Source organism: Vibrio sp. Isolate34, from assembly GCF_022397915.1.
Lineage (GTDB): Bacteria > Pseudomonadota > Gammaproteobacteria > Enterobacterales > Vibrionaceae > Vibrio.
Map to the genome: position 1 here is coordinate 171,685 of NZ_JAKEUO010000006.1, position 57,671 is coordinate 229,355.

The 57,671-nt window shown below is 44.6% G+C and carries 44 protein-coding genes and 1 pseudogene (2 of these 45 only partly in view); 20 read left to right on the forward strand and 25 right to left on the reverse strand.

The genetic code is table 11. The features are described 5' to 3' along the window. Window positions 1-2,349: the 5' portion of an ATP-dependent RNA helicase HrpA gene (gene hrpA / locus L1D22_RS09095; RefSeq protein WP_239829501.1), read on the reverse strand. 1,713 nt of this gene lie to the left of the window's left edge; the window shows 2,349 of its 4,062 coding nt (coding positions 1-2,349); it begins with the start codon at window positions 2,347-2,349; the stop codon falls past the left edge of the window. A 168-nt stretch (window positions 2,350-2,517) separates the two neighbouring features. Further along, complete coding sequence (locus tag L1D22_RS09100) at window positions 2,518-3,834, reverse strand: MipA/OmpV family protein (RefSeq protein ID WP_239829502.1); 1,317 nt, start codon at window positions 3,832-3,834, stop codon at window positions 2,518-2,520. Window positions 3,835-3,969: 135 nt separating this feature from the next. Between L1D22_RS09100 and L1D22_RS09105 the strand changes: the two genes are divergently transcribed. From L1D22_RS09105 to L1D22_RS09115, 3 genes are all read left to right on the forward strand, one after another. Continuing rightward, complete coding sequence (locus tag L1D22_RS09105) at window positions 3,970-4,503, forward strand: hypothetical protein (protein WP_239829504.1); 534 nt, start codon at window positions 3,970-3,972, stop codon at window positions 4,501-4,503. 22 nt (window positions 4,504-4,525) lie between these two features. Continuing rightward, window positions 4,526-6,547 (forward strand): alkaline phosphatase family protein, encoded by a 2,022-nt coding sequence (locus tag L1D22_RS09110; protein WP_239829505.1) that lies wholly within the window; start codon window positions 4,526-4,528, stop codon window positions 6,545-6,547. Between the two features lie 113 nt (window positions 6,548-6,660). Continuing rightward, the gene (locus tag L1D22_RS09115; protein ID WP_239829506.1) at window positions 6,661-7,110 is read left to right on the forward strand and encodes a TerB family tellurite resistance protein; all 450 of its coding nucleotides are present in this window, start codon (window positions 6,661-6,663) and stop codon (window positions 7,108-7,110) included. A gap of 97 nt (window positions 7,111-7,207) precedes the next feature. Here L1D22_RS09115 and L1D22_RS09120 read toward each other — a convergent pair whose 3' ends face one another. Together L1D22_RS09120 and L1D22_RS09125 are read right to left on the reverse strand one after the other, a co-directional pair. Beyond that, window positions 7,208-7,738 carry a 3'-5' exonuclease gene (locus L1D22_RS09120; RefSeq protein WP_239829508.1) on the reverse strand — a complete coding sequence of 177 codons (531 nt, stop codon included), beginning with the start codon at window positions 7,736-7,738 and terminating at the stop codon, window positions 7,208-7,210. An 87-nt stretch (window positions 7,739-7,825) separates the two neighbouring features. Beyond that, window positions 7,826-9,364: a diguanylate cyclase gene (locus L1D22_RS09125; RefSeq protein WP_239829509.1), complete on the reverse strand. Its 1,539-nt coding sequence runs from the start codon at window positions 9,362-9,364 to the stop codon at window positions 7,826-7,828. 348 nt (window positions 9,365-9,712) lie between these two features. Here L1D22_RS09125 and L1D22_RS09130 point away from each other — a divergent pair, with 348 nt between their 5' ends. The 3 genes from L1D22_RS09130 to L1D22_RS09140 all read left to right on the forward strand — a co-directional run bounded on the left by L1D22_RS09130 (window position 9,713) and on the right by L1D22_RS09140 (window position 15,281). Beyond that, window positions 9,713-10,345, forward strand: coding sequence for a DUF2760 domain-containing protein (locus L1D22_RS09130; protein ID WP_176681494.1), 633 nt, complete (start codon window positions 9,713-9,715; stop codon window positions 10,343-10,345). After that, window positions 10,345-12,276, forward strand: coding sequence for an Hsp70 family protein (locus L1D22_RS09135; protein WP_239829510.1), 1,932 nt, complete (start codon window positions 10,345-10,347; stop codon window positions 12,274-12,276). Before L1D22_RS09130 ends, L1D22_RS09135 begins: the two co-directional genes overlap by 1 nt. Before the next feature lie 152 nt (window positions 12,277-12,428). Next, the gene (locus tag L1D22_RS09140; RefSeq protein ID WP_239829512.1) at window positions 12,429-15,281 is read left to right on the forward strand and encodes an Hsp70 family protein; all 2,853 of its coding nucleotides are present in this window, start codon (window positions 12,429-12,431) and stop codon (window positions 15,279-15,281) included. A 171-nt stretch (window positions 15,282-15,452) separates the two neighbouring features. On the opposite strand, the gene L1D22_RS09145 is transcribed toward L1D22_RS09140, so the two are convergent. From L1D22_RS09145 to L1D22_RS09180, 8 genes are all read right to left on the reverse strand, one after another. Next, complete coding sequence (locus L1D22_RS09145; protein ID WP_161672636.1) at window positions 15,453-15,668, reverse strand: hypothetical protein; 216 nt, start codon at window positions 15,666-15,668, stop codon at window positions 15,453-15,455. Window positions 15,669-15,924: 256 nt separating this feature from the next. Continuing rightward, a complete protein-coding gene (locus L1D22_RS09150; protein WP_239829513.1) occupies window positions 15,925-16,398 on the reverse strand; it encodes a DUF2947 domain-containing protein in 474 nt (157 codons plus the stop codon). Window positions 16,399-16,553: 155 nt separating this feature from the next. Then, window positions 16,554-17,141: a ribosomal protein S5-alanine N-acetyltransferase gene (gene rimJ, locus L1D22_RS09155; RefSeq protein WP_239829515.1), complete on the reverse strand. Its 588-nt coding sequence runs from the start codon at window positions 17,139-17,141 to the stop codon at window positions 16,554-16,556. 18 nt (window positions 17,142-17,159) lie between these two features. Further along, window positions 17,160-18,704 (reverse strand): transcriptional regulator TyrR, encoded by a 1,545-nt coding sequence (gene tyrR, locus L1D22_RS09160; protein WP_239829517.1) that lies wholly within the window; start codon window positions 18,702-18,704, stop codon window positions 17,160-17,162. A 144-nt stretch (window positions 18,705-18,848) separates the two neighbouring features. Beyond that, a complete protein-coding gene (locus tag L1D22_RS09165) occupies window positions 18,849-19,901 on the reverse strand; it encodes a TIGR01620 family protein (RefSeq protein ID WP_239829518.1) in 1,053 nt (350 codons plus the stop codon). Window positions 19,902-19,915: 14 nt separating this feature from the next. Further along, window positions 19,916-21,289, reverse strand: a complete 1,374-nt coding sequence (locus L1D22_RS09170; protein ID WP_239829520.1) for a YcjX family protein — start codon at window positions 21,287-21,289, stop codon at window positions 19,916-19,918. Window positions 21,290-21,496: 207 nt separating this feature from the next. Next, window positions 21,497-21,682, reverse strand: coding sequence for a hypothetical protein (locus tag L1D22_RS09175; RefSeq protein ID WP_010441392.1), 186 nt, complete (start codon window positions 21,680-21,682; stop codon window positions 21,497-21,499). A 164-nt stretch (window positions 21,683-21,846) separates the two neighbouring features. Then, window positions 21,847-23,364, reverse strand: coding sequence for a fumarate hydratase (locus tag L1D22_RS09180; RefSeq protein ID WP_176681501.1), 1,518 nt, complete (start codon window positions 23,362-23,364; stop codon window positions 21,847-21,849). Window positions 23,365-23,618: 254 nt separating this feature from the next. On the opposite strand from L1D22_RS09180, the gene pabB reads away from it, so the two are divergent. Continuing rightward, complete coding sequence (gene pabB, locus L1D22_RS09185; protein ID WP_239829521.1) at window positions 23,619-24,992, forward strand: aminodeoxychorismate synthase component I; 1,374 nt, start codon at window positions 23,619-23,621, stop codon at window positions 24,990-24,992. Window positions 24,993-25,081: 89 nt separating this feature from the next. On the opposite strand, the gene L1D22_RS09190 is transcribed toward pabB, so the two are convergent. Both L1D22_RS09190 and L1D22_RS09195 read right to left on the reverse strand, forming a co-directional pair. Further along, a complete protein-coding gene (locus L1D22_RS09190) occupies window positions 25,082-26,800 on the reverse strand; it encodes an ATP-binding protein (protein WP_239829523.1) in 1,719 nt (572 codons plus the stop codon). Between the two features lies 1 nt (window position 26,801). Then, window positions 26,802-27,344: a heme NO-binding domain-containing protein gene (locus L1D22_RS09195; protein ID WP_239829524.1), complete on the reverse strand. Its 543-nt coding sequence runs from the start codon at window positions 27,342-27,344 to the stop codon at window positions 26,802-26,804. A gap of 324 nt (window positions 27,345-27,668) precedes the next feature. On the opposite strand from L1D22_RS09195, the gene L1D22_RS09200 reads away from it, so the two are divergent. The 3 genes from L1D22_RS09200 (at window position 27,669) to L1D22_RS09210 (ending at window position 31,314) form a co-directional block, all read left to right on the forward strand. Next, window positions 27,669-28,268 (forward strand): CoA pyrophosphatase, encoded by a 600-nt coding sequence (locus L1D22_RS09200; RefSeq protein ID WP_239829526.1) that lies wholly within the window; start codon window positions 27,669-27,671, stop codon window positions 28,266-28,268. Between the two features lie 309 nt (window positions 28,269-28,577). After that, the gene (locus L1D22_RS09205) at window positions 28,578-29,831 is read left to right on the forward strand and encodes an aromatic amino acid transport family protein (protein WP_176681505.1); all 1,254 of its coding nucleotides are present in this window, start codon (window positions 28,578-28,580) and stop codon (window positions 29,829-29,831) included. A gap of 121 nt (window positions 29,832-29,952) precedes the next feature. Then, a complete protein-coding gene (locus L1D22_RS09210; protein WP_239829527.1) occupies window positions 29,953-31,314 on the forward strand; it encodes an L-serine ammonia-lyase in 1,362 nt (453 codons plus the stop codon). Between the two features lie 103 nt (window positions 31,315-31,417). On the opposite strand, the gene L1D22_RS09215 is transcribed toward L1D22_RS09210, so the two are convergent. Further along, entirely contained in the window at window positions 31,418-32,560 is a 1,143-nt protein-coding gene (locus L1D22_RS09215) for an aromatic amino acid transport family protein (RefSeq protein WP_239829556.1), read from the reverse strand. Between the two features lie 726 nt (window positions 32,561-33,286). Between L1D22_RS09215 and L1D22_RS09220 the strand changes: the two genes are divergently transcribed. After that, a complete protein-coding gene (locus tag L1D22_RS09220) occupies window positions 33,287-34,939 on the forward strand; it encodes a methyl-accepting chemotaxis protein (protein WP_239829528.1) in 1,653 nt (550 codons plus the stop codon). Between the two features lie 119 nt (window positions 34,940-35,058). Here L1D22_RS09220 and L1D22_RS09225 read toward each other — a convergent pair. Continuing rightward, window positions 35,059-35,265, reverse strand: a pseudogene (locus L1D22_RS09225) (sodium-independent anion transporter); the annotation flags it as partial. A 233-nt stretch (window positions 35,266-35,498) separates the two neighbouring features. On the opposite strand from L1D22_RS09225, the gene asnS reads away from it, so the two are divergent. Next, complete coding sequence (gene asnS, locus L1D22_RS09230; protein ID WP_176681509.1) at window positions 35,499-36,899, forward strand: asparagine--tRNA ligase; 1,401 nt, start codon at window positions 35,499-35,501, stop codon at window positions 36,897-36,899. A gap of 172 nt (window positions 36,900-37,071) precedes the next feature. Here asnS and L1D22_RS09235 read toward each other — a convergent pair whose 3' ends face one another. Then, window positions 37,072-37,278 carry a hypothetical protein gene (locus L1D22_RS09235; protein WP_176681510.1) on the reverse strand — a complete coding sequence of 69 codons (207 nt, stop codon included), beginning with the start codon at window positions 37,276-37,278 and terminating at the stop codon, window positions 37,072-37,074. A gap of 127 nt (window positions 37,279-37,405) precedes the next feature. Beyond that, complete coding sequence (locus tag L1D22_RS09240; protein ID WP_239829529.1) at window positions 37,406-38,809, reverse strand: PLP-dependent aminotransferase family protein; 1,404 nt, start codon at window positions 38,807-38,809, stop codon at window positions 37,406-37,408. 218 nt (window positions 38,810-39,027) lie between these two features. Here L1D22_RS09240 and L1D22_RS09245 point away from each other — a divergent pair, with 218 nt between their 5' ends. Beyond that, the gene (locus L1D22_RS09245) at window positions 39,028-39,327 is read left to right on the forward strand and encodes a hypothetical protein (RefSeq protein WP_239829530.1); all 300 of its coding nucleotides are present in this window, start codon (window positions 39,028-39,030) and stop codon (window positions 39,325-39,327) included. A gap of 342 nt (window positions 39,328-39,669) precedes the next feature. After that, window positions 39,670-41,124, forward strand: a complete 1,455-nt coding sequence (locus tag L1D22_RS09250) for an HD domain-containing phosphohydrolase (protein ID WP_239829531.1) — start codon at window positions 39,670-39,672, stop codon at window positions 41,122-41,124. A 40-nt stretch (window positions 41,125-41,164) separates the two neighbouring features. Here L1D22_RS09250 and L1D22_RS09255 read toward each other — a convergent pair whose 3' ends face one another. After that, complete coding sequence (locus L1D22_RS09255; RefSeq protein ID WP_239829532.1) at window positions 41,165-42,676, reverse strand: vWA domain-containing protein; 1,512 nt, start codon at window positions 42,674-42,676, stop codon at window positions 41,165-41,167. A gap of 360 nt (window positions 42,677-43,036) precedes the next feature. Between L1D22_RS09255 and L1D22_RS09260 the strand changes: the two genes are divergently transcribed. Beyond that, window positions 43,037-44,227 (forward strand): amino acid aminotransferase, encoded by a 1,191-nt coding sequence (locus tag L1D22_RS09260; RefSeq protein WP_239829533.1) that lies wholly within the window; start codon window positions 43,037-43,039, stop codon window positions 44,225-44,227. 123 nt (window positions 44,228-44,350) lie between these two features. Here L1D22_RS09260 and L1D22_RS09265 read toward each other — a convergent pair whose 3' ends face one another. Further along, window positions 44,351-44,992, reverse strand: coding sequence for an outer membrane beta-barrel protein (locus L1D22_RS09265; RefSeq protein WP_239829534.1), 642 nt, complete (start codon window positions 44,990-44,992; stop codon window positions 44,351-44,353). 150 nt (window positions 44,993-45,142) lie between these two features. Between L1D22_RS09265 and L1D22_RS09270 the strand changes: the two genes are divergently transcribed. Next, the gene (locus L1D22_RS09270) at window positions 45,143-47,032 is read left to right on the forward strand and encodes a DUF294 nucleotidyltransferase-like domain-containing protein (protein ID WP_239829535.1); all 1,890 of its coding nucleotides are present in this window, start codon (window positions 45,143-45,145) and stop codon (window positions 47,030-47,032) included. 5 nt (window positions 47,033-47,037) lie between these two features. Beyond that, window positions 47,038-47,754 (forward strand): 3'-5' exonuclease, encoded by a 717-nt coding sequence (locus L1D22_RS09275; protein WP_176681517.1) that lies wholly within the window; start codon window positions 47,038-47,040, stop codon window positions 47,752-47,754. Between the two features lie 141 nt (window positions 47,755-47,895). Here the strand turns inward: L1D22_RS09275 and L1D22_RS09280 are convergent, their stop codons facing one another. The 4 genes from L1D22_RS09280 to L1D22_RS09295 form a co-directional block, all read right to left on the reverse strand. Beyond that, the gene (locus tag L1D22_RS09280) at window positions 47,896-49,887 is read right to left on the reverse strand and encodes a diguanylate cyclase (protein WP_239829557.1); all 1,992 of its coding nucleotides are present in this window, start codon (window positions 49,885-49,887) and stop codon (window positions 47,896-47,898) included. 20 nt (window positions 49,888-49,907) lie between these two features. Beyond that, window positions 49,908-51,056 (reverse strand): extracellular solute-binding protein, encoded by a 1,149-nt coding sequence (locus L1D22_RS09285; protein ID WP_239829536.1) that lies wholly within the window; start codon window positions 51,054-51,056, stop codon window positions 49,908-49,910. 386 nt (window positions 51,057-51,442) lie between these two features. Next, window positions 51,443-52,537 (reverse strand): 3-phosphoserine/phosphohydroxythreonine transaminase, encoded by a 1,095-nt coding sequence (serC, locus tag L1D22_RS09290; RefSeq protein WP_176681521.1) that lies wholly within the window; start codon window positions 52,535-52,537, stop codon window positions 51,443-51,445. A 163-nt stretch (window positions 52,538-52,700) separates the two neighbouring features. Beyond that, window positions 52,701-53,963, reverse strand: a complete 1,263-nt coding sequence (locus tag L1D22_RS09295; RefSeq protein ID WP_239829537.1) for a DUF945 family protein — start codon at window positions 53,961-53,963, stop codon at window positions 52,701-52,703. Between the two features lie 184 nt (window positions 53,964-54,147). Between L1D22_RS09295 and L1D22_RS09300 the strand changes: the two genes are divergently transcribed. From L1D22_RS09300 to L1D22_RS09310, 3 genes are all read left to right on the forward strand, one after another. After that, window positions 54,148-56,091 (forward strand): ATP-binding protein, encoded by a 1,944-nt coding sequence (locus L1D22_RS09300; RefSeq protein WP_239829538.1) that lies wholly within the window; start codon window positions 54,148-54,150, stop codon window positions 56,089-56,091. Beyond that, window positions 56,084-56,581 (forward strand): response regulator, encoded by a 498-nt coding sequence (locus L1D22_RS09305; RefSeq protein ID WP_239829540.1) that lies wholly within the window; start codon window positions 56,084-56,086, stop codon window positions 56,579-56,581. Before L1D22_RS09300 ends, L1D22_RS09305 begins: the two co-directional genes overlap by 8 nt. 297 nt (window positions 56,582-56,878) lie before the next feature. Next, on the forward strand, window positions 56,879-57,421 hold the full coding sequence (locus tag L1D22_RS09310) for a hypothetical protein (protein ID WP_239829541.1): 543 nt from the start codon (window positions 56,879-56,881) through the stop codon (window positions 57,419-57,421). Window positions 57,422-57,567: 146 nt separating this feature from the next. On the opposite strand, the gene L1D22_RS09315 is transcribed toward L1D22_RS09310, so the two are convergent. Further along, on the reverse strand, window positions 57,568-57,671 hold the end of the coding sequence (locus tag L1D22_RS09315) for a TfoX/Sxy family DNA transformation protein (protein WP_019822603.1). The gene runs 478 nt beyond the window's last position; only the last 104 of its 582 coding nucleotides appear in the window; its start codon lies beyond the right edge, outside the window; it ends in the stop codon at window positions 57,568-57,570.

Below are 57,671 nucleotides of genomic sequence, written 5' to 3' on the forward strand. Positions count from 1 at the left end.
TGGGATCCCGTAAAGCATCACTTTTTCGTGTGCCATTACCGCCGCTTGCTTCTTCGACCAATGTGGTTCGCTGTAGCTGCGTTTAATCAGGTGTTTCGCGAGCGGTTCAATCCATTCTGGTTGAATCTTGGCAATAACACGACCCCAAAGCTTTGAGGTTTCCACCAGCTCAGCAGACATGATCCACTTAGGCTGCTTCTTGAATAAGCCAGACGCAGGGAAAATATGGAAGCGTGCGTTACGAGCACCTTGATATTCATTCTTCTCTTGGTCTTTCATACCGATGTGAGAAAGCAGACCTGACAGCAGCGACATGTGAATGCCATCGTAACTGCCCGGTTCAGTGTTCAATTTGGTATCCAGCTCACGCATCGCTTGGTGAATTTGGAAGTACACATCTTGCCATTCACGGATACGTAAATAGTTGAGGTAATCTTGCTTACACTGTTTGCGGAACTGGTTACTCGACAGCGCTTTTTGTTGCTGCTTGATGTAATCCCATAGGTTCACAAACGTGATGAAATCAGATTCTTTATCGAAGAAGCGCTTGTGCTTGTCGTCAGACGATTGTTGCTTGTCTGACGGGCGTTCACGCGGGTCTTGAATCGACAGTGCAGACGCAATAACCATCACTTCATGTAGACAGCGGTTGCGTGGTGCTTCGATAACCATACGCGCTAAACGTGGATCGATAGGCAGCTTCGCCAGCTTACGACCAATCGCGGTGAGCTTCTTCTTATCGTCGCCATGGTTCTTGTTTTTGTTCGCAGACGGTTCAACGGTCGCGATCGCACCAAGCTCTTCAAGCAGTCTTACACCATCTTGAATGTTGCGCTTATCTGGCGCTTCAACAAATGGGAATGCTTGAATGTCGCCTAAGCCAAGCGCTGTCATCTGAAGGATTACCGACGCTAGGTTAGTACGAAGAATCTCTGGATCAGTAAACTCTGGGCGTGACTCGAAATCTTCCTCAGAGTACAAACGAATACAGATACCTTCTGCAACACGACCACAACGACCTTTACGCTGATTTGCGCTCGCTTGAGACACGGGCTCAATCGGTAGGCGTTGTACTTTGGTGCGGTAGCTGTAACGGCTGATACGCGCCGTACCCGGGTCGATGACATACTTGATGCCCGGAACGGTTAACGAGGTTTCTGCCACGTTGGTCGCTAGCACGATGCGTCGGCCAGTATGAGACTGGAAGATACGGTTCTGCTCACCCGCCGAAAGACGCGCGTATAGCGGAACGATCTCAGTATCACGTAGGTTACGTTTACTTAATGCATCTGCGGTATCTCTAATCTCTCGCTCACCGTTCATGAAGATCAAGATATCGCCTTGCCCTTCATCACACAGTTCATCAACCGCTTCAAAGATGCCTTCGATTTGGTCACGGTCTGAATCACTTTCATCACCCCCTAATGGGCGGTAACGTGTGTCGACTGGGTAAGTACGACCAGACACTTCAATGATTGGTGCATTATTGAAGTGCTTAGAAAAACGTTCTGGATCGATGGTTGCCGACGTAATGATCACTTTCAGATCAGGACGCTTTGGCAGCAACTCTTTCAGGTAACCCATGATGAAATCGATGTTCAGGCTACGTTCGTGCGCTTCATCGATGATAATGGTGTCGTACTGGTTTAAGAAACGGTCGTGTTGAATCTCCGCCAGTAGAATACCGTCGGTCATCAATTTGATTTGAGTGTTGTCAGAAATCTGGTCGTTGAATCGAACCTTATAACCAACAAATTCACCCAGCTGTGTTTCCATCTCTTCAGCAATGCGGTTCGCAACCGAACGCGCAGCAAGACGACGAGGCTGAGTGTGACCAATTAGGCCAAAGCGACCGCGGCCAAGCTCAGAACAGATCTTAGGAAGCTGAGTGGTTTTACCCGAACCCGTTTCACCCGCCACGATAACCACTTGGTTTTCAGCAATGGCTTTCGCAATGTCGTCGCGTTTTTGGCTAACAGGCAGAATTTCAGGGTATTCAATCGTTGGTTTTTGCGCAGCACGCTGAGTTGCCGTCATCATCGACTTGGCAATGTCTAATGCGATTTCATCGAAAACAGCATGCTTAGATTGTTCGTTCTTAATGCGGCTTGCACCAGAGATGCGCTTACTTAAACGGAAGCGGTCGCGCATCATGCACTCATTTAAGGCCTTACGAAGGGAGGCTGGGCTATTTTGAGATGCGCTAGTCTTGGGAGCTTGCTGCTTTGATTTTTGGTTTTGTTTTGCTTGATTAGCAGAGGAGTCAGATGTCGCGTTTGAATTCGCGTCATGGTTCTGCTTGTTCGCAGTATGCTTATTTTGGTCTGCTTTTTCCGGAGACGAAGTCACAGCGTGTCCTATTCTTTCTCTTATATAAACTCGCGCGATTGTAACACAAGTATTCAATAAAAAAGCCTGAGAGCTATGTGAAAACTACGCTAACGTTTAAAAACTCAGCGATTCCACAGTGGCTGTCAGGCTTCTTATCTCAGGTTCAATCAGCGCCTAAATCAATCGTTAAAACTCATATTGGAAATAAACGGTGTTGTAATTACTGCCGCCTTTGATACGACCAAACTGAGAGGCGTTTTCAAAGATTGCTGAGCGATGGTGTAACGAATAACCGAACCACAAGTTGTTCAGGTCGTTCTTACCAATCAAGTCGCCCACATTTACATCGAATGAGAAGTCTAGGTAGTTCAACAAGTGGCTTGCAGTGTAACCTTTACGGTCCATCTCAGAGCCTTCGATATAGGTAATCGAATCAATGTACGACATACCTTCTGCGACACCAAATCGCCATTGTGTCGGCCAGTTGAACGTGTAGTAAGCCTTGATCGCAATGATGTATTCCGTACTGCTCGATTGAACGTCTGAACTCCAGTGATGTGCAATACCCGGCGTTAGGTAGATATCCAGCGGGAGACCAAAGATTTCGTCTGTTAGCGGGTGGCCGTAGAAAAACGAGGTCAGTTGGTTATTGTATTCGTCTTTCTCAGTATTGAACTTCATAATCTCGCCAATATTCGATGGCGTTGCCCAACCGTGCGCGACACGTAAATACGGCGCGTTACTCAATTTCGGTTTTGGCGCTTTCTCTTTGTCATTGAAGAAGCCAAAACCAAGATAAAGTTCACCTTGATAACGATCTTCAACTACTGACGAATCATAAGCGTTGTCGTCTAATCGAGTGACACTGGTTGAACCAAGTAGGTATAAGTTGGAAACCACGTGGTAACGTGCTTCAACACCCACATTAAGATCGATACCTGCGCCAATCGACTCGCCTTCGGCTGAATAGTAAGCACTATTGAAATCGGCACTTTTATAACGAAGTGTCGCACTCGGAGTAAACTCCCAATCGCCCGTTTCATACTTTGCTTTGGCGCGTAGATTTCCGTGAAAATTGTATTCACTGTCGCTCATTAGCTCGGTTTCAAGCTTCCACTGCTCATCCCACTGATAACTGACTTGCGCACCAAAATCGGCAGTATCACCCTCAATGGCATTTTGTTCTGAAGCAGGGATATCAATAAAACGCATACGCGATATCGCATTAAGAGACCATTTTTCGTCGTCAGTCTGATAGAGGTAAGCCCCCATTTCAGTACCGTCGATAAATACATAGTCATTCTTAAAAAATAGCATCGGAACAAAAGAACCGACGGTTTGATCCCCACCTGATGTATCGTAGGGAATACTCGCACTGCGGAACATTGCAGCAATGCCCCATTCTTGCTCTTCGGCAGCCCAGGCTACGCTATTACCTAGAAAAGCGTTACTCAATAAAACCGCTCCATACGAAATGAGCTTCGGTGAAAATTTGTGCTTCATTCTTGTGTAATTACTCTTTGTAATAATTTTGGTGTTACTGAATAGACATTTATTGGCCATGCCAGCCAACTAGTTTTAGGTTTGATCGACTTTGACCGTTACAATGAAGAATATTCTCGGTTAAATGAAAGTATTGTGAAAGTCTCAGAATTACAAAACATTATAGACCACTTATCCCAAGATTCCGATCCAGATATTGTCATGGGCGAAGAGTGGTTGCCTGAGCGTTTGGTTAACACCAGACTCGATAGCGACATGCTATTTCTTGAGTTTGATAATGCCCCTGAAGAAAACCAAGGGGACGATGAAGGCCGTGGTTTCGTCGAACACGAAATCGCTATGATTCGAGAAAAACTCGAACAAGTACTGGACGATCCGTCCGATACCAAAACAAAAGCCGATGCCCTATTGGCAATATTTCTAATGGGCCATGAACTTTCTAGTTCAGAAGTTATCGAAGTTCTTGAGTCAACAGAGCCTGAAATGACAGAGCTTGAGGCAACGGAGTCTGAAATGCCAGATCAGGCAACGACAGAAGCTGAAACAACGGAACTCGAAGCAAATCAATCTGAAGCGATAGAGCAGGACATCTCTGCTCTCGAAATTAACGAGCCTGATACACCAGAGTTCGAAACCTTTGGCCTTGAAACGAGACAACTCAAAGACTAACGCTACCGATTTAGGAACCGCATTGAAACGCTCGACGACATCAACTCTTCCCTTATTGCTCGCAGGCCCAATTCTACGAAAAACCACCGCAACTGAGGTGGTACTCTGGGTAGTCACCAGTGCCCCGCTTTCGGGTACAACCGAATTATTCAATGCAGAGCAAGAAACGCCTTTCTTTACGTCGCCACTGGGTGAACAAGAATCGATTCAAGTGGGCACACACGCTTGGGTAACCTTGATTCATTTACAGGGAGAGTTTCCAACCAACGTTCCGTTGCAGTATCAAATAGAGACCGAGCAAGGTTCATTAACGGAACTGGCACCGCACTTGGTTTACGCAGACAAGCGAACCAACAATGACAACACTCGAATCGAATTTAAGATATCGACAACGGCTGACTACATCTTGCATGGCTCTTGTCGTAACCCTCATCACCCAAGCAAAGACAGCCTAGTAGCGGCAGATAACAAGATCGCCACCCAAGCTGTTGTTGAGCGACCGGATATGCTAATGATGAGCGGTGACCAAATCTATGCCGATCACGTAGCTGGTCCAACATTGGACGCGATTCAACAAGTAATCCAACTGCTTGGGTTAGTCGGTGAAAGCTTGCCAACCGACTCACTGGACAGCAAAATCAGCAGTAGTGAAGCCCTGTTTAGTAGCGAGTATCATCTTTACCAACGTGATCATTTACTGCCACACCACAACACGTCAGATTCGCTGCTCGATAAGTTATTCCCTAAACATGGGATCCCTATCTTCAGCTCGACCGATTGTGAGAACCATTTGGTCACGCTGTCTGAATTCATCGCGATGTACTTGCTGGTTTGGTCTCCCACCCTATGGCAATGCATCAACCGCGAACGATTAATCGAAAATGACTTTATGCACGGTGGACGACAATTAACGCCTGCCGAGCAGCAACAGTGGCGTGATGAGAGCATCATCATTAATGACTTCATCGCTGGCCTGCCACAAGTACAGCGTCTGTTCGCTCATATCCCAACTTACATGATCTTCGATGACCACGATGTCACGGATGATTGGAACCTTACGGTTGGTTGGGAACACGCGGTCGATCAAAACCAGTTCGCGACTCAAGTGATTGGTAACGGCCTCGCGGCTTATTGGATGTGCCAAGGTTGGGGTAACGCACCAGAGAACTTCAACCGCGATTTCATGGAACAAACCAAACAGCTTTTCTCCGAATTAGTGAGCCAAGATGTTGACCTGAGTGACCACAGCGAACAAACGGTTGAACTGGCAGACACTACTGAGACAGTTATTGGGCAGCTAGAACCAGCACGACACAAGCAATACATTGAGATGTTGGATCGTTTCGAAGAGTGGCACTACACCATCAACACGTCGCCAAAAGTGATTGTGTTGGATACACGCACTCGTCGTTGGCGTTCTGAGTCACGCATGAATAAACCATCGGGTTTGATGGACTGGGAAGCCCTGACTGAATTTCAACATCAGTTAATCAATCAAGAGAAAGTGGTGATTGTGTCCGCTGCACCGATGTTTGGGGTTAAGTTCATTGAAACGCTGCAGAAGATGATGACCACACTGGGTAAGCCACTGGTGATTGATGCCGAGAACTGGATGGCACACCCAGGCAGTGCTAACACCCTCATCAGTATCTTTACTCACACCAAAACGCCAACCAATTTTGTGGTGCTTTCAGGTGATGTGCATTACTCCTTTGCTTACGACATTAAGCTTAGGTATCGCCGAAACAGTCCGAACATCTACCAAATTACTTGTAGTGGTATCAAGAATCAGTTCCCTGCCCCATTGCTAAAATTCTGCGATGTATGTGACCGACTATTGTATAGCCCGCGCTCAGTACTCAACTACTTCACTAAACGTAAGCGCTTAAAAATCGAGAAACGTAGCCCAGACAACCAAACCTTCTATCGCCTTTCAAACCGCAGTGCAATTGGTGAACTCAGGTTAGATAGCGACGGGAAACCACAAGCGATTACGACGTTAAGTGGTGATGGAAAAGTCACGCGTTTTCCAGCGCCTGACTAAACAAGTGTTCCTTATTGCTCGCGTCTTCGTAATGTCAGTTTTAAGTAAAGACGCTTGCGATCACACTCTGTTGGCCCAATAGTAATAATATTCACCATAACTGGAATGCTCTTATGTTTAACTCACTTACCTCGTTATTTAAACAATTAGTTGAAGGCTCTGATTTAGGTAAAACGCCCATTGCCTCACCTAACCTAGCTATCGCCAGCTTGTTATGTGAAGTCGCAGGTGCAGACCACGCGATCAACGAATCAGAGCAAGAAGCCAAGCTTCACTTATTGCAACGTTTGTTGAACATAACCGAAGAAGAATCAAAAGACTTATTGGCGCAAGCTGAGCCTCAAGTTGAACAATCTGTTTCTCTGTACGATTTCACTTCTCAACTACGAGAGCTGTCGCGGCCAGTTCGCATAGATTTGATCAAAGCTATGTGGGAAGTCGCGCATGCCGATGGAGAGATAGATCCACTTGAAGATTCAGTTATCCGCAAAACCGCAGAACTGCTTTACGTTGACCACAGTGATTTCATTAAAACGAAACTAAATGTAATTGGTAAAATTTAGCAAAAATGCGTTTCTATTAGCCTAAGCATCCGTCATCTGTCGCACTAAAAAGCGCTGATTTGAAAGTAAGAGACAATGCTCTAATAGAGAGCAATAATTAAAGCATGGTCAGCGTTAACTTCGCCAAGTTGTACGCGTCAACATAGCCGGAATGCTGACGACCTTCCCACTCGATATTTTTTGCTTCTTGAGCGGCACGGTGACCAATGCGTTTATCTTTCAAGCGATTCTGAACACGGTAAAGCGTTGCAATGTTTAAGAACTCGCTAAACGGAGGTTCAATGCCTTTCTCTTTACACTCTTTGTGTAAGATCAGGTCATCACGTCCCCACGCTGCATAGATCTTATTTGGACCACCAAAGTTCTTGATCATCGACTTGATGACAGACTCTAGCGGGCGACCTTGCTTTTCGATTTTACGCGGTGTAATACCCGTGAGTTCGGCGCAGAACAGAGAGACTTCGTCTTTCTCTGGCTTAACGTAATACTGTGCGCGCTTCACGATAGTACCGGATGCGAGATCAATCTCAGCAAGACCCACTTCAATGATCTCGCCTGTTGTTCCTACACCATTTTCGCTCCAACAGCACATTTCCAAATCGAAACACACCACTCGATTGTGATTCATACGTCGCCTAATTCTCTCGTCAAAAATTTTGTGAAATTGTACATGAGCCCAATACAGAACTCGACCCCAGTTGCATCAAGTGCTCATTTAGCCTGCAATTGTGACTCGATTTCGACCATTTAACTTACTTTGATAAAGCATGCTATCTGTTTTTTGTAGCAGTTCTTCAGTGTATTCATTGGTATGGACAGCAGCACCAATACTCAGAGTACAACTAAGCTGTCGACCTTTGTGTTCACAATGAGAGTGGCTGACGGTATTCAGGATGCACTCTAAATAACGATTCAAAGCTTCATGATTTGAGATGCTAGAAATAATGCAGAACTCATCACCACCTAAGCGGAACAGGTCATCACCCTGTTTCAGGTTCACAGATATCAACTTGATAACATGAACAAGCAAAGCATCACCTGCTGGGTGGCCAAATTCATCGTTAATGCCTTTGAACTTGTCGATATCAAACCCAATCAAACTAAAAGGTTGGTCTCGCTCAATCGCCTTATCCAGCTTCTTATTGAAAGCACGTCGGTTATAAATTTCAGTCAGGCTGTCGTGGTCAGCTAAGAAGCGAAGCTCCTCTGTCCTTTTATCCAACATCGCATACAGGCGTTCTTTTTCTCTGATTTGCATGTTCACAATGTACGCCAACAACAATGAGATAGTTGTGCCAACCAAAGCGATTCCGGTTAGCACAAGGTAACCATAAAAAGAGATGCATGAATCGATCTTGTAGTCGATCTTCCAGTCACGATTAGTCAGTGCGATCGTTTTGGTAATGTGGTGCCCAGATACCGCTTCATAACCTTCGGTTTCAAATAAGATTGGTGAATCCTCTGCCTCGAACCCGTTATCGGTAACACGAATATATACATCCATGTCACCCACCACTGACGCCAAAAGGTTTTCAAAATAATAGGTGGTGCGCACTACACCAATCACAACACCGAGCAAGTTGTCACTTTCGCCTTCAAACACTGGGTGGTAAACCAACATGCCGCTCTTTGGGGTATCTTGATCTAGGCCGTCTTGTATCAGACGCACCTTGTCTGAAATATTCGCTTCGCGGGTCTGCTTGATGTTTTCTAGAACACGTTTGAATCGCTCACGAGAAGAGTAAAAGCCAAGAACCTTATCGTTAGCAGCAGTATTGGGATACAAGTCAGTCGCGATAAAAGCTGGCTCGCCATCTAAGACGTAGCCATAGGTTTTTGCTTCATGTTTTGGGATTGTATACAGCTCGTAAGACGGGTATTTTGCTTTCATCTTATCGGTATGCTCGGCAACCTCGTCTGCCGGCACTTTTTGCATCCACTGCAAGCCGATTAAGCTTTTTGAGCCATTAATGGTTTGCTGGGCAAAACGATCAAATTTATCCCAGTTTTCAGGGTCGTTAGAATAGAAAAAATTAGCGCCGGAACCTATGTAAGCCACATCATTGTCGATAAACGCTTCCAAGCTCAGTGTCTGGTGAGTAGCAAAGCTATTCAAATTCATATTCAGGGCGCGGTTTTGGTTCAGCGCGGCTAATATAAAACACAACACAGTAATCAAAAAGCTGACCGAAAATACGACCAATGGGAGAGTTCGTCTCTTCAACCCTGTTAGAGGGTCGGTAGTGTGCAGCATAGATGTTCCAATTAGGCGTTAATGAGCTAAAAGTATATAACGGAAGGGATTCATGCTCCATTTCTGTTTCGTCTTAAAACTGACATAGAACGGGCATTGTTTACCTCTCGCTTACATCAGCGGCCAATATTCAGGCAAATCTCGACTAAATTTCAAGCTAACACACCAAAAACACACTTGATTGAAAATATTAAATACCACTCTTAAGCCTTGAATATGCTAGTATCCATCCATATTTATAGCTTGAAAGTGACCATTTTTGCCTTGTGCTATTGCGTTCCTTTCCAACCTGTATATTCCTTTGAACCGACGAATATACCGTTAAATCAATTTTAAAGAGAAATCACTATGATCGTTGATTTGAACCTAATCCCACAAACGTTTGATATGCTTCACGCAGGCTTAACTGCATCAAGCGTTTTACTACTGCTTATTGCCGTTTCTCGTAAATCCAAAGTGGTTGAGAAAGTCGTAGAGAAACCAGTAGAGAAGATCGTTGAAGTTGAAAAGCCAGTTGAAAAAATTGTCGAAGTAGAGAAAGTTGTTGAAGTTGAAAAAGTGATCGAAAAAGTAGTCGAAGTTGAATCTAAGCTGGCTACAGCACCAACAGATTCTGCAATGCAACTTCTGTCTATCATGCAACAAGAAGCGCGCTTGATCGACTTCCTAAAAGAAGACCTAACGTCATTCTCTGACGAAGAAGTTGGCGCAGCGGCTCGTGTTATTCACACTGGCGGCCAAAAAGTATTAGCAGACTACGTAACGCTTTCTCACATCCGCAGTGAAGATGAAGAAACGCGCATCACGGTAGCTGAAGGTTTCAACCCGCAAGAAATCCGCCTAACAGGCAATGTAACGGGTAATGCACCATTCAACGGCACACTTGTTCACAAAGGTTGGAAAGCAACTGACATGAACCTTCCAAAACTTGCTGAGAACTATGATGCATCTGTGATTGCCCCAGCAGAGGTGGAGCTATAATGGAACACCAAAGTCATTCAGCTCAAGAGCATCAGGCACCTAAGTTCAGTGTTGGTATCGATTTGGGTACTACGCACTGCGTTTTGTCTTTCATCGATACAACCAATGAAGACGCTCGCGTTGAGGTAATGCCAATCCCTCAACTGACGGCTCCAGGTACAGTAGAAACTCGCAGCCAACTTGGTTCGTTCCTATACCAGCCGCACGAACATGAAATGAATGCGGGTTCTCGCGTTCTTCCTTGGTCTTCTGAGCCTAAAGCCCTAGTTGGTGCGATTGCGCGTAATCTTGGTGCTAAAACCCCTATCCGTTTGGTAGCAAGTGCAAAATCTTGGCTATGCCACGGTGGTGTAAACCGTCGTGATGCATTCCTTCCTGCAGGTAGCCCTGAGGAAGTAGAAAAGGTATCTCCGCTTAAGACTACTGAACTGTACCTTGAACACCTTAAAGATGCTTGGAACCAGGCGAACCCAGAACACAAACTGGCAGACCAAGATGTAACAATCACGGTTCCAGCTTCGTTTGATCCTGCTGCACGCGACCTAACAGCTGAAGCTGCACGTAATGTGGGTTTCACTCACTTAACGCTTCTTGAAGAGCCTCAAGCGGCACTTTACAGCTGGATTGATAACAGCGATGACAAATGGCGTGACGAAGTTGACGTTGGCGACATCGTTCTTGTTGTTGATATAGGTGGTGGTACTACCGACCTTTCGTTAGTTGAAGTAACGCAAGACGACGGCAACCTAAGCCTGAACCGTATCGCAGTAGGTGAACACATCCTGCTGGGCGGCGACAACATGGACTTAGCTCTTGCTTACCGCTTGAAGATGAAACTGGCGCAAGACGGCAAAGAGCTAGCACCATGGCAAGTTCAAGCGATGACTCACGCGTGTCGCGATGCTAAAGAAGCGCTTCTTAACGATGCAGAGCTTCAATCTGTGCCAATCGTAGTACCAAGCCGTGGTTCTAAACTGCTTGGCGCAACACTGAAAACAGAACTGACTCAGCAAGAAGTTCAACAAACATTGGTTGATGGCTTCTTCCCTAAAGTTGCTGTAACTGAGCACCCTGTACAAAAGACGCGTGGCGCACTGACTCAAATGGGTCTGCCTTACGCTCAAGATGCGGGTATCACTCGTCACATTGCTGCATTCCTTTCTAAGCAAGCAAACGCGCTTTCTGGAAATAGTGAAACGGCTCAACAAGATTTCAATCCGTTTGCAAACATGCCCGGTATGCCAGGTGCTGAAGCGCCAGCAGCAGACTTCATCAAGCCAACAGCAATCTTGTTTAACGGTGGTGTTCTAAAATCTAACCTACTTGCTGATCGTCTTTCAGACACCATCAACGAGTGGTTGATCAATGCTGATGCAGAATTTGCTAAACAGCTTTCAGGTTTAGACCTAGACCTAGCGGTTGCAAGTGGCGCTTCTTACTACGGCGCTGTACGTCGCGGTCAAGGCGTTCGTATCCGCGGTGGTATCGCTTCTTCTTACTACGTAGGAATCGAGAGCGCGATGCCAGCTATCCCAGGTATGGCTCCTCCAATGGAAGCACTGTGTGTTGCTCCATTTGGTATGGAAGAAGGTTCAAGCGTTCAAGTGCCTAGCCAAGAGTTCGGTCTAGTGATTGGTCAGCCTGTTCACTTCCAATTCTTCGGTTCAACGACACGCCGCGAAGACGAAGCGGGTACTCACCTTGATCACTGGGCACCAGAAGAGCTTGATGAGCTTCCTGAAATCCAAGTGACGCTGCCTGTTTCTGAAGGCCGTCGCGAAGGTGAAGTGGTTCCGGTTACTTTGGCTTCTCGCGTTACTGAGCTTGGTACTCTATACCTAGAAGCGATTGCCACTGATAATGGTCAGAAATGGCACGTTGAGTTCGACGTTCGTGAAGATTCGAACAACGACTCAAGCGAAGAAGCATAATGAATCAACGGCACCTTAGCGGGTGCCGTTACTTTATCAGTACCGTTCCCAACCTAGTCCTGCCTGTATCTCAGGAATGACGTTTACGAATAACAACAATAAGACCAAAGCATCAGCAAACTGGTCATCACTCTGGAAGAATAAGGTTTTGTATGGCAACTCCTCGTTTTTTAGTCGGCATTGACTTAGGCACAACCAACACTGTGGTTGCCTACTGTGAAATTAACGACGACCTACAACACGCCCCCGTTTCCCTTTTCGAAATCGATCAGCTTATCGGCCCTGGTGAAGTGGTTCGTAAGCCCCTACTCCCATCGTTTCGTTACCACCCAGCCCAAGGTCAAATCTGCCCTTCAGACCTGACTATGCCGTGGGAACCAAACCCAGTTGAAGGCGATATCAAGAATGTTATCGTCGGTGAATGGGCACGTGAACTAGGCGCTAAGGTAGAAGGCCGCCAAGTATCAAGTGCTAAGAGTTGGTTATCGCACCAAGCGGTGGATCGTAGCTCAGACATTCTCCCTTGGGCTGGCGCAGCGGATGTCGACAAAGTATCGCCGGTTGTCGCGAGTGCGAGCTACCTGAATCACATCCGCCAAGCGTGGAACTACCGTAATCCAAGCAACAAACTTGAAGACCAAGATGTTGTTGTAACGGTTCCTGCATCATTCGATGAGACAGCACGTAAACTGACACTTGAAGCCGCAGAACTTGCTGGCTTGGGTAAGATTCTATTACTCGAAGAGCCTCAAGCGGTTTGTTATGACTGGTATGCGCGTCACCAACAAACGGCCGCCGAAGAGCTTCAACAGATCCCGTTGATCTTAGTGTGTGATGTCGGCGGTGGTACTACCGACTTGAGCTTAATTGAAGCCAAGTTCGATGCAAATAACGATGCGGGTAACGCTGGTCATAACGAGCTAGCACTCGACCGTATCGGTGTTGGCGAACACTTAATGCTAGGTGGTGATAACCTAGATTTAGCCCTCGCTCACCTAGCCGAGCAGCGCTTCAATCAAAACAAGAAGCTGAATGCCTCTAGTCTAACTAAACTGATTCAGCAAACTCGCGCTGCAAAAGAGAGCCTGCTTTCTGCTAATGCGCCAGACGATGTCAAGATCACCATGCTGGGTAGTGGTTCGAAGCTACTAGGTGGAACAAAGAGTATTGGCTTAACCAAGCAAGAAGTTCATCAAATCGCTTTGGAAGGCTTCTTCCCTCTTTCTGAATTTACTGAAACGCCAGACAAACGTCGCAGCGCCGTGGTTGAATTCGGTCTACCTTACGTTGCCGATCCTGCGGTCAGCAAGCACGTTGCAGAGTTCCTAACGACACATCAGCAAGTGTCTAAAGCTGCGCTGGAACACTCTGACTCTATTGAGTTCGATGACACCAAGCCTGCTATCCCTCTCGGTGTGCTGCTTAACGGTGGTGTGTTCAACAGTGAACTGGTGACCGAGCGTATTACTCAACTACTGGGCAATTGGAATGGTTCTCCAATCACAGTATTAGATAACCCTCATCCAGATTGGTCAGTGGCGTTAGGTGCAGTTGCGTTTGGTAAAGCACGCCGTGGCGCACAACTTAAAATCGGTGGTGGTGCTGCTCGTTCTTACTTCTTACATCTGCAAGAAAAGAACAAGATGGGTAAGGCACTGTGTCTGCTTGCCAAAGGTACTGAAGAAGGTCAAGAAATCCGTTTGAACAGTCGTCGTTTCTCATTGACACTAGGCGAACCGGTTCGTTTTAATCTACTGACTTCAACACACGATCAAATCGCTCATGACACTGCAATCCAAAACGGTGTGATGGTGGATGTGGATGCCGATCTGTTCTCCCCTCTTCCACCTTACATTTCTACCTTGGAAGGTTCGGGTACTGTAGATCTTCAAGCCAACCAAAAAGAGCGAGTGGAAGTGCTACTCGCTTGTCAGTTGACTGAAGTCGGCACACTGAAAATGGAGTGCGTGAGCACCGAAGATGACTCGAAACGTTGGTTGTTAGAATTTGAAGTAAGGAACAAGCAGGGCGATGAATCCGATAACTCTAAACTTCATCCAAGATTGGATGAGTGTAAAGAGCTAATTTCTCGCCTGTACAGTGGCAATAAGAAGAGTGCTGAATCGAAAGAGATCAAGACTCTGTCTAAAGATCTTGAGAAACGACTCGGTAAACGCGACGAGTGGGACTTCACGACCCTTCGTCACCTATTCGATAGCTTCTCATTAGGTCGCAAACGTCGTCGCCGCTCAGAAGCACACGAGAAGAACTGGCTGCGTTTAGCGGGTTACTCGCTGCGTCCTGGCTTTGGTGATCCAACGGACTCATGGCGTATCGAGCAAATTTGGGGCCTTTACCAACAAAACATCCAGTTTAAGAACCACCAAGGTTGGACTGACTGGTGGGTGTTCTGGCGTCGTGTTGCAGGTGGTTTAAACCAAGAGCAGCAAGAGACTATCTTGGCCGACATTGCTAAGTACCTTCACCCGGGCGCAATGAAGAACCCTAAAACGGCCAAAGATGCGCAAGACAATGGTTATGAAGCCATGGTGCGATTAGCCGCATCGCTTGAGCAACTGGAAGTGGAAGACAAGGTATTGCTAGCGACATGGTTCCTAAGCAAAGCGATTAACCATAATCAATTTGAGCAAGCGCACTGGTGGGCTCTAGGTCGATTGGCTTCAAGAACGCCTTTGTATGGCAGCCAACACAGCGTCATTCCTCGCGAGCAAGCGGAGCAATGGTTACCTAAGCTGCTTGAGCAGAACTGGCAGAAAGAGCAAATGATTGCCTTCGCTGCTGTGATGATTTGTCGTAAGACCGGCGACCGACAGTTTGATATCTCTGACGATTACCGTAATCAAGTGATTGAGAAACTGAAGCAAAGCAAGGTGCCAGAGTCTTGGTTAACACTTGTCAGTGAAGTGACTGAGCTTTCTGAGAGTGAATCTAAGCGTGTGTTTGGTGATGCATTACCAAGCGGCTTAAGCCTAATCAATAACTAGGTTTAAAAACGATTAGCTTTCGTTGCTAATGGTAAAGAAGCTAACAAGAAAAGAAAAAGCCACTTTCGATTCGTTGAAAGTGGCTTTTTTATTGGTGGCTTAAGGCTGGTATGTGTCGTTGATAATCAGCTTTCGGGTTAAGAGCCTCAGCCGTGTTGCAGTTAATCATTGTTAATGTTTCGTTCCAGTTGGGTTGATAGGAAAATCCGTGTTTTCATAAATGTCGGACAGTTTTTTCGGTTTCTTCTCTTTGACTCCTTTCTGAGATTGGTTATGAGTTTCGCTTAAAAGCCATTCCTCATGCATTTTTGCTGAATCCAAAAACTCTGGATCCTCCATTGCTTCCTTGCGAAGTTTATTTACACGTTCGAGAGTATCCCAAATCATAATACTTCACCTCCACTAAGGCAGTACTATAAAGATAGCCCAACGGAATAAAACTTCAACTAAGCCAATGAGATAGCGATCTCAATTTCGTAAATTTCCGGCTTTAAACGAGTAGGATTTCGATTCAATTTTCAGTTTCAAACAGTGGGTGTTTCGCAACGATCTTCAAAGATCCACAGGCACAAAAAAAGCGAGCTCGATGCTCGCTTTTTATCTGTTGTTTATACAACGTAGACTTAATCAAATCATGCTGTCATTAAGCGCGGTTACCGATTTTCACAGTACCGTTTGTCGCAAACCACAGTGCTTCTGAACGACGGCGACCTAGTAAAATCGGGCCATCATCGTAGAACAAAAAGTTCTTCCAATGCTTCTTGAAAATCGCCCACTTGGTCTCAAGTACATTGTATTTTTCATAGCAAAAATAAACAGTTACGTCATCTTGCCAATCAATGAAGTTGAGAATCTCTTCTGGCATTTCAGGCTCATCCGCTTCCCAGTGTGCCATCCAGCTGATCTCTTCATTCCAGTTCGATGCTTTGCTCGGCCAGTCTTGCGAGCTTAGTCGTTCTGCGTCTGGGCTTTGAGGGCTTACGTTCTCTTTCCAGAACTGAGATGCTCTTGCCTGTGTCATTGGCTTAATCTTTTCCAAGTCCTCAATGGGTAGTGGCATCGACTGGTGAGTGAAAATCCATTTTCTTTGGTATTCGTCCAAAGTTGTGTATGACATCAAAATTCCTCAAATTTCTTCTCAGGCTTATGGATTACCATGCCTATATGTTCTTTTTGATGCAGCGGCGATTAGAGATCGCTTGATATTCGCTGCCTTTAAATTCGTTGTTAGCTTGTTTACTTAAATACGCTCGGTGCTAAATACAACTGCGTCTAAGCCTTGCGTCTGTCTTCCCAGTTAGGGTTAACTAACGCGGTTAGTATATGGTCTTCCCATTTACCGTTAATCTGTAGGTAGTCTTTAGCAAAACCTTCACGAACAAATCCAAGATGTTCCAACACACCAGCACTTCGCGCATTGTGAGGCATATAGCCCGCCATTAAGCGATGCATGTTCTGCACGTCAAACATGTAGTCCTTCGCCATGCTCAAGCCTCTGCGCATGTAACCGTGGCCCTGAGCGCGCTCTGCAAGTGAATAACCAACGTTGCACGCGTAGAACGGGAAACGGGACAAATTACTGAACGAGATTGTCCCTAACATTTCGTTAGAGTCCGCATTAATCAATAAACAGTAGTAGCCAAGCCCCATTTTATGAAGCTCGTTTAGCTTAATTAGGCGCTGTGCCCAACCCGTTCTATCAAAAAACGCATCTTCGCGAATAGGTTCCCAAGGCTTAAGGTACTCTCGGTTAGTTTGAAAGTACTCGCTGATCATGTTCGCATCGTCTATCTCAGCGGTGCGAAGAATCAGGTTGCCATCGCGCTTATAAATGCGTTCTGGTGTGCTCAAATCTTCCATAATCTTGTTCTTATTCGATCAGTTCTTTCTGATACCGTAATCGCGCAGTTTATTGGCAATTGAGGTGTGAGAAACGTTCAAGCGTTTTGCTAGCTTACGACTTGATGGGAACGACTGATAAAGCTTCTCTAGAATCTGAGATTCATAGTCTTTCATGATCTCATCCAGAGACCCATCTAAGCTTAGATTCGCCATTCCTGCCGTAATGGTTTCTAACTGAGGCAAGTGGAATTGCTCAACGGTTAAGGTATCTGAATCCAACTCTGTTAGGGCGCGTAGAACCATGTTGTCTAGCTGACGAATGTTACCAGGCCATTGATAGTTGCCTAACTGGTCGATCAACTCTTGAGTAAGCTTTGGTTTTAACATGCCTAGCTGCTGCGCGTATTTCGCAACGAACAGCTCCAACAATGGTGCGACGTCGTTAGAACGTTCGCGTAGAGCTGGAATAGACAGAGTCAGTACATTCAAGCGATAGAACAAGTCTTCACGGAATGAACCAGAATCAGCAAGTTCAGAAAGACGGTGACGCGTTGACGCGATAATACGAACATCAGCGTGCATCTCTTCTTCTTCACCGACACGGCGGAATGAACCGTCCTGTAGGAAACGAAGCAGTTTGATTTGTAGATGCGGGCTCATTTCGCCAATCTCATCTAAAAATACCGTGCCGCCGTTCGCTTGTTCGAAAATACCTTTATGACCTTGTTCATGGTTGAATGAACCCGGAGCATGACCAAACAATTCGGTTTCTGCTACATCATCAGGCATCGATGCACAGCTTAGAATCAAGAATGGGAAAGACGAGCGGTTTGAGCGGTTGTGACACGCTTTCGCCAACATCTCTTTACCCGTACCGGTATCGCCTTCAATTAATAGCGGCTGATCCAGCATAGCCAATTTCTTAGCTTGGCTGATCAAGGCTTTATGGCGATTAGAGACACCAACAAAGTGTTCAAAACCTAGGTTGTTCTGTTCTGGGATAGCATCTGGCGTGTTCATCTCTTGGTTACAAGAACGAATCGTCATTACGGCACTGGCTAGCACGGCTTCGTTAACGTCGCCACCAAGATAAATAGGCAGAATCTCAATCGAGAAATCTAAACCATCCAACACCACAACTTCACGATGACGAGTCACATCGCCTTCAATCCAACGAGCAAAGTTAAAACTAGGCACGAATGTCGATAGCGGTTCACCGATCACTTCATCTTCTTGCTTGTTGAATAGGTTTAATGCAGCGTGGTTCGCCATGTCGACTGAGCCTTTAAGGTCAATCGCAATCACGGGATCAGGTAGGTTAGCCAGCAGAGCAATCAGCTCTGTGTTATGCCTTTCGCTTGGCATAAATTGAATTTTACGTACATCCTTCACACCTGAAATTCGGCGAATTTCAGCCATAAGTTCACTAAAAGCATCAAAATCGATATCAGGGCAGTTTAGGTAAATAATGCCTTTAACATCAATTTCGATTCCTCTTAAATCAATGCTTTTTGAGGCCAAGATATCGAGCAACTCACGCGTTAAGCCGAGTCTGTCTTCACACAATACTTCAAGACGCACAAATAGTCCTATTATAGGTGTCAGGATAAGTTGACAGTAGTGTGAATTAAGGTCTGAGTTCAGTCAAGAAGAAGAGTAAACATATGTTTACTCTTCGCTCGCAAACCACTCAATGTCATACATTTTGTTTCAAAGTGGTATGTGCTATTTCAGCGTGATTCGTTTTATTTCAGAAAGGACGGCTTTTCGCATATCGGCCAGTTTTACTTTGCGCTCGTTATGCCAAGGCATTGGGCGAAGTAGTGTCATGGCTTTTAAACCCAGTCGTGCAGTCAGAATACCAACCCCTAGCCCCTGCCCTGCTCGTGCTGAGACTTTACCTGCAAGATCCATCGAAACTAAGTCCATACTCGCATCAATAGCCAGTTCACTCGCGCCCGCTGCCGCCATGTTGATTAACACCAACTTGAACAACTTAATGCGCGACCAGTAACCAAGCTCAATGCCGTACACATCAGCGAGCTTGTCTATCATGGTGAAGTTACGCCACGCGACCAGCAACATGTCTGCCGCTGCTAATGGGCTCACCGCAACCAAGGCCGCCGATTCGGTCGAGAACTTAGTGACGATTTGAGTTGCTACTTTATCTTGCTGGCTCACGACGAGTGCATCGTACATATCCAAGACTTCAGCATCGCTGTGTGCAGGGTTAATGCTGTTTCGCCATTTATCGTAAGCTGGAGACTCAGCAATAATACCGCCCTGTTTGGCGATGTTTTCACAGAATGCTTTGCCTTTACCGACACTTTGGCTTTGCAGTAGCTCTTCACTCTGCTCTTGCACACTGAAGTGATCTTTCAGCGAGCGCAGTTTCCACAGCTCTTTGCCTATTGCGCCTAAACCTAACGAAGCAATAGCAGCAATAAAGCCTGCCCAGCCTAGAGCGAGCCAGTCGGCTGACTGAATAGCGGTGATGACAGAATCAATCGCTTGCCAGCCGACTAAGCCAGAAAACGCAACCAGTAAGCCAGAGCCCAACCACTTTCTCTTTTTGCTCGGTCGAATCACTTGTTCCAGTTGTTGCTCAGCTTCACCATCAAGATCGTCTTCCACTTGCGGTGCGACAGGGACAAATTTTTCTTGCTCTGTGAACAGTTGTTGAGCACCTAAATCAGGACTAACTTCGCTCTTATCTTGCTCATCAAAAGAGGTCTTCAACGGTTCATTAAAGACCTGCTTTGTTTTTAACTCACTCATTTTGATTGCCTCAATTACTTCAACTTATCGCCAATGAGATACTCTAAAACCTTATCAATTCTTAGGTGTTGGCAAGGTTCATCAGAATGTTGCTCCATTGGCCTAAAGCTCGTGAAGTCAAACTGTTTGGTTTCCCAATACTGCTTGTTAGGCAGTTTGCGTGGCACCTCACCCGGATACATGGTTTGGGGAACGTTATCCAAAGTAACACCTTGCAGCGCAGGTACATTGTCCGAACCCGACGAGATATAACCTGCACTGGTCGCTTGAATAGACGCGATGCTCATGCAACTCATATCGATATGTTCAAATGCTGCCTGTTGCCACGCAGGGTGTACCATCTGTTGTAACAGTGACACCAAGTTTGGATGCTGATCTGGTGTTACATGATCGGCTTTGGTCGCTGCGAACAAGATCTTGTCTATCTTTGGTGCAAACAAGCGTCTTAAGATATTGCTTCGACCGTACTTAAAGCTCTTCAATAGCTGGTCAAGTGCGCCACGCATATCCATGAAAGAGTCATAACCTGCATTGAGTGGCTGCAAACAGTCCACCAGCACGATTTGTCTATCGAACGTCGCAAAGTGATTCTTATAGAACGCCTTAACGACCTTCTGTTGGTACTCTTCATAACGCGCTTTTAGCACAGCATAGTTACTTGTTTTTGAGAACTTACCTTCTGGTGCAGCACACGGGAAAAACTGCAACACAGGCGCTCCTTCAAGCTCACCCGGCAATACGAATCGACCCGGCTGTACCCAATGCAGTCCGTTACTTTTACAAGTATGAAGGTACTGAGTGTAGCTATCGGCAATCGCGACCAGTTTCTTTTCGTCGGCTTCGGCTAACAAGTCGATGTCACCGCGCAGGGTATTCCACTCTTGCGAATAGGTTTCTCTGTCGCCTTTCAATGCTGCGAACTGGGACTGACTCCAAGTATCGAAATCCATATCCAGTAGTGGCAAATCGAGTAACCATTCGCCCGGATAATCAACGATGTCGAGATAAAGCGTGCTGTTTTTACTCAGCAGTTTCTTAGCACCTTTAGCCGGCTTATATTTGATCGCTAATCGAATTTCACTGACATCACGCGTCGGCACTGGCCATTCTGGTGGTTGAGAAGTGAGTGACTCCATCGCTTCATCGTACGAGAAACGGGGAATCATCATGTTGTGCTGCGGGATACGCTTTGCGCCAATAATCCTTCCATCTCTCGCCGATGAAAGAAGCGGTAGATTTTTGTGAGTAGAGGTGTGGAGAAGCTGGTTAACCAACGAGGTAATGAAGGCTGTTTTACCCGCACGAGACAGGCCCGTAACCGCTACTCTAATGTGAGAATCCGTTCCTCTGCTTATAAAGTCACTCATTTCTTGAGTTAGGTGTTTCATTTGAACGACTCCGTGATAAATAGGCTAGCTGATTATGATAATAGAGAGGCAAGCCTATGTTCTTTCCCTGTTGGGATAGTTTGTATGCTTTCGCTTTTCTTTTGCTTATGTTGGTGAGTATGCAATACCCATTCTTAATGCTAGATGAATAAAAGCCCCTGACTACATTCATAATCAGGGGCTTTGAATTTTTTCGTTGATGTCGGACTAATCGTCTTCTATCAGCTTGTAGATAACAAACAGTGTTATCTCAGAAATCAACCACAATACACATGTAATAGTTACGTATTTTTCGTTAAAGATGCTGATTCCGTGCAAGATCAAATCGTAACCAATGAAACTACCAATCACCACTGCCAAGATAATCTGTAGGATCTGAATAAAACGAGGCATTCCTCTCTCCTATGTTCTTATATCAAACGATGTGTTTATCACTATATCATTGATAATAAGACAAAAGTGCAGATAATGCTGCACTTTTGTCTTTAACTTTCTGTCAAAATTTGCAATTCAAACAGTGAAGCCAACATCAATTACGATTTTTTGGCTTAGTTTAATTAAGCTTTTTCAGCTTCAGCAATTTTCACTTTCCACGTGTCAGGGCCGATCTGGTGTGCGTTAGCACCCGTTGAATCAACCGCAACCGTTACTGGCATATCTTCAACTTCAAACTCGTAAATCGCTTCCATACCAAGATCTTCAAACGCTACCACACGTGCTTTCTTGATTGCTTTCGCGACTAGGTAAGCAGCGCCACCTACAGCCATCAAGTAAACCGCTTTATGCTCTTTGATTGATTCAACCGTAGCAGGACCACGCTCGGCTTTACCGATCATGCCCATGATGCCTGTTTCGTTTAGCATCATGTCTGTGAACTTATCCATACGTGTTGACGTTGTTGGACCCGCAGGACCTACCGCTTCATCGCCAACTGCATCAACAGGGCCAACGTAATATATGAACTTGCCTTTGAAATCAACGCCAGCTGGAAGGCCTTCGCCGCTTTCTAGCATGCCTTGGATACGTTTATGTGCTGCGTCACGACCGGTTAAGATCTTACCTGAAAGTAGAACAGTCTCACCTGTCTTCCACTCTTGTACGTCTTCTTTGGTTACTTCATCAAGGTTAACACGGCGTGTGTTTGCGCCCGCTTCCCAAGTGATGTCTGGCCACTCTTCTAGCTTAGGTGGCGTTAGCTCTGCTGGGCCGCTGCCATCTAGTGTGAAGTGAACGTGACGAGTCGCTGCACAGTTCGGAATTAGACAAACTGGCTTAGATGCTGCGTGTGTTGGTGCTGTTTTGATTTTTACATCTACCACAGTCGTTAGGCCGCCAAGACCTTGTGCACCAATACCCAGTTTGTTTACACGGTTGAAGATGTCTAAACGAAGCTCTTCTTCTGCGTTCTCAGGACCTTTCTCGATAAGCTCTTGGATATCGATGTGTTCCATTAAAGATTCTTTCGCAAGTACCGCTGCTTTTTCAGCTGTACCGCCGATGCCTATGCCTAGCATACCCGGTGGACACCAGCCCGCCCCCATGGTTGGTAGCGTCTTCTCTACCCACTCTGCAATATCGTCAGAAGGGTTCAGCATAACCATCTTAGTTTTGTTCTCAGAACCGCCGCCTTTCGCTGCGATTTGGATTTCAACTTTGTTGCCCGGAACCATATTAATGTGAACAACCGCTGGCGTGTTGTCTTTAGTATTAATTCGCTTACCTGCAGGGTCCATTAGGACAGATGCACGCAATGGGTTATCTGGGTTGTTGTAAGCTTGACGAACACCTTCATCAACCATCTGTTGTACTGTTTGATCCGTTTCCCACCTAACATCCATACCGATGTTCACGAAACAAGTAACAATACCCGTATCCTGACAAATTGGACGATGACCTTCCGCAGACATACGCGAGTTAATAAGAATCTGAGCGATAGCATCTTTTGCTGCTTGGCTTTCTTCTTTCTCGTACGCTTTTTCTAGGGCTTGGACAAAGTCTAAAGGGTGATAATAAGAAATGTACTGAAGTGCGTCAGCGACACTGCTGATCACATCTTGCTTACGAATAACCGTCATTGCATGCCTCTTTATTGTTCTGGTTCCATGTGGGATCTTGGTTTAACTGTTTTTGTCTAACCGAATTAGTTGGCTTAGCTTTTTATTATGTTGAGCTGTATTTAGTTGCTGTAGCAATCGCTTGCATAGCTTTAAACTAAACCATGTGGTTTGCACCGTTCTAATCAAGAACCCATTTTATTTTCAATTTATGATACTCTTGCTTCCTCTCACACGCCATGCAGTGATCGAACTCTTTGTCACAAATTAAACAAATGAATAACAACGAATTTCGCTCTATCCAAATCAAGCCGCTTGAATATCAATCAACTTTAGCTAAACAGCTGTTTTCTCATATTGAAAGCCTGCCGTGGGCAATGCTATTACGCTCTGCCTCAGAAAGCCATGTTGATAGTCGATACGACATTTTAGTTGCTCAACCCATCGCCACCTTTGAAACGATCGGTGCAAAAACCACCGTTAATGTTAATGAGACGTGCGAGGTTTCAGAGTCTGATCCTTTCGAACTACTCGACCAATATCAGCAGCAATTATTACCTGCAACCAAAGACCATCCTGAATTGCCATTCGTTGGCGGCGCATTGGGCTATTTTAGCTACGATTTAGGCCGTAGAGTGGAAACGCTTCCGTCTCTGGCAAAGCGTGATATTGAAGCGCCCGACATGGCGGTTGGTTTGTATGAATGGGCAATCGTGGTTGATCACAAGCTTAAAACAGCGTGTGTGGTTGGACAGAATATCGAGGCTCACTGGAATTGGTTATCTGAGCAGCAAGAAAAGCCTCACGCAGCAGAATTTAGCCTAACGACACCGTGGCAATCGAACATGAGCGAACAGAGCTATGCGGACAAGTTCGATAGCGTTCAAGAATACCTGCTTTCTGGTGACTGTTATCAGATCAACTTGGCTCAGCGCTTCAATGCCAAATACCAAGGCAGCGAATGGCTTGCCTATGAAAAGCTAGAACAGTATAACTCGGCGCCATTTTCTGGTTTTATCCGTTTAGCCAACAGTGCCATCATCAGTGTCTCACCCGAGCGTTTCTTAGAACTTAAAGACAACGTGATTGAGACTAAGCCGATTAAAGGCACACGCCCTCGTTCTGACGACCACGTAATTGATGATGCGAACGCACAAGACTTAGCCAGTGCCGATAAAGATCAGGCTGAAAACCTGATGATTGTCGACCTACTTCGTAACGACATAGGCCGAGTGGCAAAACCGGGCACCGTTCACGTTCCTAAACTGTTCGATATTGAAAGCTTCCCCGCAGTACACCACCTAGTGAGCACAATACGAGCTGACCTGGACTATCAGTACTCAGCAACGGATCTGTTGAGAGCTTGTTTCCCGGGCGGTTCGATTACTGGCGCACCGAAAGTTCGTGCCATGCAGATCATTGAAGAATTAGAACCTCATCGTCGCTCTGCTTATTGCGGCAGTATCGGTTACATCAGTCGACACGGCAGAATGGATACCAGCATCACCATTCGTACCTTAGTAGCAGAGAACAACACGCTTTATGCTTGGGCTGGCGGTGGTGTGGTGTTTGATAGTGATTGCGCTTCTGAATACCAAGAGACGCTAGACAAGCTAAGCCGTATCCTACCTGTGCTTGAGGAGTGCTAAGTTAAGTAAACGCTAAAAGCATAAGAAAGCCGAAGTCATCTAAGTGATCACTTCGGCTTTTTAGTCTCTCACATAATATATGGATACCGTCAGGCGGCATTGGACGGTGTCATGCCCCACTTTTTAAGCATCTCTTTTAGGTCATTGGCGGTGTATGGCTTACTCAAAATGTCATCCATCCCACACTTGATGCAACGCTCTCGCTCTTCTAAAGTGGTTCCGGCAGTCAGTGCCACAATCGATTTGGCGTAACCTTTCTCTCTGAGCTTTTCTGTCGCCTCAAAGCCGTCCATGACGGGCATTCTGCAATCCATAAATACGATGTCATATTCATTGTCTGATGCGAGTTCTAACCCCTCTATACCATTGCTGGCTATCGCGGGTTCTATTTCATGTTTGCGCAGCATCTGTTGGATGATGATCTGATTCATCTTAATATCATCGACCACCAGCACTTTAAGTAGAGACAGCTCTACCTCAGATTCAAAGCCTTTCGATACTTGGTCACTCTCTGTTGGTATATCGACCACTTGTAGCGGAATCGAGATAGTAAAGGTGGTGCCAGAACCTACAACACTGGTCACCCCAATATCACCATTCATCAGAGCGACTAACTTTCGACAGATAGCCAAACCCAACCCAGTACCTTCATAGTTTCGGCTACTTGAGTTATCCGCCTGTGTAAAAGGTTCGAAGAGTGTTTTATGGGCAGACTCGGCAATCCCAACCCCTGTATCTTCTACCGAGAAAACGAAATTCTTGTTGTCCCACTCAATATCAACATTCACATGTCCTTCTTCCGTAAATTTAATCGCATTACCAATCAAGTTTACAAACAGTTGAGTGATACGTTCTAAATCTCCCCAGAAATGGGAAGGCACGTTCGGTGCGACAGTAATATTGAATTCAAGCTGCTTTTCTGTTGCTCGATTGACGAAGACACTTTCAATCGTGTTCCTTAGAGCATGCAGCGAAAACTTCTTCGGAATCAGCTCCAACATCCCAGCATTAATTTTACTGTAATCGAGTAGATCATTAATGATGGTTCTTAGAAATTCGCCAGACTGGCTTAGGTTATTCACTATCTCACGCTGAGAGCTGTTCAGTTCGGTGTCGCTGATCAATTCGGCACTGCCTAATAAACCATTAAGCGGTGTTCTCAATTCGTGGTTAATCATGGCTACGAAATCACGCGTCGCCCTTTCAGACTCTTCCGCCCGTTTACGTGATTCAATATTTCGGTTGATTGCCAGCTGGTGGGTTAAAGCACTGCAAATAAGGTCGGTCACCAATAACAGTTGGCTTTGAATAAATTCGTAATCTTGGTCGAGCAACCGAACCTGGACGATTAATACGCCGACAATTACGTTCTCAACTTCTAGCGGCACACTGAGTAGGTTGCCTTGCCAATGAGGCTCTTGAATGTCTTGTGTTGGTGCCTCGACGGTTCCATCACCATAGTCGTTAGTTTGCAACTGGGGCAGTAGCTTAGGAGGCAAGATCAAACGACTGGCTTCAATTAAGTAACTGTTGGTCACGTTCGTTGTAAGCTCGGAAAGCATCACATCGTTAAGGTCGTTTCTGAGAAAGGCGCGCCCGAAGTCGATCAACAAGTTGTCGATCTGTTCCTGAAACTCAATACGACGTATGTTCGCATTCGAACGCTTCTCTAGCTGGCGCAGTGCAAGCTCAAGCTGCTGGTTAGCCTCAAAGAGCTCCAGGCTTTTTTGTTCCAACAGCTTTTCAGCTTCTTTTCTAGCACCCACTTGCCGCTTCAATTTCTTTTCTAGAGCGGTTAGTAAACTCATATTACTTTTCTACTTTCAGATTAAACCTAACCACACTTTGGTCATCATTCTGAGGTGTCATCTCTACAACAATGGATTCGCCATGGTGTTCGGCACAACCCTCGATGAGCCCAAGGCATACATGCGACATACATCTTGCACTTTTATAGTCAAAAACAAGCTGTGCTTCTGTTGTCGTGATAAAGCTAAACTCCGGTGGCTCAGCGTCTGGGTAGAGCTTTTTCACTTCAACGTGAATGTAACGCTCAACGTGCTGAATAAATTGGAACGTCGTGTTGCTGTGTTTGAGACTCGCTTTATTAGGAATTGAAGCCAATAGATTCTTAAACACCGATTGGCCAAACACGCGTTGTAAACTGGCTGCGTCAATATCCGTTTTTTTACTGAGGTTCATGATGAGCTTAACGAGATCTTTGTGGTCATAACTACCAACCGACGTATAGACCCCTTCATCTTCCGACATTTCTAGCACTTCTTCCAAAAGCTCTAAACCGAACTTATCTTCAACAAGTTCTAAGAATTCGGTGAATATGATTCCTTTCATTTCATACCTTTTGATCTATTTCTTTTTAGAATGAGCCACTAAGTTGTTGTTATCAAATTCTTAATCAAAAAATATGCGTTTTATTGCTCTTTTTTATGACATTGATAACGCTTACCTGCTCATATGCCCATATTGAATATAGCAAAAACCGAGAATTTGAAACAAAAAGCTGATTCATAAGTGGTTAACTTCCAAGATAGACAGGTTTGATACTCAAACAGACCCGCTGTGTTAACTAATTAGACCCGATTTACACCAAGATTGGCGTTAGCTTAGGGGTTATGCCTATACTTAAAGGCATAATAATCAATATATTGGCATGATATGAACCGAGATAACTTCCTTCAACAGTTCCAACTTAACCCTACCGTTGGCTACCACCCTGAGTCTGTAGAGCGTGTTTCCCACATCAGTGGAGAAGAACTTCGCAAAGCGGCTGTCGTGGTTGGTTTAGTTGAAAGAGAAGATGGTTTACACGTCATTTTTACTAAAAGAGCAGCACACCTTAAGCACCACCCTGGTCAAGTCAGTTTTCCGGGAGGTAAACATGAGCTGTCAGACCCTTCAATGCAATTTACCGCGCTAAGAGAGCTGCACGAAGAAGTCGGAATTCGTTCCGACCAAGTGAAAATTGTCGGCCAACTCCCTGCTTTAAATACCATTAGTAAATTTTCAGTAACACCGATTGTGGCCATGGTCGATCCAAACTATGAAGCCGTCATCGACGAGAACGAAGTTGCCTCGATTTTCGAGGTTCCCGCCACTTATGTTTTAGACCAAGCGAAATTACACAGCCACTTGGTCAACTTTAAGCAAATCAAGCATCGTGTATTTGCCATGCCCTTCGAAGAGCACCTAATTTGGGGTGTTACAGCACAAATCATCCAATCAATGCAGCAGCACGTAGTGCAACAAGTTACATAGAAACTACGTTTTGTTTAATCCCTGTTAACAAATCGCAAGCTTTGTATGGAACAGAATTATTAATGCAATTTTACGCAAACGTTTACCTGCCATAGATCTATACAACTCGCCCTTTAGCATAAAAAAAACTAATGACAGGCATAAACATAAATCATCTGTGGCACGCTATTTTCGTGATCAAAAATCCGTTTTTCGCATATCATGTGACACGCCGTTTCATTACATGATTTAGATCTATTTTTTACAGACGAAAATACTGCAGAATTAGCCCCGACTTATTTCCTGTTCCCAAAAAATGAGTAATTTAACATGAACACAACAACTTCTTCGGCAAATGCCGTTAAAGATTCAAGCAAGTTTAACTATAAAGATTTTACCTGGTGTTTATCACTATTCGGTACAGCAGTTGGTGCTGGCGTACTATTTCTTCCAATCAAAGCTGGTGCGGGTGGTTTTTGGCCATTAGTTATCCTAGCTCTAATCGCGGCACCAATGACTTGGTTCGCACACAAATCTCTAGCTCGTTTCGTTCTGTCAGCTAAAAACCCTGAAGCAGATATTACAGACACAGTTGAAGAACACTTCGGTAAGACTGGCGCAAACATTATTACTTTCGCTTACTTCTTCGCTATCTACCCAATCGTTCTTATCTACGGTGTTGGTATCACGAACACGGTTGATTCTTTCCTAGTAAACCAAATGGGTATGGAATCTATTCCACGTCCTCTCCTTTCTGGTGCACTTATCCTAGCTATGACAGCGGGTGTTGTATTCGGTAAAGATCTAATGCTGAAAGCAACTTCAGCGATGGTTTACCCACTAGTATTCATCCTACTAGCACTTTCTTTCTACCTAGTTCCTGATTGGAACACTTCAATGATGGACGTAAGCCCAGAATGGTCAACAATGCCTTCTATTATCTGGCTTGCAATTCCAATCATCGTATTCTCTTTCAACCACAGCCCAATCATTTCACAGTTCTCTAAAGAGCAACGTCGTGTATACGGTGAAAACGCAGTTAAGAAAACTGACGCTATCACTGGCGGCGCAGCAATGATGCTGATGGGTTTTGTAATGTTCTTCGTATTCTCTGTAGTGCTTTCTCTATCTCCAGAGCAACTAGCAACAGCACAAGCACAGAACATCTCTGTTCTTTCTTACCTAGCAAACGTACATGAGTCTCCACTTATCTCTTACATGGGCCCTCTAGTAGCGTTCGCAGCGATTACTTCAAGCTACTTCGGTCACTTCCTAGGTGCTCACGAAGGTCTTGTTGGTCTAATCAAGTCTCGCTCTGGTTCTTCAGTAAGCACTATCGAAAAAGCATCTCTAGCGTTCATCGTTGTTACCACTTGGATTGTTGCGGTCGTTAACCCAAGCATCCTAGGTATGATTGAAACAATGGGTGCTCCAATGATTGCAGCTATCCTGTTCCTAATGCCTGTATTCGCGATGCAAAAAGTACCAGCAATGGCTAAGTACAAAACTTCAGCACCTGTACAAATCTTTACAGCTTTATGTGGTCTAGCGGCTATTAGTTCTGTAATCTACGGCGCTCTTTAATCTTAAGCACTTTTTATAAGATGACTTCCATCTTATATCGCGAGATTAGACACAAAATATAATGATAATAAATGAGCCTCCCTACTCCCCTTGGGAGGCTCTCTTTTTTGAGGTAATCGCTATGATTAGTGTATTTGATATCTATAAAATCGGTGTTGGTCCATCGAGCTCACACACAGTTGGACCAATGAAAGCGGGTAAAGAATTTATTGATGACCTACGTTCAATGGGAAAATTGCGCGACATCACTAAAATCACCGTGGACGTATATGGATCACTATCACTGACAGGGAAAGGTCACCACACAGATATTGCAATCATCATGGGTCTTGCTGGCAATACTCCTGAGCGTGTTGATATCGATTCTATTGCTGGCTTCATTGCTCGCGTAGAAGAAACTGAACGCCTTCCTGTTGGGATGCACTGTCATACAGTATCGTTCCCACGCGATGGCGGTATGAACTTCCATACTAGCAACCTTTCTCTACATGAGAATGGCATGAGCATTCACGCTTGGGTTGGCGACGAAGTAGCATACTCAAAAACTTACTACTCAATTGGTGGCGGTTTCATCGTTGACGAAGAGAACTTCGGCAAAGAAGAAGAAAACCCAATTAAAGCACCTTACGAATTTACAACAGCTGAAGAGCTGGTTAATCAGTGTAAAGAAAGCGGTCTTTCTATCAGTACACTGGTTATGAAAAACCAAGCGGCTTTCCACTCAGACGAAGAGTCTCGTACTTACTTCGCAAACATCTGGAAAACGATGCGTGAGTGTATGGATCGCGGTATGAATACTGAAGGTATCCTACCTGGCCCACTGCGTGTACCTCGTCGTGCTGCAGCACTTCGCCAACAGCTAATCACTTCAGAAAAAACAACGAACGACCCAATGACGGTTGTTGACTGGGTGAACATGTTTGCTTTCGCAGTAAACGAAGAAAACGCTGCAGGTGGTCGTGTAGTAACGGCTCCAACAAATGGCGCGTGTGGCATCATCCCTGCAGTACTGGCTTACTACGATAAGTTCATCCAAACAGTGACAGAGAAAGATTACATCCGTTACTTCGCGGCTTCTGGCGCGATCGGTGGTCTTTACAAGCGTAACGCTTCTATCTCTGGTGCAGAAGTTGGCTGTCAGGGTGAAGTTGGTGTGGCATGTTCTATGGCTGCTGCTGGTCTTGCTGAGCTTATGGGTGGCAGCCCAGAGCAAGTGTGTATGGCTGCAGAAATCGCTATGGAACACAACCTAGGTCTTACATGTGACCCTGTTGCTGGCCAAGTGCAAGTACCATGTATAGAGCGTAACGGTATTGCTGCGGTAAAAGCAATCAACTCAACTCGTATGGCACTTCGTCGTTCTTCTGCGCCTACTGTTTCTCTAGATAAAGTTATCGAAACCATGCTAGAAACAGGTAAAGACATGAACGCTAAATACCGTGAGACTTCTCAAGGTGGTTTGGCTGTTAAGGTTGTTTGCTAATCAATCTGAATTAACAAGCAAATAATAAAAAGGAACGCCGAGGCGTTCCTTTTTTGTATCTGAAATTTGGCGAGCTATTTAATCAACTCGCCAAATAGCCAGATTAAATCACTTGCGAGATAAGTAAGAAGCAACCAAACAGCAATGAGAAAAGCATCATTGGCTTACCACCTTCCGCGCTGTATCTGTCTTCTGCTACTTTCATAAAGCGTTGCTTATGGACCATTACCAAAGGAACGAACACAGCTAAGAACACTAAGATGATACCTGCGTAGTTCAACACTTGTAGGAACTTGTCTGCTGCAAGCACTGAACCCGCGAGTGGCAGGATGAAGCTAATGCAGTAAGTCACCGCTGTGTTTTGGTTGAACATGTCTTTGTTCTGGTTGAACAATGCCATTGCCACACCAAAGAAAGAGGTCAGTAGGGCTAGACCTGTAAAGGTAGAAAGCACGTTACCTACCCAAGGAGATTGAGCCTCAAACGCCGCCATCAAATCAGAGACATTCTTAAAGCTGCGGAATTGCTCTTCGCTCAGGTTACCGACCACCGCAAACAACCAGCATAAGTAACACACCAATGGGATCAGAGAACCAACAATCACCATATTGCGTAACTGTTTGTCTGTCGCTTCGTGGTTGTAAGACACCAAGGTTGGAATCACGACCATAAAGCCAAAGCTGGTGAACAGAATTGCACTGGTTTTGATTAGGTCAACGTGGTTGTGACTTGTTACCTGCATCAAGTTTTCTTGCGTCATACTTGGCGCCAAAAACGCCATGGTTGCAAACAAGCTTGCTAGCATCACAAAGAACAATGCGCGGTTCAGTTTATCAATAACACCTGTACCACTTGCAACAACAGCACCGGCAAGCAAGGTAAACGTGATTTGGCTAGACGTTGCGGTAATGTCTACACCGAAGTTAGACAGTAACTTGCTCAGCAAGTCACCCGCGCCCAAAATGTAAGCCATTAATAGGCAAATTAACAACGCGTAAAGCAGGCCGTTGGTAAGCAACTGGCCTTGTTTGCCCAAGGTCTTTCGAGCAATAGAGTTCAACCCTAGACCGCCACCGGCTTTGATGGTCGCTTCTAGAAGTAATAGAGCTGCGTAAGTGGTACCGAAACAGATCAGAACCATCAGCAGTGTGCCGTAAAGCAATCCGAATTGAGCTAATACCATTGGGATCGCGAGCATACCAGCACCGAGAGCGGTACCAGCGATAATTAGGGAGCTACCCATCATTTTAATATTCATTATTTTTAACTTATTTGTTTAGTTTTTATAGGTGTGAGTCTTCGTGCATCAAGTGGATGACAAAGGAATTCAGATAGAAATAAAGTTATAAAACGAATAACAATAGGAGCGATAAGCGGTAAAGAAGCGTGCAGAGACGTTGTCGAACAGGGCGTTCAAAGGGGATCTTGTCTTAAAAGAGGTAAAACGAGAAGCGTGAGTAAGCGTTAACTGATGTGGTGAACCTTCCGTAGGTTCAATAATCGGAGATGTAATCTTGAATTTCATGTATGTGTCCAATAATTGATTCACATTCCATAGTATTTGAAGCAGCGTATCCGTTGCCGCCCTACCTCTAGCATTAGAGGTCGTTTCATCTTATCGAATGAGACTCGAAACACAACGCTATAGCCACACTTTTTGCTATTAAATTGAACAAAATAGCTATCTGGATATAAGTTGACCACCAAACCTTCTAATACAATAATTTTCATTGATAAAAGACAAGCTGATAAATACATCTAGCCCATGGAACCCGAGACTCTCTCCTCTAACTAGAATCAAATTCACAACTCAACGTTATATTTTGACATAAGACATAACACAAACTTGCTACATCACAGAAACATAACCACAACTGGAGTGTGGTCACACAATTCACTATACCCCATAGGTAGTAGGGTCTCTTACACGTAAAGTATGCGCGTCATTATAATTAATAAAAACAAACACCTTATGCGCTCAACAATCACTTTTAAAATCCTAGTGGCCCTCGCCATCGTGTTCACTTTTTTGCTCGCGATTTCGACCTATTTTCAATATTCACAGCAAAAACAACTTGTTAATTCAGTGCTGAGTGAACAGCTACACGATAAAGCGAGTAACTATTTCGATAGCCTCAATATGATGATGCTGACTGGCACCATGGCACAGAAAGAAACCCTGCGTCAGAAAGCATTGGCACAAGAAGGTATTGAAGATGTTCGTGTATTACGCGCCGATGCTGTGAGTAAACTCTACGGCCCGGGAAATGACAACCAAACACCCGTTGATGATATTGATAAACGCGCGCTAGCTGGTGAAACCGTCATCGAGCCATTCTCTGCAGATTGGGGCAAAGGCTTAGTGATTGCCCTGCCAATGAAGTCGAGCGAAGACTATCGCGGCACCAATTGCGTAGCATGCCATATGGCTCCAGAAGGTGAAGTGTTGGGCGCTATTCGCTTGGAGTACAACCTTAGCCACGTTAATTCGTTGATCAACACTCAAACCATGGCTGCGATTGGCATTATGGCAGTGATCTCCTTTGCGGGTTTTGTGCTGACGATGGGGCTGATTCGTAAGATCATTGTTCGCCCTCTTCAACAGACTTCTCGTTTTATGACGCAAGTTAGCAGCGACAAGAACCTATCGACCCGCTTACCATCACAAAGCAAAGATGAGATAGGTACACTCGCCAATTCGATTAACTCCTTCATGGGCACAGTTTCTGACAGTTTAGAGAAGGTACAAGATACTTCGCACAAACTGAATGCGTCTGCCAACCAACTGACCAGCGTTGCACAAATTACGGAACAAGCGGCGAGCGATCAGCAACATGAGACAGCGGAAGTACAAAACAATGTTGAAGGGATACAGGCTCAGCAGGTTAATGTAGAACAAGCAACGTTAACCGCATCCGATCTCATCAATCACACCGCCGATGTGGCCTGCAAAAGTGCTAACCAAGCGCATGATGCAAGCAGTGAAATAAAGAACCTAGTGACCAGCATTGAAGAAGTGAAGCACAAGATACACACTCTCAATGAGCAAACTGGAGAAGTCTCTTCAATATTGAGTGTGATTCGTGGCATTGCTGATCAAACCAACCTTCTGGCACTCAATGCAGCCATTGAAGCCGCGCGTGCTGGTGAACAAGGTCGTGGTTTTGCCGTCGTTGCTGATGAAGTCCGTCACCTCGCCTCACGAACGGCAGAAGCAACAGGCAGTATTGAATCGATTATCCATCAGTTCCAGCAAGGCAGTGAAGAGTCATTAACCTCAGCTGATCATGTTTGCGAACAAGCACATCAAAGCTCAAGCGATATCGATGCACTGTCTGTTGAAATGAATGGTGTTGTAGAAGAGATGAAGCAAGTGTTGGCACATGCACAGAACATTCAGCAGCAAACCCAATCCACCACACAGGCAACTAAAGATGTTCAGCAGAAAGTCGAAACCATCACTTCTCACGCTAATAACACATCGCAATCTGCGGCTGAAACCCGTGACATCAGTAATGACTTGGAAGAGCTGTCTGATCATCTTGAATCGCTGATCAATCAATTCACCTTGTCTCAATCAAAGATGAACTCAAAACCGAGCTCGGAGACCATTATCAAATCTTAAGTCGATAGAGTTACTTTACTTTCGACCCACAAAAAAGCGCTCCTTCATGAGCGCTTGGTCTTCTTTAGCTCTCTTTGTTTAAGATTCAATCCCCAACTCGGAATCAAACCAAACAGTAACTAGTGCGTAATTGAAACCGCTGTTAAATCTTTATGCTTATGGTACATCGCATGTTTGAAGATGAGGTTCGCACTCACAGTATCCATTCCAGAGACTTCTACATAAGCCCCCTTATTACGGAATTTGAACACCACCTTATCAAGCGCTTCAACCGAAGTGTTATCGAGGAAAGATGCATCTCTAATATCGATCGTCACCAGCGACGATTGAACAAAAAACCAACCCTCAATGATTTTTCTCGCTTTGATTCGAAATATTTCTTTCCACAAGCAAGAATAAAGGTTGAAGCTCTCTGTATGACAGGTAATATGTTCCATTGATTTAAAAAGTTTATACAACCCAATGTTTCGACTGTTTTTTGTTCAGAATTTAGCGAACTATAAACAATCGGTTGCAAACATTGCGTTGAATTTGTCCCTCAATGGAGAATGAAACCAACATGACTTACGCGCCTGTAACAGACGTACTTGGCGGCAAGCTAGCGGTAGACAGTGAAGTAACTGTTCGCGGCTGGATCCGTTCACGTCGTGATTCCAAAGCTGGAATCTCTTTCCTTGCCATTTATGACGGCTCTTGTTTCGACCCGATTCAGGCCGTGGTCCCTAATAATCTTAATAATTACGAAAACGAAGTACTAAAGCTAACCACTGGCTGCTCTGTTGAAGTAACTGGCAAGATTGTTGAGTCTCCTGCAAAAGGTCAAGATTTCGAACTAGCAGCAACTGACGTTAAAGTTGTTGGCTGGGTTGAAGACGCTGACACTTACCCAATGGCTAAGACACGTCACTCTATCGAATACCTTCGTGAAGTTGCTCACCTACGCCCACGTACTAACGTGATCGGCGCAGTAGCACGTGTACGTAACTGTCTATCGCAAGCGATTCATCGTTTCTACCACGAGCAAGGTTTCTTCTGGACTTCGGCTCCACTTATTACTGCTTCTGATGCTGAAGGCGCAGGTGAAATGTTCCGCGTATCTACGCTAGACATGGAAAACCTACCTCGCACTGACGAAGGCAAAGTTGATTTCAACGAAGATTTCTTCGGCAAAGAGACTTTCCTAACAGTATCTGGCCAACTTAACGCTGAAGCTTACGCTTGTGCACTAAGCAAAGTTTACACATTCGGTCCTACGTTCCGTGCTGAAAACTCAAACACAAGCCGCCACCTAGCTGAGTTCTGGATGGTTGAGCCTGAAGTTGCGTTTGCAGACCTTAACGATGTAGCAAAACTAGCTGAAGACATGCTTAAGTACGTTTTCGCTGCTGTTCTTGAAGAGCGCCGCGACGACCTTGAGTTCTTCGCTTCTCGCATCGACAAGCAAGCAATCACTCGTCTAGAGCAATTCGTAGACGCTGATTTCGCACAAGTTGACTACACTGACGCAATCCAAATCCTACTAGACTCTGGTAAGAAATTTGAGTTTGACGTTGAGTGGGGTATCGACATGTCTTCTGAGCATGAGCGTTACCTAGCTGAAGAGCACTTTAAAGCTCCTGTTATCGTTAAGAACTACCCGAAAGACATCAAAGCTTTCTACATGCGCTTAAACGATGACGGCAAAACAGTTGCAGCTATGGACGTACTTGCACCAGGCATCGGTGAAATCATCGGTGGTGCACAACGTGAAGAGCGTCTAGACATTCTAGACGAGCGCATGGTTGCTATGGGTATCGACCCTGAGCACATGAGCTGGTACCGCGACCTACGTAAATACGGCACAGTGCCACACGCAGGCTTCGGTCTTGGCTTCGAGCGTCTAGTATCTTACGTAACTGGTATGGGCAACGTTCGTGACGTTATCCCGTTCCCACGTACACCACGCTCTGCAAACTTCTAATTCGATACTTAATCGCAATTAAAAGTTAAGAACAAATAAAAACCTCCGCACTTGCGGAGGTTTTTTTATATTCGGGATAAGTTAAACGATTAAGGCTAACGGTATAACGCTGACAAAAACTAGCTATTCAGAGCTTAATTGGCATTTCAGTGCTTAGTCGATATAGCAAAGCTCAATCAACATCTTGAGCGCTAGCGTACTTTATCGCGAGACCGCAAATTGCCATCATTACAAATGGGATTGCTGCGGTTGTATATTCTGCCCAAGCCATATCAGCGAAAGCTTTTGCGAGTAGTACGTGGCCGAGGATAAGCAGAAGAGCACACACAATAGCAACGATGATTAGCTTAACTTCGTTTCCCATGGTCATTTTCAGCATAACGGTATCTCCAATATTTAGTCTACCGTCATTGAATCACAACTCTCTGCTCTATAAGGCGTACAGTTACGCCACAAACAACCCGTACAGTTGCAATCATTTTCTGTTTTATGAGCGACTTAAGGTTTTACGAGTGCGTAAGTTGATGTGCAAGCTTGCCTAGTAAGATCAGGGCTTGCTCTTTCTCTTCGGTAAGCTCGTAAGAGAAGTTCAACCGAATCGCGTTGTCTACCCTGCCCTGCTCACTAAACAAGTCTCCCGATGCAACACTAATACCTTGGGCAATCGCTAACTGATGGAATTGCTGGCTGTCGAATTTTTCAGAGAAACGAACCCAAACGAAATATCCACCAGCAGGCTCTTCAATCTCGATGGGATGCGGGAAGTACTGTTTAATCACACCAATAAAGCGCTCTTTTCTGATCAACAGGTTTTTACGCAGTTTACGAAGGTGATTATCGTAGCTTTCATGAATGAGAAAGTGCGCAACCCCGAGCTGGACAGGCGCACTGCTTGATAGCGTAGAAAGAAGCTGAAGCTTTTGAATAGCATCGTTGAAACGTGTGTTCACCACCCAACCGACACGATAACCGGGGCAAAGGCTTTTTGAGTATGATCCACAAAGTAATACAGAGTCGGTTTTATCAAAGGCCTTTAATGGCTTGGGTTTATGCCCTTCGTAATAAAGGTCACCATACACGTCATCTTCAATAATGCAGGTATTATACTGCTCGGCAATTTCAACAACGCGGCGCTTTGCTTCTTCCGTAAGGCTGGTTCCCGTCGGGTTTTGAAAAGTCGTCATGAGCCAACACGCTTTCACATCTTGTGTTTTTAAGGCACTTTCAAACTGTTCGATATTCAGTCCGTTAATAGGGCAAACATCCACTTCAATAGGATTTAGTCCTAACCTCTCAACAGCCTGCAAAGCTCCATAGAACGCAGGTGACTCAATCACCACATTGTCTCCTGACTTAGTGACAGTTTGTAGACTCAAGTTCAGCGCTTCCATCGCGCCTGACGTGATCACGATGTCTTGATGATTAACCGTAATCCCTTGTTGTAGATAACGCTGTGCTATCTGCCTTCTTAAAGATTCACTTCCCGGTGGCAGATTATTAATCACACTGGCACCCGTCATCTTCCTGCCAGCACTGGCTAGATTACGAGTCAAAGTAGGTAAAGGGAACAAGTCTGGATCTGGAAACGCCGAACCAAAAGGAATCACACCCTCAGCAGAGCTAGATTTCAAGAAGTCGAATAAGCGATCGTTGATGGCTTTCTTTTCAGGCGCTGATGGCAGATCGTAATCAACACCATCCACTCTTGGCGCCACGAAATACCCCGACTGAGGTTTAGCGATGATCCAACCTTCGCTTTCAAGCAGTTGGTAGGCTTGTAAGACAGTACTATTGCTGACGTTGTAATTGCGACAACTCATGCGTACAGAAGGGATCTTCTCTCCTGAACGCCATGTGTTATTAGCGATCTGAGTTCGAATATCCTTTGCAAGCTCTTCATAACGCGCCATCTAATTGTACTACCTAGGGAAATTTTGTTAGCCGGAGATTTTATCACTAACGCCATCAACTATTGCTGCTATCCATATGATTGCACCTAATTTCTATAATTATGTGAATTGGTTCACAGATAACTTTGTAAGCTTTGCTAAGTTTGTACCCAAGGCAGGAGCTAAGTTGGCTTTCTGCCTCAATAATTTGATGTAATCCAAAAACATGCGAGATAACAATGAAAAAAATAGAAGCAGACCAATTAAGTTATAAAGGAGAGTCAAACGGTGTTCATAGTTGGACAACACCGAGCGGCCAACCATACTACTGGCATCCAGACTGGCTTCACATTGCGGAAGACGCAACGGGCTCACATCCAAAACAGAAACTCGATGTAGACCAAGACCAAGCACCAACAGAAAAGCACGCGGTGTCTGCAATTCTAAAACACGTTAACCAATGGGCAGCTGACAAACTGGCATCGCACCCTGAGATTGAAACTGGCTCAATTGAAGCTGAAATTAATCTGAAAAAGTGATTCGGTGTACTGGTTTTCGCAAGGTTAACTACTCGTGATTCCAGTAAGCACATCGACGGAATAGCCTTGTATCTCAACCGAGGCTATTCAAACCTCTTCATAATAACGCTGTAATAATCCCCACCTAGCTAACAAATCCCTAACACAAACCACTTTCTTGTATCAATCCACGAAAGCTATCGATAGAATTTCCGGTCTTATTTACGTCAGTTATACAAATTGTATGTAATTCAACAAATCGTGAATCAGTAAAGTTGTATGGATCTATAAATTTGCATGAATCTATACAAGTTATGTAGATCTAAAAAACAAATTTTTGAACCTGAGAATAAAGGCTTATTGATGGATAATTCGAACTACAATCAATCGCTAACGACTAAGTTATATCTCATTGCTGGTGTGCTATTTGGGACTTATGGCAGTAGAGTATGTCCTATGCTGGAAAGCTTAACGACGTTAGAGATTTTTACTCAAGTTAGTATTGTCTTCGTCTTACTTTGGCTAGTCCGTCACTACCTATTAGCGCAACACACTTTAGTCAAACAAGGTCGGTTTGCTCAGCTTGAGACCTTATTGTTTTTTGCTGCAAGTGTCCCTTTCGCGCTCTATTACAACCTAAGCTACGAATTCACCATTGATAGTAATTTGAAAGTACTGTTCGGCATGAGCTTATTTGGTTTCTTTACTGGAACGATTCTTCAACTCAACGCCAAGCTCAATCAAATGGATAAGATGGAAGCGACAGGGCAGTTTGATTTCCAACTGATTGGCGAAAGAAGCTCTCTGATAAAACAGATGATTGGCTTGGTGATGGTGCTTTTAGTGACACTCACAACCATGCTCACAATGATTGCCGTTAAAGATATTTTCTGGCTCGAGCACAACCCCGATCGCTTGCTTGATGGGACAGGCAAGATCAGTGTGATTAAAGAGTTTATTTATCTTGCGTTAGTTCTGGGTGGATACGCAATCACCATAATGACACTGTGGAGCAAGCTGATTAAACGCATTCTACTTAGCCAAGAGTGCGCATTAAACAAGGTGACCAATGGCGAGCAAGGTGTTCGCTTACCTATTTTCGGTTACAACGAGCTTGGTTCAATGGTCTCAATGACCAACACCATGCTTGATAGCCTAGAGACGGCGCAAAACGAAGTGAAAACCACACGCGACGTTGCGATTGTCAGTCTATCTGCGCTTGCCGAATCGAGAGATAATGAAACAGGCGCACACATCCTTAGAACTCAAGAGTACGTTAAGGTACTCGCTCAGGAGCTTAGCAAATCTGAAAGACACTCTGCCTTGTTAACTCCAAACTATATCGAATTGCTTTATAAGTCTGCACCACTGCATGATGTCGGTAAGGTTGGTGTGCCTGATAGCGTGCTATTAAAACCAGGAAAATTGACTGACGAAGAGTTTGAAATAATGAAAGGTCACCCTGCGATTGGCGCAGAAGCCTTATCTATTGCAGAGAAGCAACTAGGAAGCAGCTCTTTCTTGAGAGTCGCAAAAGAGATTTCCCTGACTCACCATGAGAAATGGAATGGCAGTGGCTATCCAAATCAGCTGTCTGGTGAAGATATTCCACTATCGGGTCGTTTAATGGCATTAGCCGATGTTTATGATGCACTCATTTCGAAGCGCGTCTACAAACCAGCCTTTACTCATGAGCAAGCTAAACAGATCATTTTAGAGGGCAATGGGACGCATTTTGATCCGCAAGTTGTCCAAGCTTTTCTGGCTGTAGAACAAGCATTTGTTTCGATTGCTGCGACTTATCAAGATGTGCAATAGAGTAAAAGTGGCGCTTCTAGCGCCACTTTTATTTAACAAGTTATAAAGTTATTGTTCTAATAACAGTTTCACCATTAAGGTCTAACGTCAATTTAATAACATCACCCGCTTGAAGTGGAATACCCAAGTAAGCGACGTAAGAGAATTTCACTGACGTTTGCAGAGATGAATAAATCCCAGCAATGTTTATCGCGTCAGTCAATTCAAAGAATGCACCGCCGGTTTCTTGGGCAATGACTGACAAATCAACAGTATTCGCACCACTACCGACCGAAATAGCATTCACAGGAATCGAGTTTTGTAATGCTGCAGCAACAACTCCATCACGGTCCGCAAATGAACTATTCCCATCCGTCATTACGAATATGCGTTTGAGCGTGTTGCTTCTAGCTGAAGCTAATGTAACAGAATCATTGATAGCGCCCTCTAATTGAGTACCACCACTCCATCTGTAGTCATCATTAAGAGAAGATACAGAATCAGTACGATCGGCATGTTTTTCATCGTACCGATAAAAATTATTCCATAGTGGTGAGAACGCGTTATACATATCTACAGAAAAATGTAAGTCCGCTTTACTCGTAACGAAGCCAGAATCTGAGTAATTATAGGTGACATTGGCACTGTCACTGTCAGTCATTGAGTAGTTAGCCAAAAGTGTGTTATCGATCAACTCTACGTTGCTATCAAAAGGTACAACGGCTACCTCGTCTGCGTCTGCTTTTTCACTGATAAATTGATGTGCTGCCGATGCTGTTAACTGAAGTAACGTTACAGGATTGCCATTGCCATCAATAATCGCGACCGGCGGATCGACGCTTTCATCGAATTCATTGGCAAACATAGAGCCACTCGCATCCAATGCGAGAACATTTGAAGTGGACACTGCAAGCTGTTCAGAAGTGTTCAACGACAAAAAATTTACCGGAAAATCATTGATTTCTAATAGGAAAGCATCTTTAGACAACTGAATGACCGCATTATTGGTTACAGAATCTGTTATGGAAAAAATAAATTCACTGCCACCAGCCTTTTGCATCGCACTGATGACATAAGTTGCATTGGAAGGGATAGTCGAAGCCACAACACTTGTATTTGGAGTAGTCCCTGATTGCTGGAAGTTTGCGGCATTCGCTTTCAGCGCCTTATAACCATCTGCTGTCGCTGCAATGACATATCCTTCGGTGTCAGCGCTATCAACAGGAACTTCGATGACAAAAGAGCCACAGCTATCTGTTGTCGTTGTATCACCAACTTGACCACTAACAGAGTCTTCAATAGCAACGGTCGCACTCGACATTGGTAGGTAACCAGTCGGTACATTGGTGCACTCAGCACTGTAACTTGATATGTTTAGATTTCTGTTAAGGGCCCTTGCACTTCTAATCTCTGTAGATTCAGGTACGAGCAACGTACCTGCAAAAGTGGTTGTATCAGTGGTTGTATCAGTGGTGCTTGACGACTCCGTTGATATCGTATCACTATCACTCCAACACCCTCCAATCAGTGCTGCTGATACAAGTAATGTACCTATCCTCAATTTAAAGCTCATCCTCTACTCCTTGATTAATATACCCATAGCTAAATTCATCGCTTGTTAATTCTTTAGTTAAATATAATTTGGTTAAAAAATCATTTCTGAACCCACATCACACGACCGATTACTTGATATATTACCAGTTGCATATCAATTTTGTGATTAGCTTAACATTACATACTCAACAAATTTACTGTGTAATTCCAAGGCCGCTAGAAAAAGAAACTTAAATTTTTATCTCTTTCAGCCGTCTACTCAGAAATATCGTCCATTTATCTAAATTTACTCTCCATTTACAGTTGTACCGAGTCACGTTGAAAGGTATAAATACTGGAGTTATTATTCCCTCCCTCTCAATTGACATGGATGAAGATTATGTTTGAAAAAGTGTTAGCTGCTCCCGCCGATCCTATCCTCGGCCTTACTGAAGAGTTTAAAAAAGACTCTCGTGCAGAGAAAATCAACCTTGGTGTTGGCATCTACAAAAATGAAGATGGTCAAACGCCAGTACTTAAAACAGTAAAGAAAGCAGAAGCTGCACTTCTTGAAAACGAAAAAACTAAATCTTACCTAACGATTGAAGGTACTGCTGAATACGGTCTAGCGGTTCAGAAATTGCTTTTCGGTTCAGATGCAGAGATCGTAACGTCTCAACGCGCTAAAACAGCACAGGCTCCAGGTGGTACAGGTGCACTTCGCGTAGCAGGTGAATTCATCAAGCGCCAACTGGGCGACGTGAAAATCTGGATCAGTAACCCAACTTGGGCTAACCACAACGGCGTTTTCGCTGCTGCAGGTATCGAAACAGCTCAATACAGCTACTACAACGCTGAAACAAAAGACAAAGACTTCGCAGGCATGGTTGCTGACCTAGAGAAAGCTTCTGCAGGCGATATCGTTCTTCTTCACGGTTGCTGTCATAACCCAACAGGTATCGACCCAACAGCTGAAGAATGGGAAGTACTGGCTAAGCTTGTTGCTGAGAAGAAACTGCTTCCTCTATTCGACTTTGCTTACCAAGGTTTTGCAAAAGGCGTTGAAGAAGATGCTGCTGGCCTACGTGTATTTGCTAAGTACAACAAAGAAATCCTAGTAGCGAGCTCATTCTCTAAGAACTTCGGCTTGTACAACGAGCGTGTTGGTGCATTCACACTGGTTGCTGAATCTGCAGACGTAGCAACAACAGCATTCTCTCAAGTTAAGAGCATCATCCGCTCTATCTACTCTAACCCACCAGCGCACGGTAGTGCTGTAGTAACTCACATCCTTGGCGATGCTGATCTACGTGCTGAATGGGAAGCAGAAGTAGCAGAGATGCGTGACCGTATCCAAGAGATGCGTGAGCTATTCGTAACAACACTGAAATCTGAAGGTGTTGATGCAGATTTCACATTCATCGAACGTCAAAATGGCATGTTCTCTTTCTCTGGCCTAAGCAAAGAGCAAGTAACTCGTCTGAAAGATGAATTCTCTATTTACATTGTTGGCTCTGGTCGCATCAGCGTTGCGGGCATGACTAAGTCAAACATGGGTCCTCTATGTAAAGGTATCGCTGCGGTTCTTTAATCGTAAAGTGAAACCTGTATTTGCAGAGCAGAAACCTGCACTTGCAGACCAATAGATATGCAAAAGCCAGCGATTAAGCTGGCTTTTTTGTGTCTCGACTTTCAGTTTTAGATACTTTGTAAGTTAATATTCTAAGAAAAACTCCACGCCCAGCTCATTGGTTCGTTCGCTACGAATCTTACCTTCTCCATCTCGATGTTGGTACGAGCCACCAATCGCAAACTTGTTGGTCACGAGATAACGTAAACCTAAGTGATAAATCTCTTCGTCGAACAAATCACTTCGATTCACTTGCACACTACTGTTGGCAATCCAACGTTTCGCAAAACCATAGTTAAGCTCAGCTTTTACCCCTTGGATGAACTCAGTATCTGAAGATTCAGTTCGGTTGGTGTCATTATCTTCAACCTTAACTTTAGTGATACCAAGCAGGTAGTAAGCCACTATATCTAAATCTTTCTTGATGCTGTAACGGTAACCAACACCCGGCATAAGTGTATCAATTCGAGTCGTGGTGTCATCAGGATGAATGAAGCGTGCACTGTAGTCGCCCAGCAACAACCAATCATCCGTCATCGCGTAACTGACGCCTAATCCATACGACGAGGCATTGTTATTACTGCCTGCATCTTCATTTAAACTGCCCGAATGCGCTGTGGCATAAACGTGGTCATAATCAAGAATATCCACTGCGTTAGTGTCCGCCCACAAACTTGGAGAAAACGCTAAAACCGCAGATACAAAACTAAGCTTCCACTTCGACATTCCTATCATCCTTAAACTGTCACTCCATTAATTGAAAGGTTAGTCTATCCCTAAGACTTTAAAAAGGTTTTAGCTCACAGATTGATTTGTGACGGCAAATTATTATCAAATGTTGTACCATGAAATCATACAAACTAATGGATGATCATTATGGATGCTGAGTTATTAGAGATTCAAAACTTTCTGGCACAATACCCCCCTTTCACAGAACTCCCTGAGGAGATGTTGGCGAAAGTGACCAGTAGCGTGGAAATTTCTTATTACCGCCAAGACACACCTATCATTCACTTTGGTGATCAAATTCATGATCTCTATATGGTTCGAAGCGGCGAAGTAGAAGTCTACCGTCGTAAAGGCGAACTCTATAACCGCCTGGATGAAGGCCACTTATTCGGCCAAATGGGTCTACTGACCAACAACAAGGTTCGTTTCCCAGTAAAAGCGACCGAAGATACCCTGCTCTACTGCATTCCTGAACCAATTTTCCAAGAACTCTACGACAACTACGACTCCTTTGCCGATTTTGTAGAAGTAGAAGATAACGCTCGTCTGCGTCAAGCAAACTCAAGTAATAACGATGCCAACGATCTCACGACATCCAAGGTAAAAACGCTGCTGACTAGCGAAGCGCCGATGATCGAGAAGACTCGTACGATTCAACAAGCCGCGACCATGATGGCCGAAGACAACGTATCTTCTTTGCTGATCATTGACCCAGAAATCGTTGAAGATGACGAAGATGACTCAACACCCGTAATCGGCATCATCACCGACCGAGATTTATGTACTCGTGTACTTGCTGAAGGCTTAAACCCGTCGGATGAAGTCTCTAGCGTAATGACACCAGAGGTTATCTCACTCGACCACAATGCTTATGTTTACGAAGCCATGATGACCATGCTTCGTTACAACGTGCATCACTTGCCAGTGCTTAAAGATAAGAAGCCAATCGGTATTATCGAGGCGACAGACATCGTCCGTTATGAGTCTCAAAACTCACTGTTACTGGTAAGTAGTATCTTCCAACAGCAAAGCATTGAAGACCTGAAAGTGCTTTCCGAGCAAGTGAAAGACAGCTTTGTACGTTTGGTTAACGAAGATGCCAATGCTCACATGGTGGGAACCGCAATGTCGGTAATTGGTCGCAGCTTTAAACAGCGTATTATCGAGTTGGGTGAAGAGAAGTTAGGTAAGTCACCAATTCCATACTGTTTCCTTGCGTTAGGTTCGATGGGACGTGATGAGCAATTACTGGTCACCGACCAAGATAACGCCATCATTCTTGATGACACATACGACGAAGCGAAACACGGTAAGTACTTTGAAGAGCTTTCAAAGTTCATTTGTGACGGCTTAGATCAGTGTGGTTATGTCTACTGTACTGGTGACATCATGGCAACCAACCCAACTTGGCGTATGACACGTCGACAGTGGGAAGAGTGCTTTGCCGATTGGATTGATGATCCAAACCCGAAAGCCTTGTTGAACGCTTCTATCTTCTTTGACTTAGATGGTGTTTATGGCCGCTTAAAATGGGCTGAGCAATTGAACAGCTTTATTGTAAGACGTGCACGTAAGAACAACCGCTTCCTAGCGTGTCTTGCCCGTAACGCGCTCAACCGCACTCCACCACTGGGATTCTTCAAAGATTTCGTGATGGAGAAAGATGGCCGTCATAACAACTCGATCAACCTTAAGCGTCGCGGAACTGCACCGCTAGCCGATCTGATTCGTGTTCACTCTTTGGCGGTGGCTTCTCGTTCGAAGAACTCATTCGAGCGTTTGGATGACATTATAGACGCGGGTATTCTTCCAAAAGGCAGAGCGCAAGATCTGAAAGACGCCATGGAATTCATCTCCTTGGTTCGTATTCGTCACCAAGCGCACGACGTTGATAACAATGTCGAGCCTGATAACAATATCGAACCGGAGAACTTGTCTGACTTCGAGCGACGTAACCTGAAGGATGCATTCCAGATTTTAAGTAATGCACAGAACTTCCTTAAGTTCCGTTACCAAGCTAGCAACAAGTTTAAGTAGGGCCTATGAACAAACTATTTAGATCACCTGCGGTTGACTGGCCATTTAAATTTGCTCAAAAGCTTGAGCGTGCGAGAGACGAACGCTTAAAGCATTTTTATAGCCAGCCTCTTCCTGCGCCTGATACGCCAATTTCAGAAGTAACCTTTTTGGCTGTCGACTTTGAAACAACGGGGTTAAACCCAAACAAAGACGGCATCATTACCATTGGCCTAGTGCCGTTTACGCTCAATCGCATCTACTTACGACAAGCGAAACACTGGACTCTGAGGCCAAAGCAGAAGTTGGAAGAAGAGTCCGTGGTGATTCATGGCATTACTCACAATGACATTATTGATGCGCCCGATCTTAGTGAAGTGTTAGACGAGATTCTTGAGTCTATGGCGGGACATATCCCAGTCGTTCACTATCGTCGCATTGAGCGTGACTTCTTAGATAACGCTCTGAAGGTACGACTTGGCGAAGGAATTGAATTTCCAGTACTCGACACATTAGAGATTGAATCTCAAATCCAGAACAAACTGGCGGGCGGATTGTGGAACAAACTGAAAGGTAAGAAGCCCGCGTCTGTAAGGCTTGGTCAGAGTCGTCGTCGGTACCACCTACCCGACTACACACCGCATCACGCACTAACCGATGCTATTGCGACTGCAGAGCTACTCCAAGCGCAGATCGCTCATCACTTTGACTCTGAGATGCCGTTGAAGAGTTTCTGGCTCTAATTGAGTTAGGTAAGCTAGACATCAGTGACCAAAACACAAAGCCCACTAACTTCCATTAGTTGGCTTTTTTATTATTTATCATCTGAGTTTATACTGCTGTGTGAACTAACTTTAATGATCGCAGAAGGTAGTGAGAGCTGACTATTTGCCTACTATAGGTAGAGCTTGGTAATAACGACGCTTTTGACGGTACATCTCTTCGTCCGCAGTGGTGAACAACTTCTCTACGTCGGTCGATTCTGTCGATGCTACACCAATTGAGAACCTAACGGGTATTCGCACACCCACTTCAGTCTCCACGGTCCAGTTAGCTTGGTCAGCGTATAACAACTTTGCTAGTTGATGAGGGTCTTGCGTTTTTTGAGCAGCAGGCGTCAAAGTAAGGACAGCGAACTCATCACCACCCAAACGATACAGATTACTACTATCGCTTAATCGGTTATCAATCACCTCAGCGCAACCTTTTATCAGCTCATCACCTACAGCATGCCCATAAAGATCGTTGGTCGTTTTTAATCCATTGATATCAATGATCAGCAGAGACAAGCTTTCTTCTCTCTCAGTCGCGCGCTGCTTAGAAAAATCCAAATCTTCATCGAAGGCTTTTCGGTTGTAACAACCTGTCGACATGTTGATACGATTCATGTTTTCGAGCTCTATCCAGCCAGCTAACTGCTTTTGGTATAAGTCGAAAATCAGTAAGTCTTCCTCACCCAACAAATTAAAACTCTTAGAATAGAAGTAGCCAATCGTTGTCTCTTTTGAGTCTTTTAAAACCTTATAGCTGTTCGTAATCCCACTCACAGCAATATCACTATCAGCATTGCCGCCATCAGCAACCTCTCTACCAGATACGGAGTTAAAGCTGAACTCCATTAGGCAGTCCGGAAGTAACGATTTCAGTTGTCGATTAACGTGTTCTGGAATTAATCGGTAATCAACACTTTGCCTCATGGAAGCAAACTTAACTATCTTCAGAATACGGTTTTTCTGCGACTCTTCACGAGCCAGTGAACGCGTTAAGCTACTCGTCTTCTCTTCAACCGTTTGCTCTAGCTGGGTGTTAAAGGTTTCAAGCTTGAGGTTGTTCTCTTTGATCTGCTGGTAAGCGGATCTCAACTGGTCATTACGTACCGTCAGTTCACTCAGCTGACGCTGTATGCGAGACCACATTTTTTCCAACAAGCGGCTGAATGTGGTGAACTCGGTAAAACGATGTTCATCTGCGTTGTGCGTAGGTGGTTGGTTATTTGAGTAAGACTCTACCGAGCTAGTCAGTAGGTTTAGTTGTCTTGAAAAGGCGCGATTCAACAACAACGCAAAAACGATCGCGACGGCTAGTGTCACAAATAGGATTCGAACAAACACCACTTGGGATTGCTGCATCTCTTGTAAACGAGCACTGTCCGACACATGATGTCTCAGCGCCAATGTTAACGCTTCTGAAAACAGCTTATTGTCGTTAGTGATTAACTTAGTGTCGGTATCCGCGAGTTGCTCACTAGCGGGAGCCAAATAATCAAACTCGACAGACTCTTTGTCATATAGGAAAGGGGCTATTTTTGACTCTAATCGGTCATAGCCCATTAACACGACCAGATAACCTTGCGGCGTATAACTTGAGCCCTCAATCAGTCGATACGGTAGGATCGGAGCAACAAAAGCGAGCCCTGCATTCGCTTTATCGGCAATATCTGACTCTACAAATTCGGTATGAAATTGCAGCCCTTGTTTAGAAGCTGTCCGCGGGCGCTTTATATCATCAAGCAACTGGCTTTGTTCGAAATGATACAAACTGCCTTTGCTGTCATAAATCGGCTTCCAGTTACGATCTAATATATAGGTCGCCGACACGCTGTCTGCTAGCGCGTTGAAGCTCTCCATTTTGTCCCAAACCACGCTGGAGAAGAAGATATTCCCACCCGCTTTAATCAGTGAACGATCTTGTGAGAACCACTGCGTAAGGCTCGCTGTAAGGCTGATCTGTTCTTGTACCGTTTGCTTGATACCCGCAGTTGAATTGGCAAGCTTGATCTCTTTTTGTTCAAGCGAGCTTTCGTTTTGCTTATTCAATATCAGCTGCCCCGCGAAGTAAGCAGGTAACAGCGCGCAAGCCAATAACACCAAGCCCATGCTGTATTTCAATGAGAGTTTCAATTGCCTGACCTCATGTTCGCTGAGTAGTACTCCACAAAGTCATCATAAAACTTGTGCAGTTCTTGCTTAGGCATATCCGATTTGTATCGCTCATAGGCTCTTGCAGAAGCTTCCCAGACAATCGCCATATTGTAATCGCTCGACATCATTTGCGACGACTGAAATTCATCGTACATGTTAGAAAAGGTCATGTTGCCTTCTTCGACACGGCGTAAATTCACTTCACGAAATGGCGAGATCATTGCGTTAGAGTGCGCTAAATAAGTAAAGCTGTTCGACTGTAAGTACTGAACCACCTGTTTTAGTGCTTCTCTTTTATTTGGGTTATCCATGCCTTTTTGTGTAATCGCGAAAATCTTAGCGCCACTGAATGAAGACATTGCTTTATCGCGGTAGGTTGGCAAAGAGCCCACGTGTAACTGGTCACCATAAGCCTGATTCAATTCACCGAATGCCCAATCCCCATCAATTAAAAACTCAACGTCACCATCGATGAAACGCTGCCTTGCACAAACTTCATTGCAAGACGCTTCAATGACCTGGGCCTTCTCAAGTTTATCGATGAATTCGAAAATAGAGACCAAACCTTCCCCGTCGACATTCCTTGATGAGAGTATGTCGTGAGAAAACAGCTGGAAAAATGCCAGATAGAAGTACATGTTCGGATTTGGGAAAAGAAGACTGGCACGCTTCGACTCAGAAGACCGTTGAATCAACTCTTCCCAACTAATGGCATGGTCTTGTGGCTTGTTCGAATACAGAACTAACTGATTACCGATTCCTACCGGCAGGGCCTTGAGTTCACCATTGATCACTACAGCATCCTGTGCCTTTTTCTCGTAGCGTGAAGTATCGATCCAAGCAGAAGGCAACGTCGACAGTTCAATGTATTCCGTTAACCCTAAAAAGTCAGATGGCACCCAGATAGCATCAGGAAACGTATTGTCTCTCGGATCCGCAATAAGAAGCTCTGAACGTATACTGTTTATATCAAATGGGCGTATCTCGACGCGATGCTCAGTCATCGATTCAATATGTTCTTTAACGTAACCAGATGCTTCGTAATTGATACCTGCCCATATTTCAAGCGTAGACGCGCAAGTAAACACCGGAAACAGCACCGTTAATATACTCAAAAGTCTCACACCTAATTCCTCATGGTGATAAATATCATGTCTCGAAGTTACGTCATAAGTCATCGGTAATAGGATGACATCAACAGTTGGGGTTCATCGCCGTTTTGAGGCAAGACGTTATATAGTAAAAGGTCAATAATAAACAGAAAAACCACGCTTTCTATTGGCTATTGTTATTGATTGTTTTTATTGGTGCTTAGTTGCTCTCCCCCGATACCAACTAAGCACTTTGTCATTCGCTTTACTCTGAACGATAGAGTGCAACACATCATACCCTTTATGAACTCTCAGGCAAAAAAAAAAAAAATGCCGCAAAAGCGGCATTCATCTCGTTTGGGACATTCGACACGATACAAAGCAAATAAGCGATGTATCAATCAAAGTCTTGTCATTGATTAAGCGTATTTCTCTTCGAAATCTTTCATGAAGCTTACAAGAGCTTGAACGCCTTCTAGAGACATCGCGTTGTAAAGCGAAGCTCTCATGCCGCCCACCGCTCTGTGGCCTTTTAGTGATTTAAGACCCGCTGCATCCGCCAACTCTAAGAATTTACCGTCTAGCTCTGGTTTCGCTAGTTGGAATGGCACGTTCATTCTTGAACGGTTTGCTGTGTGAACGTCGTTCTTGTAGAAAGCAGAATCATCAATGGCGTTGTAAAGTAGCGCTGCTTTTTCTTGGTTAACACGCTCCATCGCTTCTACACCACCTTGAGCTTTCAACCATTTGAAAACTAAGCCAGATAGGTACCAAGCATAGGTTGGTGGCGTGTTAAACATTGAGTCTTTTTCAGCAAGCACTTTGTAATTCAGGATGCTTGGCAATACTTCGTTCGCAAGCTCCAAAAGATCATCACGTACGATGGCAATACAGATACCCGCCGGGCCAATGTTCTTTTGAGCGCCAGCGTAGATAACGCCGTACTGAGACACATCAATCTTGCGAGACAGAATGTTAGATGACATATCCGCTACGATTGGTTTGTCCGTTTGTGGAAGCTCACTGATCTCAATACCATCGATTGTTTCATTTGGACAAAAGTGCACGTATGCCGCTTCTGGGTCGATTTTCCAATCTTTAGCTGGAACAACAGCCGCTTTGCCGTCAATTGACGTCTTAGCGTTAAATACGTCGATTTCACAGTACTTGCTTGCTTCAGTTACTGCACTTTCAGCCCAGTAACCAGCATCAATGTAAGTCGCCTTTGTCGCATCACCTAGAAGGTTTAGAGGAACAGCAGCGAATTGAGCACGAGCGCCCCCCTGACAGAAAAGCACTTTGTAGTTGTCTGGGATGTTCAGAAGATCACGTAGGTCTTGCTCAGACTCATCGGCAACCTGAATAAATTCTTTGCTGCGATGGCTGATTTCCATAACGGAAGTACCTAAACCATTCCAATCAATGAAGTCAGCTTGTGCTTGTTTCATTACCGGTTTAGGCAGTGCCGCTGGGCCAGCACTAAAGTTGAATACGTTATCTAATGTAAGTTCCATGGGGATCATTGCTCCTGCTAAATAATAACTATGCAAGTAATACCATGTTTTACCCAACATAAAAACAACAAAAGAGGTCTTAAGACCTCTTTTGTTTTGTACCGTATAAAATGTTTAAACTTAATCCGCCAAATCACCCTATCAGTATTAACCTTTGCTCTGTTTATTGAACAAAAGCAGGCATAAGTAGCGCGATTAATGGAATTTCTTGTCCATTTTCAAACACTAGGTTTCCATTTTCTAGGTCGGCACTGATTTCATAACCACTTTCGGTTTCTTTGATCATTTCCATCACGATTAACTCATCGATGCCTTCGCGAATGAATGGGTATTCTTCAACCAACTCATTTGAGAAACTAGAATGAACATTACCCGTCAGTGCAGGAACGATCATTGACGGGTTGCTGCTGATGTTTTCTGTGCCTTCCGGTACGCTCACCAACCATTTAGATTCAAACTGGCCTTTGCCTAACTCTAGTGACATGTTGTTCATTGAAAGGTCGAAGCCTTTAGCAAACAGTACGTCGATGAATGGAATGATCTCAGCAACGTCTTCTTGAGTCATAACTGGATTCGATTGGTAGATCTCAAAGATCTTCTCAAACGATTGGCTGTCCAGTTTCGACATTTCAAAATCAACGTTTAGGTTATTCAACTGGCCTTCATTGGTTTCGATGTTTGCGATATCGAGTTTAAGATTGCTGCGCAGGCGCTTAGTCGCTTCGTCTAGATGCGATTCAAAATCATACTTAGAATTTTCGATCGTCATGAATGGTTGCATTGTTGAATCTGTAACCAAAAAGCTATCGATCGTAAAGTTCTGTGTACCTAACCAGTAACCTTTCGCTTGCTGGCCTGAACCAACGCCTTTCAGATTAGACAGCGTTACCTCTTCACCCGTTTCAAAATCAATTTGAACCGAAGGGATAGAAAGCTCGTAATCCACTTGGCCTAACACAGTCGCGTGGCCAGACAGGTTCGATTTCGTGATAGATACTGAAGTACCATTCTCATCAGAACCTTGATGATTGAACTGGCTTAACTCGAAGTTGAAGTCCGTGTTGCCGTTTAGTTCCGTGCTGGTAGTCAGAGTAAGAGGCAGAATGTCAGCGTTCTCAAACGTTGATAGCGCGTTTAAGCTCACTAAACCGTGGCTAACCGCACTATTAATGACAAACTCACTAGGTAAGCCATCAATCGCAAGTTGCTCTTTCAGGCTTTCATCGGTCACTGTTACACGAGTGGTGACATTAGAAGACAAGTAACCTCTATCGTATTCCACGATCTCAGCTTGAATGCTTGAATTGTTAAGCTTTGCAACGCCATCAGTAATCGCGTTTTGTCCAATTTGCCCAACCGCTAGTGGCCAACAAAGTGCCAATGAGATTGCTCCGCCGATTGCGCCAATTTTTCTTAACTGTTCCATGAGTTCTCTTTCTACACGTGTCTGTTTTTTTTTAGTCTAACCCATCAGTCGCAAACAAGAAACATTGAGTTAAATCAGTCTATTGCTCGATACTTCAATTCCCTCAACAAATTAACGGCTAGCTCTCATCCTTATTGAAGACTTCTTGATAGGCTAGAAGCGTCGCTACTACTAAGGTAAAGCCGTGAATCAATACGCTGTTATTTGTTTAGACAATAATCCGGTTAGCATTGAAAGAATACGCTCGGAGCTCGCTCCGCTATCTTGTGTATTCGACATTTATACTGCCGAGAACATAGAAGACGCGCACCACGCATTAGAAGATATCCATGATCATAACCAGACCGTTGCCTTGGTGATCACTCATCATCACTCTGAGTTTAATGGCGTGCAATTTCTGATTGAACTTGAACAGCTCCCTCATAGTAATACTGCTAGAACCATCTTGGTCAGCGCCTCGTCAGACATTCAATCGATCCTGACGGCAGTAAACGAAGGTAGACTCAACCACTGCTTAACCAAACCGGTTCAAGATCAGGTGCTCTTCAAGTCAGCACAAAAAGAGTTGACGTCTTTTGTTATTCAATACGACTCTGAAAATCTGTTGTCTTACAGCGACGCACTCGACCAGCAGCGTTTACTCAGAGCACACATCGAACAAAAGATTCAATCATTCCAATCTGGATTCATTCATGACTACCACCAGCTTTCTGATAATGCCCTTGCCGAGCGTGTCGTCAGTGCCTTGCAGGAAGTCTTCTCTAAAGATGACAAGTCCAAAGCGATTCGTGATTACTCACCAGAACACTTATTAACGGTTGAAGGTGAAGACAATCGCTTCCTATGGTTAATTATTGAAGGCGAAGTGGCACTCTACAAAAAAGATGAATTGGGACAACAGAGAGAGGTTGTACGTCACTCTAAAGGTAACATTGTTGGCGGGATGTCATTCGTGACAGGTGAACCTTCTTTCTCTACTGGAATCACTCTTACTCAAACACGGGTGATTAAGCTTGATAAAGACAGTTTTGCCCAGGTAATGCATTCCAACAATACCCTACTTCCTCTATTTACCAATCTATTGCTGCGTCACTTCAATCGACGATTACAGCGAAGTATCACCAATAAAATCAAGCTGCAACAAACACTCGAGTCACTGGAATCTGCCCACCAGCAATTGATCGAAAAAGAGAAGATGGCGATGTTGGGTCAACTCGTAGCAGGCGTTGCTCACGAACTGAATAATCCGATTGCAGCTATATTGCGTAGCATTGAAACCCTATCAGAACACCTAGACCAGATACTTGAGAACTCGTCACTCTCTGAATCAAATAAAGGGACTGACGTATTAGCGCATTCAAAACTAGCGAAACCACTATCCACAGCGCAAGAAAGACAACTGGTAAAACACCTTACATCGACCATCGATGATCGTGCTCTGGCCAAAAAAGCAGTGAGACTCAACTTAAGCCAAGACGCTGCGGTTTTAGATACCTTGAAAGATTCCCCTGTCGCAGGCAAAGAGCTACTCAATGACTTAGAGCATTATCATTATGTCGGGAACTCTATCCGCTCAATCAAAGTGTGTAGTAAACGTATTGCCGATATGGTCAAAAGCCTAAAAAGCTATGCCCGAGAAGATGAAGAAGTGCGTCACTATGCGGATATCCATGAAGGGCTCGAAGATACCTTAGTGATCTTTGAAAACAGACTGAAGCATCACCAACTCGAAAAGCACTACGACACCGATTTACCGCCTTTGTTATGCCAGTCGCTTGCGCTGCAACAAGTGTGGACCAACCTTCTCTCTAATGCACTTGATGCGCTTTCGGAGCGAGGCAAAGTCTCTATCACTACCTCTCAAGAAACTAAAGGTGATGATACTTTTCTGGTGGTGCAAATATCAGACACCGGCCATGGTATCGCCAAAGAAGACATCAACACTATTTTCAACCCAAATTTCACCACCAAAAAAGAAGGCAACTTTGGTTTAGGGATTGGGTTGTCCATTTCTCAACAAATCGTTTCGGCTCATCAAGGGTTTATTTTGGTGGAGTCTGAGGTAGGTAGCCGTACTCACATGCAAGTATGGCTTCCATTCAAACAAGAAGGAGCACCTCATGAATAAGTACCTAATTTTATGTGTCGATGATGAACCTGAAGTTCTCAACAGTGTGCTTCAAGATCTAGCGGTATTTGAAGAAAACTTTATCGTTGAAGGGGCTGAATCGGTCGATGAAGCCAATCAAGTCATTAAAGAAATGGGACAAGATGGTATCAAGCTCGCTTTGATCTTGTGTGACCACATCATGCCAGAAAAAACCGGCATCGATTTTCTTATTGAACTGAATCAGCAAGAGTCGACAAAGCCAACACGTAAGCTGCTGCTCACCGGGCAAGCAGGATTGGAAGATACGGTCACCGCCATTAATAACGCGGCTCTCGACTTTTATATCTCCAAACCTTGGCAAGGCGATCAACTCAGAGACACCATTACCCAGCAGCTGACCGACTATGTTATTGCGAACGATAAGCAACTACTTAACTGGACAGCCATTTTAGATACTGAGCGCATCCTTACTTCAATGGCAGACAAACGAACAAGCTTTGGTGAATAGCGCTAACGACGAGCAGCCTGTAATAGGCAATGAGAAAAGCGGTATCCGATATAAGAACGGATCGAATACATATAAATTTTGGATAATTCGTTCGTCTATTTTTCTTATTTGCGCTAAAACATGAGATCTCCGTTACAGACTGACCCTTAATTTGCTTATTTTTTAACTAAATGAGTAAGGATTTACATTTTAATGGATTACTTTTCCGCGAGTTAGATTAAACTGTCTCAATGTTTATGGTTTGCCTGATTTTTCTCAAACCAAAGGAATTAACACTAATAAAGGTTTACGGTCGTTATGCGCAAAATACTACTTACTACCGCTATGCTATTGGCTTCTAGTCAAGCGCTAGCTGTCGATGAACAACCACAAGTAATGAGCAACTTCAGCTACGATTACTTCGAAGCACGTATTGGTGCTAGCCCAGTTACATTTGGTGGTGCGTTCAGTAAGTCAATCCACCCGAATGCTCACGCTATAGCGCGTATCGATTCAGAATTTGAAGGCGATTACGACTCTGCTGTCGGTCTTGGTTTCCACGCACCAATCAACAACTGGGCTGATCTAACAGGTGAAATGCTAGCGCGCATCGTTCAGCCTGAAAATTCAAGCTCTACTGATATCGGTATGGAAATCAACGTTGGTATTCGCCAATGGCTTGGTCCACAACTAGAAGTTGGTGGTAAAGGTGGTTACGTTTCTATCGATGACAACGATGACTGGACAGGTTCTGTTTACGCGCGTTTCCACTCTACAGAGCTATTCTCTATCGGTGCCGAAGCTCGTATCAACGACTTCTACGGTGACCAGCTAATGTTCACTACTCGTTTCAAGTTCTAAAACTTAACGAGCCAGCTCCAATGAGCACTTAGTCTTTTAATACTTAATCTTTTAAGAAACCCGACTAAGACAGAAACAAAAAAACCGAGGACATTCCTCGGTTTTTCTTTATTAACAGTAATCTTAAGCATAAAAGGATGACTTCTTTAGTGGCAGCTCTTTAATAATTGCTGCTTACGCGGCTCTTGTAATAGTTTCCAGTGAATACCATCAATTGCGCCCGCAAATTTCCAAAGGAGTTTTAGGTCAA

Coding starts and splice junctions, on each gene's coding strand:
- L1D22_RS09150 (WP_239829513.1), bottom strand. CDS start 16,398: ATGTCATACACAACTTTGGACGAATACCAAAGAAAATGGATTTTCACT.
- L1D22_RS09100 (WP_239829502.1), bottom strand. CDS start 3,834: ATGAAGCACAAATTTTCACCGAAGCTCATTTCGTATGGAGCGGTTTTA.
- L1D22_RS09310 (WP_239829541.1), top strand. CDS start 56,879: ATGCGCAAAATACTACTTACTACCGCTATGCTATTGGCTTCTAGTCAA.
- L1D22_RS09215 (WP_239829556.1), bottom strand. CDS start 32,560: ATGATGGGTAGCTCCCTAATTATCGCTGGTACCGCTCTCGGTGCTGGT.
- L1D22_RS09260 (WP_239829533.1), top strand. CDS start 43,037: ATGTTTGAAAAAGTGTTAGCTGCTCCCGCCGATCCTATCCTCGGCCTT.
- L1D22_RS09200 (WP_239829526.1), top strand. CDS start 27,669: ATGAACCGAGATAACTTCCTTCAACAGTTCCAACTTAACCCTACCGTT.
- L1D22_RS09265 (WP_239829534.1), bottom strand. CDS start 44,992: ATGTCGAAGTGGAAGCTTAGTTTTGTATCTGCGGTTTTAGCGTTTTCT.
- L1D22_RS09120 (WP_239829508.1), bottom strand. CDS start 7,738: ATGAATCACAATCGAGTGGTGTGTTTCGATTTGGAAATGTGCTGTTGG.
- L1D22_RS09165 (WP_239829518.1), bottom strand. CDS start 19,901: ATGAGTGAGTTAAAAACAAAGCAGGTCTTTAATGAACCGTTGAAGACC.
- L1D22_RS09235 (WP_176681510.1), bottom strand. CDS start 37,278: ATGCTGAAAATGACCATGGGAAACGAAGTTAAGCTAATCATCGTTGCT.
- L1D22_RS09205 (WP_176681505.1), top strand. CDS start 28,578: ATGAACACAACAACTTCTTCGGCAAATGCCGTTAAAGATTCAAGCAAG.
- L1D22_RS09125 (WP_239829509.1), bottom strand. CDS start 9,364: ATGCTGCACACTACCGACCCTCTAACAGGGTTGAAGAGACGAACTCTC.
- L1D22_RS09115 (WP_239829506.1), top strand. CDS start 6,661: ATGTTTAACTCACTTACCTCGTTATTTAAACAATTAGTTGAAGGCTCT.
- L1D22_RS09295 (WP_239829537.1), bottom strand. CDS start 53,963: ATGGAACAGTTAAGAAAAATTGGCGCAATCGGCGGAGCAATCTCATTG.
- serC (WP_176681521.1), bottom strand. CDS start 52,537: ATGGAACTTACATTAGATAACGTATTCAACTTTAGTGCTGGCCCAGCG.
- L1D22_RS09130 (WP_176681494.1), top strand. CDS start 9,713: ATGATCGTTGATTTGAACCTAATCCCACAAACGTTTGATATGCTTCAC.
- L1D22_RS09280 (WP_239829557.1), bottom strand. CDS start 49,887: ATGGGCTTGGTGTTATTGGCTTGCGCGCTGTTACCTGCTTACTTCGCG.
- L1D22_RS09255 (WP_239829532.1), bottom strand. CDS start 42,676: ATGAGCTTTAAATTGAGGATAGGTACATTACTTGTATCAGCAGCACTG.
- L1D22_RS09190 (WP_239829523.1), bottom strand. CDS start 26,800: ATGAGTTTACTAACCGCTCTAGAAAAGAAATTGAAGCGGCAAGTGGGT.
- L1D22_RS09145 (WP_161672636.1), bottom strand. CDS start 15,668: ATGATTTGGGATACTCTCGAACGTGTAAATAAACTTCGCAAGGAAGCA.
- L1D22_RS09275 (WP_176681517.1), top strand. CDS start 47,038: ATGAACAAACTATTTAGATCACCTGCGGTTGACTGGCCATTTAAATTT.
- pabB (WP_239829521.1), top strand. CDS start 23,619: ATGAATAACAACGAATTTCGCTCTATCCAAATCAAGCCGCTTGAATAT.
- L1D22_RS09170 (WP_239829520.1), bottom strand. CDS start 21,289: ATGAAACACCTAACTCAAGAAATGAGTGACTTTATAAGCAGAGGAACG.
- L1D22_RS09245 (WP_239829530.1), top strand. CDS start 39,028: ATGAAAAAAATAGAAGCAGACCAATTAAGTTATAAAGGAGAGTCAAAC.
- L1D22_RS09140 (WP_239829512.1), top strand. CDS start 12,429: ATGGCAACTCCTCGTTTTTTAGTCGGCATTGACTTAGGCACAACCAAC.
- L1D22_RS09270 (WP_239829535.1), top strand. CDS start 45,143: ATGGATGCTGAGTTATTAGAGATTCAAAACTTTCTGGCACAATACCCC.
- L1D22_RS09250 (WP_239829531.1), top strand. CDS start 39,670: ATGGATAATTCGAACTACAATCAATCGCTAACGACTAAGTTATATCTC.
- L1D22_RS09175 (WP_010441392.1), bottom strand. CDS start 21,682: ATGCCTCGTTTTATTCAGATCCTACAGATTATCTTGGCAGTGGTGATT.
- asnS (WP_176681509.1), top strand. CDS start 35,499: ATGACTTACGCGCCTGTAACAGACGTACTTGGCGGCAAGCTAGCGGTA.
- L1D22_RS09195 (WP_239829524.1), bottom strand. CDS start 27,344: ATGAAAGGAATCATATTCACCGAATTCTTAGAACTTGTTGAAGATAAG.
- L1D22_RS09305 (WP_239829540.1), top strand. CDS start 56,084: ATGAATAAGTACCTAATTTTATGTGTCGATGATGAACCTGAAGTTCTC.
- L1D22_RS09135 (WP_239829510.1), top strand. CDS start 10,345: ATGGAACACCAAAGTCATTCAGCTCAAGAGCATCAGGCACCTAAGTTC.
- L1D22_RS09180 (WP_176681501.1), bottom strand. CDS start 23,364: ATGACGGTTATTCGTAAGCAAGATGTGATCAGCAGTGTCGCTGACGCA.
- rimJ (WP_239829515.1), bottom strand. CDS start 17,141: ATGGAAGATTTGAGCACACCAGAACGCATTTATAAGCGCGATGGCAAC.
- L1D22_RS09210 (WP_239829527.1), top strand. CDS start 29,953: ATGATTAGTGTATTTGATATCTATAAAATCGGTGTTGGTCCATCGAGC.
- L1D22_RS09220 (WP_239829528.1), top strand. CDS start 33,287: ATGCGCTCAACAATCACTTTTAAAATCCTAGTGGCCCTCGCCATCGTG.
- L1D22_RS09240 (WP_239829529.1), bottom strand. CDS start 38,809: ATGGCGCGTTATGAAGAGCTTGCAAAGGATATTCGAACTCAGATCGCT.